Genomic DNA, 44,795 nt, shown 5'->3' with positions numbered 1-44,795 from the left:
GAAATTGTAGTAGCAACTGGACAACACCCCAATGTTGAGTTTCTCAATTTGGCAGATGTCGGCGTGAAATGGCGGCAGCATCGCTTGGTTGTGAATGACAAATTACAAACCACAAACCACCGCATTTATGCCTGTGGTGATGTCATTGGTGGTTATGATTTTCATAATGTTGCTAATTATGAAGCTAGAATTGCTGTCAAAAATGCCCTGTTTTTTCCCCGATTACCAGTCAATTATCGCTGCATTCCTTGGGGACTAAATTCTCATCCCAGGTTGGCGGAGGTGGGTTTAACAGAGGCACAGGCAAAACGCCAATTTAAACCAAATGAAGTTTTAGTATTAAGACAATATTATAAATCAGTCACAGCAGCCCAACTACAAGACGAAACGACAGGTATCTGTAAATTAATTGTACACCGCAATGGGGAAATTTTGGGCAGTTCAATACTGGGGGCAGAAGCATCAGAGTTAATTAATTTAATTGCCTTAGCTATGGCTCAAAAAATTCCAGTTAAACAGTTAGCAAATTTATCTGCTGTTTATCCCAGTTTTTCAGAGATTATCGCAAACACAGCTAGAGAATGGAGTCAGCAAAAGTTAAGTAGTAATTCTGCTTTACAAGACTTTCTCGAAGGCTTGTTTCATTTTCGCCGTGATTGGAACTTGTAATCAAAAAGTGTTAAAATTGTTTACTGAATTCCTATTTTGTACATCCAAAAAAATAACGATAAAAATAGAATCAATGCAAATATAGCCATATAAATTACAGGCAAAGTGAGAGGAATTAATAAAAGTGAACTAACCAACTCCACAAAGATTAAACTGATGAGTACCCTAATCACTGTTGTCCGATTTAATAAATTGCATAATATTGCACCTAATGGCGCACCAACTACAACTACTGGGACTGCTGCCAACCAATAATTACTAACTGGCTCAATAAAGTTTCCCAGCATAAATTTATGCAGAAAAAAACCTACAGCAGTGTTAATGGACATTAAAATTACGGAGTTAGGAGTACTTACTTTTTCACAAACACCAAACAATAATACCATCACTGAAAAAGCAAAAATATCCATTCCACTCCCAACTAAACCACTAATCATTCCTCCTATGATTCCTACAAGAAAAGATACATTTCTTTCCCATTTACCCCACGATTGTATAACTAAATTTGGCTGATTTATATGACGATTTAGAAAAAACAAAATAATCGCAAAACTGCTAATCATGATTGTAAAACCAATCTTGATTGCATTTGCGGGTATGATAGGAGCTAAAAAAACTGAGCTAATAATAATTCCTGGAACACCTCCCAGACTTACCCAACGAATAAACCGCCACTCCAATGGAGTACCCATAGCCACAATAGTTAAGGATGCGGCTCCCATACCAACAGTTTGAATAGCAAGAGAAAAAACTCTAGCCTCATGTGCAGGAACTTGCAACACCTTAGTCAGAACTGGAAAAGCTACTGCGCCTCCACCCATACTTGTCCCGCCAGCAATCATTGAACCAAAAACCATAGTTACAGCAACTTGCCAGTAACGAATCATATTAGATAGCGCTGAACTAGGGCCAACAATGATTAACCAGGTTGTCCATACAGTTAAAGCAACTATAATGCTTACACGAATGAATGATTGGGAAACCCAAATCTTAGTAAATAAAGCAAAAAGGATGCGCCCATTCATAATATTTTTAAATTTGGATTTAGGGGTTGAAATCTCCGGGTGAGACAATCTTCAATTTTGAATTTTGAATTTTGAATTTTGAATTGTTTAATCTCCATCACTTAGGTCGCTCACTATTGCGCTTAAAATTCTTTTCTGTTAACGATACGCTGCCAATTCCTTGCAGAATACCACGACCAATTAAACCTAAACCTCGACCAACTATTTTTGTCAACAGGAAAACAATACCACTACCGACAATAGATAATAAAGATTTTAAACGAGGCGCGATCGCATCTCGAAATTCTAATGTTAATGTGACTAATAGGGGAATACCAGAAAGCTGGGCTAATTCCTGACTACGAGGAGCATACAGTGAAGTTTTGGCAATTCCTCGCGGTGCTAATACAAATAGTTCATAGCTGCTTTCAAATATGGCTTTTGGCTCATTGATATACTTGTTTAAACGGTATTTCCATGATAGTTCGTTGCGAAAGCGTTCTATTTCTCTTGTGGAAATTAACCTCCGGTCATAATAATTTTGTTTAATTTCTTCCACATCTGCTAAAGAGTTAAGCAACGGTTGCACTACACCATTGGCTACCTGAATTAATAGATTTTCTAAAATTATTAATGCTTGAGATTTAGCTTCCGAACTACCGGCTGAATAACAAGTATTATCAATGTGCAAATCTGCCTGAAATACCAAATAAGAAAATAATTCTACAACTAAGGGAATTTTATTGAAAATCTCTGTTTGGACAACTCGATAATTTTGCAGTAGTAAATTAACGACTTCTATCTTTTGGTTACTGACTTGCACCCGATAAAATTTACCAAAGAAATCTGTAATTACAGCTTGCCATAAATCATATAATATGCTGTCTTTTAAGGTTTCTAGTTGATCAATAGTTACTTGAGGGACACGCAGTTCATCAAGTTTTTGAGCTAGTTTTTGCAGCGTTAAATAAAGTAATTCCCGTTTTTTATCTTCACGAAAAATATCAATTTCTAAAGCTACATCTGTGACATTTTGTAAAGATGATTGTAACTTGGTGACACATAATGAGAATAAATCAGATTGCAGCGATCGCGGGCTAAGTAAAGGCGCTAAAGTTGGTTGTTGCTGCAACAATAATGGTTCAGTAGCAATACTTAATACGGGAATTTCCGGCTGTTTCTGAGTGGCAGAAATTGTTTCTTCCTCTTGTCTTTCCTGTGGTGAAACTAATAACCGAGTTAGTAACCAACGAGATGCTAACAGTTCTCTTCGTTGTCCAGCGAAAACAGCTCGATCTATTAACGGTAATCCTGGGGTTTGTAATTGCGCCGTAACTGCGGCTAAACTTGCCTCAATGTAGCCAATTCCTGATAAATACCAATTCTTCCGCACCCTAGCCAGGGGAAGACGAGGTGACGGGGTGATGGGATGGGAAGTTGTTTCTACGCTTCGCTGTTCGGGAAACCAATAGAAACCACCATCCACTACTTCTGTCATCGCAGCGACTAATTCAGGAATAGGAGTACCTTTAGGACAGTAGCCATTAACACCAGCAGCCTGAACCGCTAACAGTAATCCTGGTTCTTGCACAGAACTAAGTAGCAAAACTGGTAATTTAGGGTATTGAATTTTTAGTTGTTGACAGAGTTGTAACCCTTGCTGTTGGCTGGAAATAGAACGCCCATTGCCTAATTCTAAAACCACCAAATTTACTTGATTGGGATCTTGTTGAGCAAGTTCTGCTAATATCTGCAAGGCTGTTGTATCTGTTTCTGCTTCTGATACCACTTCGATGTCAGGTAATGCTGACAATGCCACCCGTAGTCCTAGCCTAAATATGGGGTCTTGGTCAATTAACAATAATTTGAGGGGTTTTTTGCTCATAGTATCAAAAAATACACTACGCTTGTTTGTTCACTGACACAAACATTTTTGATGCTAAACTTAGTCCCTCTCATTGTCACTTGTTTTTGTCAATTACAAAATTTCTATATTCAAAAATAAAATCATTAGGGTGGGTATAGCCCTGAGAACATGGCTACCCTAGAGCGACAGTGTAACCCACCACAAATATGAAAATGAATTATGAGGACTAAAGTCCCCACGACAAACTTTTAAACTTATGGTTTTTCTGGGGAATTGCGATAACCATAAAAATTAATACTATATTCAGTAATCCGCACTCCTGTTGTTTGTTCCACCTGACGGAGCAATTCTGCTGGTAATTCTATGTGAACATCAAGAAGTTGATGAGTATCAATACAGTTGACATGACTATGGGAATCACTGTTGTTGCCATATAAACGCCCGTCACAGCGTTCAATACACTCAATGATGCCCTGAGTTGATAAGGCTTCTAAGTTTTGATAAACAGAAGTGTGACCAATATTTTTACCTTGTTGACTGAGGCGATCATAAATTTCCCTAGCAGAAAGATGTTCATTAGCTTGCCACAGCAGTTCTAAAATAAAGCGACGCTGGCGACTGACGCGCATACCCAATAGTTGACACCTTTCTAGGGCATCTTCTAGAGAACGAATGGGTTTTGTCGATATGGATTGATTTTGCATAGTTAAATTTGTTAACTATTAAGGAGATTTTCCCGTTTCAATGTTTATTGGTTGTTTTGCTTTTCAAAAGCCGCACACTTGTGATTTCTAGTCATGTGAGGTTCAAATGCAAGGATATTACATGAGTGATTTTGCCTCTGCCTGTGTAACTGCATAATTTACAGTTTTAGGTGATCATTGTTTGTTGTTTGTGGGTGTTTGCTTGATGACATTACCCTCTTAAACAAACTCATTACAACTTTAACTTAAAATTGGGGTAAATGTCCATCTTTAGGCGGGTGTTATGTCTGCAAAATTTCGGTGGATACAGATATATTAGGGAGTTAAATGGGTGCAAATGTCCCATCAAACCCACAAAAGCTGGTAGTGTGTATTCTCAATCCTACTGTTGAGCATAAATAAAGTACCTACTGAATCGATGACAATTACAATTACACTTGATACTGACTGCGTTAACAATCTAGATATCACACCTGCCTTAAAGGTGATTTCGCCACTGTTGGAGGAAAACGCAACGATCGCATCTCACGAACAGCAGCTGAAGTTTGAGATAAAATATGCTTTAGAACCTGGAGACCCCCGCGAACTTTCCGAAATTCCAGAGTTGAGGCTGTGGTTTGTGCGCTTAGATGCCAGATACCCCTGGTTGCCATTTTTACTAGATTGGAAATCTGGCGAATTTGCTCGTTATACGGCTATGCTTGTACCACACCAATTCAGTAAGACAGAAGGTATTCAATATAACCCTGAAGCTTTAGAAATATTTCTCATGCACAAGATTTTTATCTTGGGTGATTGGCTCAAGCAACAAGGTATCCCCAGCCAATCGCGGTTAAAATCTATGGCGCAAATGCTCGGTTATGATTTAGATGATGCCTTTTTTGAGATTTTTTCATAAGAATCTAGGGGTGCAGGGTGCTGTCAGGAGTGAAAACTCGGTTTATTTAATCCATGTCCATGTATATACATAATTGAGGGTTTCCGAGAAAGAATGTAGAGACGTTTCATGGAATGTCTCTACAGAAATTTTTTGATCCTAGATGTCTATTTTTAGGAGGTGTGATTATCTAAAGTACCGTGACGAGCAAAAATTTCAATAGCCTCACTTCTGGTTAAATTATTTTCATTTGCTAATTCTGCCAATTTTTCCCAAGCTGTATCTGTGAGTCGCATAGACCTGAGATGTTTTGGTTCATGACCATAATCCATTTTAAATTTACCCGACGCAGTACGCTTGCGCCTGGGCGATTTCTGAACAGTGCCAGAATACTGATTGACGGTTGGCGGTTTGGGAGTCTGATGACTTGTGAGTAAGTTAATCAGTTGAGTAATGAGGCGATCGCACTCCATTGGTAACAAATGGTGGCTATGTAGCATATTCTGAATAATGCTGAAATGTACTAATGTCCCCATAAAAATCCGCGCTGCTACTGATGGGTCAGGTAGTTGTAGTTCTGGATGGTCTGTAAAATATTGCGTTAGCATTTCCAAAGCAGGTTTGTCTATATTCCGCACAAACTCTTGCGCCAGCAACGGGAAACGTCCAGACTCACCGATAATCACTCTGACTAAATTCAATACTTCCTGTTGTCCGGTCATCCGCACCAAAATGTTGGTTGCTAAACGGCGCAAAACAATTGGAGGTTCTCCTTCCAGGAACTGCGGGTCTTGGGGACTAAATACTGCTGGAAAATTTTCCTGTGCTAGTTGTTCAATCAGGGCAATAAATAATCTCTCCTTATCCTGAAAGTAGCTGTAAACCGTTGTTTTTGATACTCCTGCTGCTGCTGTCACCTTATCCATTGTGGTGGCTGCATAGCCATTGGCTAAAAATTCTTGCATAGCACCAGCGAGAATTGCTTCAACTTTTTCTGGTGACAGCAAACGCTCTACCTGATTACTTTCTGTCTGTCTCTTTTTCATTTTATTTTTTTGAACTCTTGACATTATTAGAATGTACAGTTTAGTTTAGTTACATGGCAATTGAACTAATTAGTTTACTCACACGTAAAAGAGGGGGCTTATGCTACCTGATAGCACAGCTAAAGGTTCCGCATTCTTTAAGCCTAGCTCTCGCCAACTGATCCTGTTGGCAGTGGCTACAAGTTTGGCGATCGCTGGTACAACAGGTTACAAATTTTGGCAATTACAGTCATGGGAAAGAACTCATAGCAACGAGGTGAGCATACCGCAAATTAAAACGGTGACTGCCCTGGGAAGACTAGAACCCAAAGGCAAAGTGATTAAACTTTCCGCACCGGCATCGAGTCAAGGTAGCCGGGTAGAACAGCTATTAGTCAAAGAAGGAGATCAGGTGAAAGCTGGACAGGCGATCGCTATTTTAGATAACCGCGATCGCTTACAAGCCGCATTACAAGAAGCCGAAGCATCTGTGAAAATAGCACAGATAAATTTAGCAAAAATCCAGGAAGGTGCAAAAGTAGGCGAAATAGCGGCACAAAAAGCCGAGATGGGGCGGATTCAAGCACAGACTCTAGGAGATGAACGGCAGCAAACAGAGACAGTCACCCGATTAAAAGTACAGTGGCAAGGAGAGAAAACAGCACAACAAGCCACAATTCACAAGCTAGAAGCCGAACTCAAAAACGCCCAAGTAGAATTTCAACGCTATCAGCAGCTGTACTCTGAAGGCGCAATTTCCCAGTCCTTATTTGACACTAAGCGCTTGAATGTAGATATCATCACCCAGCAGTTAAGTGAAGCTAGAGCCATTCTCAACCGTATTGATGGCACTGGTCGCCAGCAAATTACCGAAGCTCAGACAGTTTTAGCTCGACTTCAAGCCACCGGCAACCAACAAGCCAATGCCGCATCTGCTACCTTAGACAAAATCGCCGAAGTTCGTCCGGTAGATGTTGCCGGAGCAAAAGCAGAAGTTCAACGAGCTTTGGCCGTCGCACAACAGGCAAAGGCTAACTTAGATCAGGCTTATGTAAAATCACCCCAAGATGGTGTAATATTTGATATTCATGCCCGATCAGGTGAAATGGTATCTAATGAGGGCATTATCGAGATTGGGCAAACCAACCAGATGTATGCAGTTGTTGAAATTTATCAAAGCGACGTGAGCAAAGTCCAACCTCAACAACGAGTGCGAATATCTAGTAACTCTCTACCAGGTGAATTAGTTGGAACAGTAGATTGGGTAGGCTGGAAAGTGGAACGGCAAAATATTATCAACAGTGACCCCACGGAAAATATTGATTCCAGAGTTGTGGAAGCTCATGTAAAACTTGATGCAGCATCCAGCCAAAAAGCCGCTAAATTTACCAATTTACAAGTTAAGGCGGTAATTGAATTGTGAACAACTTAATCAAAGAACTACAACGGCGAACACCTCTGGGATGGCTACAACTCAGCCATCATAAAAGTCGTTTGGTTGTCGCCTTAGCAGGTATTGCCTTTGCAGATGTCCTGATGTTTATGCAGCTTGGCTTTCAGAATGCTTTATACGACAGCAACACCACCATAAATCGGGCTGTGCTGGCAGACATCATTTTAATCAGTCCTCAAAGCCGCAATATGCAAAATATGTCTACCTTTTCACGGCGGCGATTATTGCAGGCTGCCGATGTTCCCGGTGTACAATCAGCTACAGCCATGTATATCGGTTTAGTGACTTGGAAGCATCCTCAAACACGCCGCAAAACCCCAGTCCAAGCCATTGGCATCACTCCTGAACAGCCTGTTTTAGACTTACCAGAACTAAATGCTCAATTAGACAAGATTAAACTACCTGATTCCTTTATTTTTGACCGTGGAGCCAGAGGTGACTACCAAGAGGTATTTCGCCAAATTGACGCAGGTAAAACTGTATCTACAGAAATAGATAAACGTACCATTAACATCACTGGCGCATTTAAATTAGGCGCATCCTTTGGCGCTGACGGCACATTGATTTCCAGCGATGAAAATTTTTTACGGCTATTTCCTCGACGACAAGCAGGGAGTATCAGCTTGGGTTTGATAGATATTCAACCAGGCTATGACTCACAGCAGGTAGCAGCAGCCTTAAAATTGCACCTCCAAAATAATGAAGATGTCAAAGTGCTAACACGGGAGGAATTTATCAAATTGGAAGAAGCCTTTTGGAAAAGTGAAAGCCCCATTGGTTTTATCTTCAGTTTAGGCGTATCTATGGGATTTCTGGTAGGTGTGATTATTGTCTATCAAGTTCTTTCGACTGATGTGAATGCCCATTTGAAAGAATACGCCACCTTCAAAGCAATAGGTTATCCCAATTCATACTTATTAGGGGTGATTTTTGAAGAAGCGATTATTTTAGCTTTCCTGGGTTTTATTCCTGGATTTGTCGTGCCTTTAGGACTTTACCACTTGGCTCGCAATGCGACAAATTTACCGATATATATGACTTTATTCAGGGCAGTAGTTGTGTTATTGCTAACAATCATTATGTGTGCTATTTCGGGAATTATCGCCACTCAGAAATTACAATCTGCCGACCCCGCCGATATGTTTTAGGGAATGGGGGGGGAAGAGGCAAGGGGGCAGGGAGCAGGGGGGATAAGACAGTAATTTTCCAATGAGCAATGACTAATAACTAATGAATAATGTTATCTCTATTGAAAATCTGGATCATTACTTTGGTAGTGGTCAACTGAGTAAGCAGGTTTTATTCAATATCAACCTCACAATTAATGCCGGTGAGATTGTGATTATGACTGGGCCTTCTGGTTCTGGTAAAACGACATTGCTAACTTTAGTGGGAGGCTTGCGTTCTGTCCAATCTGGTAGTATGCGAGTCTTAGACAGAGAACTGTGTGGTGCTAGTCCTAAACAGTTAACACAGGCGCGGCGAAGTAATGGTTATATCTTTCAAGCTCATAATTTGCATGGTAGTTTGACAGCACTTCAGAATGTGCGGATGGGTTTAGAAGTGCAACCGCAAATTTCGCCCCAGGAAATGCTCAAGCAATCACAAGAAATGCTAGAAGCAGTGGGTTTGGGAGAACGACTGAATTACTATCCCGATAATTTGTCTGGTGGACAAAAACAACGGGTAGCGATCGCACGAGCGTTAGTAAATCAGCCTAAAATTGTCTTAGCAGATGAACCCACTGCTGCACTCGATAAACAATCGGGGCGCGATGTTGTGGAAATCATGCAAAAATTAGCTAAAGAGCAAGGCTGTACAATTTTGCTCGTCACCCACGACAACCGTATTTTAGATATCGCTGACCGGATTATCTACATGGAAGATGGTCATCTAGTTAGAAATGATGTGAATAGTCTTAGTAATGCTTAATGCTGAGTGGAAGGTTTTTCTCAGGGACTTCTAATAAATAAATTATCCAAATAAACGTTAGCGTAGCTTGCCGAAGGCTACCACAGAGGCACAGAGGACACAGAGTTAAGAGGATTTAAGTGGTCACTGAGCTTGTCGAAGTGAGGTTTTTTTCGTTAAGTGGTTGAGTGTTTTTTTATTTGGAAGTCCCTAAGCACTGTGGATGTTATCTTTACTCAGCACTCAGCACTGGTTTAACCAGCCCAAATTTTATCCAAAACGGTTTGGGGTGAAATATCTGCCATTTGGTCTGTTGGTGATTTAATCGCCAGAAATTTATCACTTTTTGGCAACAACTGCGCTGGATCTGTGGAGCCAAATAAAGCAATAGTATAAGTTTGCACTGCCACACTTAGGTGAAGGAGTGGATCATCGGTTGATAACATCAAACTTGCGCCGCCAATCATGGCAGCTAATTTGCCAATATTATTAGGATAAGTCACCTTGATACCGGGAGTTCTTTCCAAGAGCGATGATCGCTTAATTTGCTCATTTTCAGATCCTTGAATCACCACCACAGGCAAATCTGGCTGCTTTTGTTGACATTCTTGAATAATTTTCTGCCAATTTTCCACTGGGTAGAGTTTATCCAAAGCTGTTAGAGATACTTCGCTAGAACCAGCATTAATCAATATGTAGCCTGTTTCATTTACCCCCAAGCGTTTTTGTTCATTTTGTGACCAGTCAATATCTGGTTTCGGTACATTAACTGCTAATTCTGGGCAAGGGGTTTTAATCCCAAACGGTTGCAGCAAATCGTGATATACTGCCGCCACATACTTGTTTGGTTGGAATGGAACAGAGTCAGTGAGAAAACCTGCGCCTTTGCCTTTATAGCCAACGCGGGTAGGAATTCCCGTTAACCAGAGTAAAAGACCCATTAACCAGCTTTGTCCCACAGTGATGACGGCATCATACTCGCGATCGCGAATCGTGCCTACTAGGTTGCTCCAATCCGCCAGACTGTTGCGGTCTTTATAATCGAAGGTCAGGACATCATTAACTGACTTGCTCACCCGGTAGGCAGCCTTTGACCGGGGTTCGACAACGACATCTAACTGAGCGTTAGGGTAATTACGCTTCAAATCATCTAGTGTCGGGAAGAAAAGAATTTGGTCGCCAATTCCACCAGGAACAAGGGCTACTACTCGCATAATATTTATTGACTCGTACTCGCTCCTTATTTTAGGTGAATATAGGTATTAGAAATTAGTCATTAGTCATTGGTTATTGGTTATTGGTGATTGATTATTGGTTATTAGTCGTTAATATCTTGAGGTTTTCTGTGTATTTACTCATTCCATCGGCGGGTATCGGCAAAAGAATGGGAGGAAATCGTAACAAACTCCTTCTGGAAGTGCGATCGCAAGCAATTATTGCTTGGACTCTCAAAGCGGCGGCAGCAGCCAGTAAAATCAAGTGGATCGGGATTATATCTCAACCTTATGATTGGCCTGAATTCAAAACAATTATTGCTGATTTAAATGTGACTAAACCAGTGGAATTTATTGCAGGTGGCTCCACCCGCCAAGAATCGGTTTATAAAGGCTTACAGGCGCTACCAGACACCGCAGAACACGTATTAATTCACGACGGCGCACGGTGTTTAGCCACACCAGATTTACTCAACTCCTGTGCCGAAGCTATCCGCCAATGTTCTGGGTTAATTGCGGCTGTACCGGTGAAAGATACAATCAAAGTTGTTGACGATCATGGCATTATTCAAAGTACACCCGACCGACGGCAATTGTGGGCAGCACAAACACCTCAAGGGTTTAATGTCAAGTTATTGAAAGAATGTCACGCCCAAGGTGTGCGTCAAGGTTGGGAAGTAACTGATGATGCGGCTTTATTTGAAAAATGTGGTATTGAAGTCCAAATTGTCCCAGGTGAAGAAACTAATTTAAAAGTTACCACACCTCAAGATTTAGCGATCGCGGAATTTATCCTCAGCAACCGAGAAGAGGCAGGGGAGCAGGGAGCAGGGGGCAGGGAGCAGGGGAGCAGGGGGCAGGGGGCAGGGAGCAGGGGAGAATAAACTTCTCAATGACTAATGACCAATGACCAATGACTAATGACTAATGACTACAGCAACTAAGATAGAAGCGATTCTGTATTTAAAAGGTAAACCCTTATCTCTGAGCGAAATAGCCGAGTATGCAGGGTGCGATCGCGCCACAGTAGAAGAAGGCATAATGGAACTAATGGATAATTATGCTCACAAAGAAAGTGCTTTAGAAGTAGTAGAAACTCCCACTGGTTATAGCTTGCAACTGCGGTCTGATTTTCATGATTTAGTACAAACGCTGATTCCTGTAGAATTGGGACTAGGTGCATTAAGGACTTTAGCTGCGATCGCTTTACATAATCCCATACTCCAGACCGATTTAATTGAACTGCGTGGTTCAGGAGTATATCAACACGTCCCGGAACTGGTCGAACTCGGTTTTGTGCGGAAACGCCGAGACAATGATTCTCGCTCTTACTCGCTACAAGTCACACCGAAATTTCATCAGTATTTTCAAATTGAACAATTACCAAAACTATTAGAATCCAATCACCAGGAAGAACAACTAGAATTAGACCTCACACTCACAGAAGAAGTAAAACCGTAACTTTTTACCAAGCCCCTTCGGGGCGGGAACAGGGAACAGAAAAAAATTAGCCCCGAATACAGGGTTTAAAGCCCCTAAATTTATTTATGAAAAGAGATAAAAATATTTGAAACGAGATGGCGTAAGCCACGATGTTTCAATGCGTCCTTGTACAAATCCCCTGATTTTAATTATGGGGATTTCCCTGTTGCCTGTTGCCCGTTCCCTGTTCCCTTTTACTATCTCTGATTTCCAGCAAAAAGAGAGGCTGAGAGTGAGACTTGGGCTAATTATTCGTTAGGAATGCTTCCAGATGGGGTACATCAACCCAATTTGCAGTTTTATGAGATTTATGAGATAAATCCATTAATAGTTGGGAATAAACCCCTTCTCGCAAGGATGGGACTATTTCTTGTTGGTGTTCCATCCCCTTTACCCATTGGTCTACTACACGGGTAAATGCTGAAATGCGTCCATCGGCGTGATTTTGGGGAAAAACTAAGCGGCTAGGGATGTCAATTTCTTGGAGAGGTTGACCAGGCTGGGAACCCCAGACCCGAAATCCATGTATATAATCTTTTTGATTTTCACTACCTAAAACTAGAGTACCGCGATCGCCATACACTTCTACCCAATGTGTCCTCGATGCGTGAACTACAGCACTGATAGTAACTTGGCAAGGTGTGCCATCAAATAATTCCAGAGATAACAGACAGGTATCATCTGTATTTACTGGTTTTAATTCTCCGTTAGCCGGGTCAACTCGTGCAGAAATGGCGGTACTGAGGTGGGCATTTAATCTGCTGACTGGGCCAAATAACCAGGATATATAATCGAAGGCGTGAGAACCTAAAGAACCTAATGCACCACCTCCTTGATCTTCTGAAGAATACCAGTTCCAAGGGCGGGAAGTATCGGCGCGGGAGGAACCTAACCAATCAATTTTAATTAAACGTTTGTTGCCTACATAGTTGCTGGCTAATAATTCCGCAAATAATTGCCATCCTGGAATAAAGCGAAATTCAAAATCTACTGTAGCTGTTACGCCTTTGGCTTGGGCTAATTGATATAATTCTTTGGCTTCAAATACATTTAAAGTTGTGGGTTTTTCTAATAATAAATGTTTGCCCGCTTGCAGCACTTCTTTGGCCATTTCATAGTGCAGAAATGGTGGGGTGGCGATACTCACGGCTTGCACTTCTGGTAATGCCAAAATGTCGGCAACCGTATCACAGGCGTGAGGGATATTATTAGTTTCGGCGATGGCTTTGGCTTTATTAATATCTCGATGATAAACAGCAACTATTTCGGTGCGATGATGGGCTTGAAATCCGGGAATATGGACTTTTTGACCAAATCCAGTCCCCAAAACTGCTACACCAATTTTATTTTGATTTGTTGGGATTTCGGAAGGCATAAATTAATAGTGTTTATATTATGTATGGAAAAACGAACCGCCAAGACGCAAAGAACGCCAAGGTAAGAGGGTTTAATAGGTTTTTTACATCAGTCTTTTTCAGAATCTGAGAATTTCCCGATCATAGTTATCAGGAAGGGGTTCTACTTCCCAGACTATACCTTCTCCTGGTTCTAAGGCAACTTCTATATACAGTTTATCTACTGCTGTTGTGGCTATATCTTCATTATTAGGAAATGGTTTTAAGTCTTCGGTGAGGAGTCTGAGTTTAAAACCGCCGGGAATGGCTGCGCCGATGGTGGCGTGACGTAATTCAAAGCGCCAATGTCGGGTGTTTGGTTGTCCTTGGGGTATGATTAGCAGTTCGTATAATTGACCAGCGATCGCCAGTTGGCGTGATAAGCTGATTTCTGGTTGTCTTTCTTCTACACTCCGCGCCCCGACTGGACTCAATTGCAGATTTAACTTTCCCCAGCCTGTGGCTGCGGCAATCTGAGTCACTCCACTGTGTAACCATTGGACAACTGACCGTTGTTCTGGTAGTCCTAAACGTTGTTCATATAAACGTTGTCGCCAACCCCCATGTGCCATTAATCCCCCCCACAATGGAAAAGGAACGGCTAAACGAGGGGTAATGATTTCTGGATTTCCCAAGCGGGTAATTAAATTTTCGGCTTGTGTTTGTGGTAGTGTGGGTAAATCTACAGTGGCAGCCCGTTTGACTTCATCTGCACAAAATTCCTGCGCCACATTTAATATATTTATATCAGTAATTATATCAGCTTCATTCAAGGCATAAGTGCGATCGCCTGGGTCATAATCACCTTTAGTCTTCAGTTGTGCATGACTACAATAACCCCAAACTCTTACATAGCCTTCATCCGGTTCTACTTGCACGGCTAAGTAATAATCCCCCGCCCAGCTTGGTAAATCCACCCATTCTTGCGGTACACGCAATTCACTACTATCAATATTTTCACTGGGAACCAAAATAAATCTAGTTGCATTTACTGTAATAGCCGTACCATTCACTAATTCCCAAAAACTGGACAAAGCCGCAGTATCAGGCCAAACTTTTGCTTGGGGTGTAAAATCTTCTTGCAACCAAGGCAAGACAGCACCCAGACAAAGTTGATTGATATAACCTTGATAACTAGTAGAATTAGCAAAAGATTGACTGTGAAGATGAACTTGATGTTCTACAGTGGTGGGGATTTCTAAGATCAGGTCTGTGGAAGCAAAACTTAAAATGGGGGTATTAGTAGTCATAGGGTTTTCTCCGGAGAATTTTTCGGCTTTTTTTGAGTCCATTAGGGAAATATTCTCTTCCCCGGCACAACAGACGTGACCATCTGTTTTAACATAGGTTATTCAGGAAAAACATTGTAGTAATTATGTAACCATTCCTCAATCACAGCAGTCATACTAGTTAGTAGGTCTGTGGTGACAGAAATATGCAAAATATCTTGACTCCAATTAGCCAAAGACCGTAACAATATTTCTTTAGTTTTTGTCAGTCGTCGTGAAACTGTATATTGCTTGATTTCTAGTTGTTTGGCAATTGCATCTTGATTTAACTGTTGACTATAGTATAGTTGTAAAATCTGCTGGACTTGCGGTTCCATTCGAGCGATCGCATCGGCTAAAACTTGGTTAATTGCCACTTGTTGAGATATGCGGGTTTGGGCTTCTTCTTGGGCGACAATTTCATGGATTAAAGATTCTCGGTATGTCCCTGGTAGATTATCAACTAATTCGCCCGAACCATCACCACCTTTGGATATATTCAGTGACTCTGGGGTGGGATAAAGATATTTGCGAACAGCTTTGGCTACATTTAACAGCCACTTTTCTAAAGTTTGGGCATTGATTTTTTGATTACTTTGTGAATTATATTCTGTAGCGATCGCTTGCCAAATTTGATCATCTGGTCGAGAAAGTTGGCGAGAGTTACCAGCTTTCGTGGGGACATAAAGAGTTTTAAAACATTGCCAAACCAGAATATAAGCGTTAATTGTCTCTACGGACAAGCCAGCATTTTGCAGAGACTCAAACACACGCTTTTGAGAAGTTTTCCGCAACAAGCCCCAATCTGTACAGATATCAACTTCGCGGAGTTGGCGCAAAGTTTCGCGGATAGAACTCGCAAACACAATATTAGCGTAGTTTTTCAAAGTACTGCTGTGATCAGGATTATAACCTTGAAGCACTTTATCCACTTGCGCGATCGCAATTTGAAAGCAATCTGACAGCTTGTACTGAGTACTGACAAAGTTAGCGACTGTTTTTTGAGAAGTCCAATAACAAGCTTCTTGTAAGTAAGCCGTGAGATGTTGCTTTGCCAAAAACTCAGTTTCAGGAAATTGCAAAAACTTATACCAATACAATACCCAAAAATGTTCGTTTATCTCTTTTGGTGTTTTTTGAAGACAACTTTGGATGCTGCGACGCAATCGGGAATCTGTCGCCCAATAACCGAAACGATCTCCGTCAAACTGGACGAAAGTTGTAAAAACTTCAATAATGCTTTGTCGAGGTTGCATAAAAAATGGTAGACCACCCTAAAGAAAAAATGAAAGCGTTAAAAGTCGCTTGCACAAACTTTACTACACAGGATAAGTCTCCTATTTCGCCTTGCACTCAAAAGATTACAAATCTTTGATGCAATGGTTAATTAAATAAATCAAATTTTGTAAAATTGTGTATAAAAATAATCTTGGGGAATTTCAACGCAGCAAAATTGAGATTTTTGTCTGTTTTAAGCAATTTTTTCGTAAGTGTCAGTGCTTTTGCCCTAATTCCCCAGATACACCGAACGCTACAACCGCTACAATCACAATTCACTGCCATACAAAACGACCTATTCCTTGATTCCTTCTTCCCTGTTCCCTATCTCTACGAGTAAATATAGCTACACCACACAAGCTACAGAAACCAAACCGGATTCTATAGTTAAGAAATGCAACAACTAAATAAGTGGGGGTTGTCATTTTTTTCTTTCGTAATGTAGTTTGATTTTTTCGTGTCTAGCTACGTTTAACACCGGAGGGCGGAAAGCAAAAAGCTTTAAATTAAATTAATTTAAGAGTGCATTATCGCGTTAGTATAATGCACTTTTATTTGTCGAATATAATTAGTTTTGGGCTATCACTTAAAATTAGCAAATACCTCTTCTAAGCACCTGCATAAAAATATCAAGTCTAACCTATGAAGTGAGTGAAGGCGTTATTTATTACAAGGAAGAAGAAAGATGTTTGCTATATTATTTAAATCTTTAACACTTGGTAGTATGGTTGCATTGTCTACTGCAACTACCGTTTTAGCCCAAGTTCAGGTACGTCCAGTAATCGCACAAAGAACAAACTTTAATTGTGGGTCTGATATGAAGACCTATGTAGTTAGACCATTAGATAATCGTCGAGGAACTGGGATTCGCTGCGTCAAATTAAGCGAAGGTAAACCAGGAAGTAGAATTCCCCGATTAGCATGGTATGGCGAAGGTAATTGGAGTGGTTCAACTTATCGCCATGTAGGACACGCTTTTTACAAAAATTCTCAACTTGTGGGTTACGCTTCTGATATTCATGGGAACGGCGAAAATATCAATAATAATTTCCCCAACGGTAATATCAATATTCAAATTGTCAACCCCTCAACCATTCGTGTCACTGGTGCATGGAATGAACAATGGCAATTAGTTTCAGCTACTAACTACAAACCATTACCCAGACCAAAAACTTGCGGAAGATATTTTGATCAATACAAAGTGTCTGATCTGAATAGTGAACGTCCAGGTGAGGGCTTACGTTGTGTTTTGCAGGTAGGGATGAGAAATACCACTTGGTTTGGTAATGGTAATTGGGGAAATTCCACTTATTCTCATCTGGGAACCGAGTCTTTTAATGGTCACGGTGCAAGTGATATTTGTGGTACTGGTTTCGGTCCAATTTGTAATGCCTTTGGCTGGGGTTCTGTGAAATTAAATCCTGTAACTGGCGGGTTTAATGTTACAGGTGCTTGGAGTGAAAAGTGGCGCAGATAATTGGGCAAACTTCCACGCCACTCCCCGTTAAGAATTTAGATTTGTAACATCCCCTCTGGGTTCACAGTTAAAAGCGATCGCCTTTGTAAACCCTCACGATATAAAATTTCATTGGCTGCTAATAAGCCACTACTTACCGCCCGTTCCATTAATCCACAAGGAAAAGGCATTTTCACCCAATCCCCAGCAAATAGTAAGTTAGCAATACCTGTACTAGATTCAGGACGTTCAGCATAACTCTGGGGTGGATAGCCCGAAAAGTTACGTTGATTGACTATTTCTCGATGCAGCATTGTGGCTTCTTTTAACTCAGGGACAATTTCATATAGTTCTTGTTCAAATGTGCTTAATAAAGCTGCTTGGGTCGGAAATTCCTTTTCCTTATAACAATAGGCGTGTAACTCCACCACACTCCCGCCTGTACGTTCTGACCAATCAATAAATTGTTGTTGGATGCGGTGATAAAGAGTGATGCTATCTGTTAACTCGTAGCCAGATAAAGAAGTAAAATTACTTTGTTCCCACTTAAAATCCCGGTCAAACCAAAAACGACACACAGCAAAAGGATCGGCGATACTTAATTTTTCCACTTGCGATCGCACTTTTGCATCTACATCTCCACTCACTCGCTTAAATAGTTGTTGCACACCAGGAACATCGGTAGCAAAAACATAATAATCTGCGGTAACTGTCTGCGGTGGTACTGATTGAATATTTACGGCTACCAACTGCAACTGATCGTCCTGTCGTTGCACTATTTCAAACTTGGGTAAATCTCGTTGGGCTGGCCCTTTGACAACTTTACCATCAGCAGCAAAAATCGCCCCATGACAAGGGCAATGAAAATTGCCATCATCGGCTGGCTTAACAGTACATCCTTGATGAGTACAAGTTAGAGAAATAGCTTGTTTACTATCAGCAGCAACAGCAAATACTTCATCAGCCGCACCAAAATATTCTGCCTTATTGTCAGTAATACTTGCATTACGTTTTACCCAGAAAGGCACATTATTTTGATTACTACCAAGATAATATTTGAGGTTATCAATTTTACCATCTATAGCCGGAATTTCACTAACTGTAGCATCAGTAATAATTTGTCCACCTTTACTTTGAATAAATTTAGCAATCGGTTGGACTAAACTTGTCCCCATATCATCTACAGTCCCATTAAAAGCTAAACCTTCTGGGTTTCCAAAAAAGTAAAAATGGAAAAACTGCATGAGTTCCCCCACACTCATCTCATCTGGTGCATTCAAGCTGGATTTAGCAAAGGGGAGAAAATATAAGTCATATAAACCTTGGGGAAATTCAGTTTTTACCCAGTCAGCCACAGAGATATGATCAAAGCGACGATAGTTTTTTTCCCGTTCAAAACCAGTAATAGCCTGAAAAACTTGTAAATGTTTGAACTTAGTTAAATTTATTCCCCAACGTAAACGATTTGGAGAAGCGATCGCTAAATCTACAATATTCCAAGGAAAAGCCGAACTACTGGGGCGAAACACCTCTGGTTTGTATTTCAAATCGCGGTAAACCAAAGAATAAAAGTTTAATGATTGAAAATTATTAGTAATCTCCAATTCAGAAACAATACTTTTGAGATTATAATATTGGGGGAAAAATCCGTGAAAACCATGTTCCATCATAAAGGATTCCCCCACCGCTTCAATCGGCCAGCTGGCAATTTTGCCACCGAGTTGGGGGGCTTTTTCTAAAAGTGTGACTGTAAAACCCCTTTGACTCAATTCATAAGCACAGGCTAAACCTGCTAAACCAGCCCCAACCACCACCACAGTTTTATTTTTATTTAAGATTTGCGGCAATTCGAGAGTATCTTTTTGATAAACTGTGGGCTTAGGCTTACTAAACCGCGAGTATCCTGTACCTCCAACAATTGCACCAATACCAAATAACTTGAGTAGTGTTCGCCGGGATATAGTAGATGATTCTGGTGAATTAAATAGTAAACTCATGTTGCAAAATAAAGCTGGATTACTTTCGTAGTTACGCTTCAGCGCTAAATCTTAACTACAAACTGGTAAAGATTTTTTGTGCCGATGTGCTTAGTAAATTATTAAACTACTTTTTCCTTGTTACTTTATCCTAAAAAAAGTATTTTTGCAGAATTAGATACTTTGTCAATACTTAACTGTAAGTTTTGAGAATAGACAAATTTACCTTTCATAGAAAATATTTTTATCTGAAGAAAGTATAAAACAGCAAAATTGCGCTGATCAAATTATAAGATTATTCGACAGTCTAATATATTATTTAGTAATTAGCTACCCTCACTTAAGTAGCCATGATGAACTATAGCACTGTAAGTTTGCCCTTAACCCCTAGCCCCGATTAAAAATGAAGTATTGGCGGGAAACCATAGCTGTCACACAGCGCATCTTAATTGAATTGTTGCGTCGCAAACGCAGCCTGATTTTCTGGAGTATTTTTCCTATTTCCGTATTAATTCTCAGTGGATTTATTTTAGCAGAACGGGCAGAACTACCGCTAAATGAAGCTTTCGCCTATGCTGCGCCCTCAACTTTGGTAGGTGCGGCCTTATTTTTTAGCTGTTTGGGAGGTAGTGTAGCGACGGTAGTGGCCGAAAGAGAACAACAAACCCTCAAACGCTTGTTTGTTTCGCCCTTAAGCGGTACTTCCTACTTTTTAGGAATTTTTCTAGCTCACAGCTGCATTGGTTTAGGACAGACACTTTTAGTGTATACTGTTGCTGCATTTTGGGGTGCTACCTTCAATGGTTCTATTCTTTTAGGACTGACAATTATTTTTATAAGTATCGTGGCTTATGTTGGTTTAGGCTTTATTTTAGGGACTCAATTAGCCCGACGCACTGAAGATGTTAATGCTTTGGTAGCTGCTTTTGGTGTTCCTTTGTTAATTCTAGGAGGGGCATTTTTACCTGCTGCACTATTTCCTCCAACTCTGATTAATATTGCCAAATATAATCCAATTTATCACATGAATGAAGCTTTAGTAGGAGTTTCATCTCAGGGTAGTGATATGAGTAAGATTGCATCACATTTTATATTTTTAGCAGTGTTTGCTTTAGTGATGGTTATTGGCGGATGGCTATCTTATCGGCGAATGTTAGTAGTAGAAAGAAGACTTTAACAAGATTAGCTCGTAGTGAGGACTTCAGTCCTCCTTAATTTTCATATTGACGCTAAAATACTTATGCTAAAAATCACCAATTTAAATAAATCGTACAGCAAAATCAAAGTTCTACAAGACCTGACACTACACATCAAATCTGGAGAAATTTACGGTTTATTGGGTGCAAATGGAGCCGGAAAAACTACAACCATCAATATTATTTGTAATTTACTCAAAGCTGATAGTGGTGAAATTACCATCAATGATCAAAAAGTTTCGGAAGCTACAAAGAGAATAATTGGAATTGCACCCCAAGAAAATTTGCTTTATAAAACCTTATCTTGTGAGGAGAATCTCAATTTTTTTGCGAAGATTTACGGTTTAAACCGGGAAACACGGCAAAAACAAATACAAGAAATTCTTACATCTGTCAATTTATTAAATAGAGCTAAAAGTCCTGTAGAAACTCTAAGTGGTGGAATGCGGCGACGGTTAAATATTGCAGTTGCTTTGGTACATCAGCCACATTTAGTAATTTTAGATGAACCAACTACAGGATTAGATATTGAAGCTAGATATGAAGTTTGGGAATTAATTCAAAACTTGAAGGTTCAAGGAATTACGGTTTTATTAACCACGCATTTGTTAGATGAAGCCGAGCGACTTTGTGACAAAATTGGCATTCTCAAAAATGGTCATATCATCGCTGATGGAACTTTAAATGAGTTACGCAAATTAATTCCGGCTTCAGAAGTTTTATTAGTCCAAACTACTCAAAAAGAACAAGCGATCGCTCGCGGAAAAGAGTACGGTTTTACACATAAATATTATGGTAATCAATTAGCTTTTTGGTTGCCACAACCCCTAGAATTAAAAGAAATTATTGCCCGATTTGAAGGAATAAAATTTGATTCAATTTCCCGGCTACCTGTAGGATTAGAGCATATTTATTTAGAGGTGACACAAGGAAATTAAAATAGGTAAGGGTGGACAGGATGCCCACACCACAAGAAATATCATAAAACTACTGATTAAGTTTCGGTATTTCTAAAGCTTGTTCACGGAAGTACAAAAATAAAGGTAAAGCACAAGATAGACCAATACCAAAAGTAATCACGACATAAAAAAATAGCCGGCGCTGAGAAACGCCAATTCGCTTGAGTTCCCAAAGTGCAAAACAGCAAAATACTAAAGCGGAAATTAGTAAATCTGCTGTTAGTTCCGAACTAATATAATTAGCAAAGGCACTCTGAAAAAACAGATTTACAGCCAAACCATTCTGGCTAAAAAATTGGAATAAAAATATCCAAGGATCGATAGTACCAATAATCGCCAGCAGCAGATAAAGTGATTTGGCTGTGAAAATCTTTCTGGATGCAGGTTGAACGTAAGTGATATTTTGCATAGTTTTCTGACTCAGATAATACTGGATATAGCCCTAACAGATTGCTCATCAATCCTGTTGTTCTGATTATGACTACAGCAGATAATAAAAACAATTACGTCTGAGGTAATATGACTGTGATTTCTCCTGCAACATCATTTCTTCCCTACAAAGACTTATCCTTTGGGAAATTATTAAAATACTGGCGAAACCAACGCGGTTTCAGTCAACTCAATCTAGCTTTAGCCAGTGATGTTTCTCAGCGTCACATCAGCTTTTTAGAATCAAGTCGCGCAAATCCTAGCCGGGAGATGGTACTACACCTGGCGACAGTGCTGAACGTTTCTTTACGCGATCAAAATGTCATGCTGACGGCTGCGGGTTTTGACCCGATTTATTGCGAAAGTGATTTATTATCTCCAGAATTGGAACCTATCCGCCAAGCTATCGGGTTTATTTTAAAGCAGCAAGAACCCTTTCCCGCCTTAGTGATGGATCGTTACTGGAATTTGATTGAAAACAACACCAGTTCACAGCGTCTAATCACTTGGTTAATTAATCCAGAAAAACTGCAACAAAACTTTTATATTGACGGCAAAATAAACTTAATGCGTTTGACGTTACACCCACAAGGGTTAAAACCATTTATTGCTAATTGGGAAGAAATCGCTAGTCACTTAATGCAACGGATATATCGAGAAGCAATTACCGCAGGTGAAAGCAACCAATACATGACCCTTTTCAATGAAATTCAAACCTATCCCGATGTTATCCAGATATGGCAAAAACCCCATCCTTATCCTTGGCAAATACCACTACTAACAATGCAGTTTATCAAAGATGAGTTAAGTTTTAGCTTCTTTACCACAATTACAACCCTGGGTACTCCTCATGACATCTTGTTGCAGGAACTGCGGATTGAAAGCCTGTTTCCCGCAGACAAGATGACAGAAGTGAATTTGAAAAAACTAGAAATAGCATCTAAATTATAAACTTGCTGCCAATTCTTGCAGGCGATCGCGTCCATCCCGAAACACAGGCCAACCATCACCCACTAGCACAGCTTCTACATGAGGTAGTGCTGCTAGGCGTTGCACAGAAGCCATAGCCGCTTGACGATTCAATAACTTCTCATCAGGCAAAATCGTTAAACTCCCTGCTTTGCGGGCGCGTACCAAGTCCCCTGTGATTAAAGTTGTTTCCTCCAATAACAAAGCCAACTCGCCCGGAGTTTTAGAACCGTGGAGTTCAATCACCTGTAGTCCGGGAACCATTTCATCACCATCAGCCAGCCAGCGATCGCAATGTATGGGAAAACAATCCTTCTCTCCCACAGGGCCAGCAATCTTCGCATAAGTTTGATCAGCTATTTCCTTCGCAGCCCTGACGTGTTCAGAATTCGTCAACACAATCCAAACCACACCACCGAGGGATTTCAGATGATTCCAATCATGGTTTGATAAAGCTACGGGGTCAACCAAAACATTACCACCTGGGCGAACCCAAGCAACCCCATTGAAATCAATATTTCTTGCAGGATTGAAAGTAGACCAACCATATAGATCGGGACGGTGTAGAGATTTCATAATGATTCTGGTTCAGTACCTTCAATAACACTGGATTTATAGCTCGGCTTCAATAATGTATCAATAATCTAGTCTATAATTCAACGCTTATATATAGTAATTTGCAATAAACTTAATTTTCCCTACACCCCCCAGAACTTAGTTATGTCCATGATAGTCAGCTAGTACCGCCAGGTGGAAGGAGTGTATTTCAATCAGCCCGGACAAAATTCCAAATTCAAAAACCTGATTTTATTAGTTCATTTTTTCAACACCAAGATATAGGAATCCGGCTTGGTTTCTGTCGCTTGCGTGGTGTAGCCATATTTACTCGTAGACGTAGGGAACAGGGAAAAAAGAATCAAGGTGTCACTTTAGCATGGTTAAAAATCAAAAAATTAGACATTATTTTGAGGCGAGATATTCACTTATATCATGATCCCCAATTAATCCCGGAATAGCTAACTTAAATCTCCACTGAAGTATGCGATATTGAAACCATTGCTAAACAATCAATCTAGAAAAACCACACTAAAATTATGTAGTTTTGCTTTTCAAATCTGGGAATAATAGCTAGTTATTAGGGTAATAAAAATCTCTAAAAAATTGCTATTGACTCTACAAAAAATATGATTACTGTTATAAGTAGTCCTGCTTATAACAATCTATAAGCATCAACAACTCAGGAGGTATTCCCGATGATGATGATGATGACTGAAACTATGACCACCGAAATGCAAAACTGCATGAATGCTTGCATGGAATGTCACAAAATGTGCCTGGAAACCATGACTCACTGCATGAGCCAAGGCGGTAAGCAAATGAACATGAGCATAATGGGTATGATGCGCGACTGCTCAGAAATGTGCATGATGTGTATGAATATGATGATGGGTGGTTCTGAGTTCATGGGACGCACTTGTCTGCTTTGCGCGGAAATGTGCGATCGCTGTGCCGCAGCTTGCGAACAAATGAGCCAAGACCAAAAGATGATGCAATGTGCAGCCTCTTGCCGTAAGTGTGCAGAAGCTTGCCGATCCATGCAAATGATGCCTGCTTAATTTCATTTTCTCGCAGAAGTTTCTCTGCAACCTATGACGTAAGCGCTCAGGCTTTCGAGTTTGGGCGTTTGCAGTTTTGTAGTCAACCAATTTCCGTTAAACTGACATCTACAGCAGTACAAAGCTGATGTCTGATGAAACACCTAAAATCTACTTCCCAAGATTTGCGGAACTTGTTTGAAAGCAGTATCACCATTGAATATGTAGCCGAATCCCTGAAAGCTGTATCAGCCGAAGAGTCGGTGACAGAGGTGCTGCATTGGATGAAGACGCAGGATTTTGATGTTGTAGGTATTAAAACGGGAGAAAAAATTACTGGCTATGTGGAACGCGCTAGTTTGATGTCAGCTCAATCCGGTAAGTGTAGCGACTATCAACGGTTATTTCATCCCCAAGAACTGATTGCAATTTCTACTCCTCTGCTGAAGTTGTTACCCATCCTGCAACAAACACCACGCTTATTTGTCCTCGACTGTAATCAGGTAAGCGGGATTATTACCTGTGGCGACTTGCAGAAAGCACCAGCACGAATGCTACTGTTTGGCTTGGTGACACTGTTGGAGATGAATTTACTCCGGTTAGTGCGACTTTACTATCCCCAAGATTCCTGGCAAAAAGTTCTCAAACCTGAACGGTTAGAAGTTGCACAACGACTATGGCGAGAGAGTCAGGAAAGAAACGAAGCTACAGATTTGCTGGACTATCTTCAGTTTTGTGATAAACGGGAGTTGGTTTTAAATCAACCCGAACTGCTTCAGCAATTGGGATTAAAATCGAAACGGTTTGGCGAGCGTTTTCTCAAATCTGCTGAACAGCTGCGAAACCGATTGGCGCACGCCCAAAATTTAGTCAGTGCTTCCTCTTGGATAGAGTTGCTTTCTCTGGCTGAGGCGATGGAAATGCTGTTAATTCGCTGTGAGGAAGTTGAATAGGGCTAAAGCCCTGATTTGAGGACTAAAGTCCTCACTACGAACTGTATTGTGACAATAATTTCTCTACTCCAGCATTGTGATCTAGAAAGGAAAATAAATGCCTGTAAATTAATTTACCATCTTGATCTAAAACAAATTGGGCTGGTAAAGGCGCACCTAAAGCTTGTCCTACGTTGTATCTCCGAAATACCCGACAACTAGGATCACTCAGCAATGGCATTTGTAAACCTAAGTCTTTGACAACTATTTGACTTTGCTTTTCGTCTGTACTAGTAATCATTAAGATTTCGATACCACGATTTTTAAATTGTTCGTAGTTTTCATTCAAGGCTTTAATATGAGGAAAACAAAAGGGACAATATTGTTTTTCAGTAAATATACGGGTAAAAGCCAGTAATACTGGTTGTTTGCCTCGATAATCTGACAATTTCACCACAGCACCATTAGTGATATCTGGTAGTTGAAAATCTGATGTCCCTACTCCCAGCCTTAGCTGATTTATCGCCGGAATTGGGAAAAGATTCCGAAAGAAGCGCTCATTAAATAAGCCACTAAAATCAGTAGAAGTCAGCATATTTTTAGGAAAATTTATTTAAAAACCACAGATATACATAAAAGCATAATCAATATCTGTGGTTTTTGCCGTCTGAATGTTCTAGAAAATTTTAGACAGCAGAGAAGTAGACTTTAGACTTTACAGGGTCAGGAACCATTGTTTGATCACCAGGTTGCCAACCGGCTGGGCAAACTTCATCAGGGTGAGATTGAACATACTGAATTGCTTGTAATGTCCGCAGGGTTTCATCCACGCTGCGACCAAAAGCCAGGTTGTTAACTGTACAGTGCTGAATTACGCCGTCTTTATCAATAATGAACAAACCACGCAAAGCAATGCCGGCAGCTGGGTCAAGGACGTTGTAGGTGGCGCTAATCTCTTTTTTGATGTCAGATACTAAGGGGTAATTCAGGTCGCCGACACCACCAGACTTACGATCAGTTTGAATCCACGCTAAGTGAGAAAACTCGCTATCAACGGAAACACCTAGAACTTCAGTGTTAACTTTCTTAAATTCTTCGTAGCGATCGCTAAATGCTGTAATCTCTGTGGGGCAAACAAAGGTAAAGTCTAGAGGGTAGAAAAACAGAATGACATACTTACCGCGATAGTCGGAAAGTTTAATTGTCTTAAATTCTTGGTCTACCACAGCCGTTGCTGTAAATTCAGGAGCCTGTTGACCAACACGGAGGCATCCTTCTGCTGCGTAAGTGAGGGACATTAAATGAATTCTCCTTCAACTTATATAAGTATAATACCCTTGGAATTTGGGTTAGTTTGCACTTACCCATTTAAAATTGTCAAAATTTAATTACAATCTGTTACGACTATATCATAGTCATAACGATTTTGAGTAACAAATGCCAGATTTAGATACTAGAGAATGGTTACTGACCAATGGATTGGGGAGTTTTGCCAGTGGGACGATTTCGGATGTTCGCACACGCACTTATCATGGTTGGCTATTTGCGGCGACCAATCCGCCCTGTGGTCGGACTTTGCTGTTTTCTCACCTGGAAGCTAGTTTGGAAGTATCAGGAAGGGTAACAGCACTAGGAACGAACTGCTGGGGCAATGGTCAGATGGAGCCGCAGGGTTATAAACTATTGCACTCTTTTGATATTAACCCAGTTCCCAAATGGATTTGGCAAAAAGATAACTGGCAACTAAGCAGGCAATTGCTAATGCCTCATGGGTTGGGAGATGGAGAGCAAGATATTTGTTCACATCGGCTGTTGATACAGTATCGCTATGAAGGCAGTGAGACAGCTATTTTACGGCTGCGGTTGCTGATCAGCGATCGCAATTTTCACCATCAACAAAAATCTCATCCCGGTTTACAGTTTTCCCAATTACTGGGTCAAAATCAAGTTTGTCTCCAAGGCATATTTTTGGGGGAATTTGGCACACCTTGGCATTTACGTTGGACGCAAGGAGAATATCAAGCAGATGCGGTTTGGTATTGGGATTATCAGTTACCAGAGGAAAAAACCAGAGGATTAAGCGATCGCGAAGACCTTTATAGCCCCGGTTACTTAACAGTTATACTCCAGCCAGGAGATGCTGTTACCTTAGAAGCGCAGACGGGTTTTCCAAATCCACAGCCCAGTCTACTGACTCCCGAAATTTTTGCCGAGGCTATAGAGACAGAACAAGAAAGACTATCTCAGATTTTTGGCTGGGGAGAAAATAACACTCCCACATCCCCCATGAGGCAACAATTATTAAAAGCCAGCGATCAATTTATTGTTTATCGAGCTTCCATAGCTGGCCCCACGGTGATTGCTGGTTATCACTGGTTTAACGATTGGGGGCGTGATACCTTAATAGCTTTACCGGGTTTAGCCTTAGTCACCCAGCGCTTTGAATTAGCAAAAGGGCTATTACATAGTTTTGGGCGTTACTGTCACCACGGCTTGATTCCCAATGTTTTTCCTGATGTCGATGGTGAACCGGCTTATAACAGTATTGATGCGGCTTTGTTATGGATTGAAACTTTAGGACTTTACTTAGAAGCGACCCAAGACTGGGAATTTTTAACAGCACAGTTTCCAGTCGTGCAGCAAATTCATAAGGCGTTTATGGGTGGTACACGTTACAACATCCAAGTTGACGCTACCGATGGTTTAGTGAGTTGGGATGTCCCCGGAGTTGCTTTGACTTGGATGGATGTAGTGATTGAGGGAGAGCCTGTAACGCCCCGCAATGGTAAGCCGATAGAAATTAATGCTTTGTGGTATTCGGCTTTATGTTGGATGAGTCAATGGGCAGAAAGATTGAGCCAAATGGAGTTAGGTGATTCCGCCCGTTTTGCCAGACAAGCGCTGCGTTATACTCAGCAAGCACAACAAGTGACAAATTCTCTGCAAAAGTTTTGGAATCCCCAGCTTGGTTATTTATACGACACTATTGATCCTGATGATGGACGTAACTCCCAGATCCGTCCCAATGCGGTTTTAGCATTATCGCTGCATCATTGTGGGTTTTTACCGCACCAAAGGCAAGCAGTAGTAGATTTAGCTGCTTCCCGTTTACTTACTCCCTATGGTCTTCGTAGTCTCGATCCAGCCGACCCCGATTATATAGGTAAATACACAGGTGGCTCAGAACAGCGCGATCGCTCCTACCATCAAGGTACTGTTTGGACTTGGCTGATTGGCCCCTTTGTGCGTGCATGGCAGCGTTCTTACCCAGAAAGACCATTACCTTTTGATTGGCAACCACTGCTAGATCACTTCTTAGCTGATGCCTGTATTCACTCGATTTCAGAGATTTTTGATGGAGATTCACCTCATCCACCCAAAGGTGCGATCGCGCAAGCTTGGTCAGTTGCTGAGGTAATCAGGCACTTTCAATGAATAGCTGATAATTTATATCTTCAAAAATGATACGATAGAATAAGTATATTTACAGCTATATGGATTTTGTTGTTTTAGATACCGAAGGCAACCCAGAAATCAGTGAATTAGCGATTATAGACAGTCAAGGTTTAGTAATTTATGAGGGTTTCTCAAAAGAGCATCACCGCAATTGTCAAAATAGCCCCAACCTCAAAAGTTTAAAAACCCTGTTAACAGAATTTTTAGCTATAGTTCAGGGTAAAACCATCATTTGTCACTATGCAGAACACGATATTGATGTTCTTAAATATAATTTTCGTCAAGTAGGTTTAATTTGGCCTAATTTAAAATTTGAGTGTACTTGGACTTTAGCAAAAAACACTTGGCAAGGTTTAGAAAGTTATTCTTTAGATTATTTAAGTAAGTATTTTAATTTACGAGCTAATAATCAATATTTTATTTCCGACATGGCACATACTGCCAGATATGATGCTGAATTTACATACCATCTTTATATAAAGATTATGCTAGAGAATCTTAAACAGCAACCTAATCCATTTAGCAGCAGTAGAGTTGATACTCCCTTTCAAAATCATCCAGATTACCTGAACACATATCAGAGAGAATTTCTCACCCTCAAAACTGGTTTAAATAATATCAAATTAGATCCCAACCATCAAAGTAAAGGCATTGTAGTGATTGGTGAACCAGGTTCTGGAAAAACTCACTTAATGATGCGACTAGCTCAAGAAAGACTATCTAGTAACAGATTATTATTTATTCGTCAGCCTAACAACTCTCAATCTGTACTTTATCATATATATAGCAGAATTTTAGAATCTCTAGTCCAAAAAGTTGGACACCTGCCACAATTAGACTACTTAATTATTAATACCTTTCGTAAAATCCTCAGTCTTCCTCATAGAGATGTCAAACAAAAAGATAGAGAAATTCTCAAAGCATTATATAACTTAGCAGAAAATCAAATCAATGCTTTAGGAGCAGAAAACACACAACGTAAACGAGAATATTGGTTATATATTGAAAAAACCATTAATGAATGGTGGATGCACAATTATGCTGCGGGCAGTTATGCTTTATCTATCATCAAAGGAATGGTAAAGTATTGTAGCTACACAGATTATAGATATAAAAATATTACGACTCGTTGGTTAGCAGGTAATGTTTTAACTGATGAAGAAGCAGAAACCATTGGTTTACCAAATTGGGGAGAAGAAATTAGTCAAGAAGCCTTTTCTTTAGAAGCCATATCAGTTTTAGGTAAACTATCAACTCTAGATGAGCCTTTAATTATTATTTTTGATCAATTAGAAGGCTTAGGACTTGCCCATAACAAAGAAGTTTTGTTGAATTTTGGGGAAGCTGTCAAAGAAATTTTTACCCATGTTCCTAATAGCTTAATTATCCTGAATTTATTTCCTGATAGATGGGAACAGTTTAAATCTACTTTTGACAATTCTATTCTGGGGCGATTCCCGTCTCAAGTTTATTTACGTCAACCCACAGAAACAGAAATTAAAGCGATTATTCAAATTAAACTGCAATCTCTAAACATTAATTTAGAACAGCTATTTCATCCAGAAGACTTAGATGATATCTTAGAAAAAAAGCCTATTAGGTCTGCTTTAAATCGTGCGGCTGACTATTATAATTATAGAGTGCATGGCATCCCTTTAAGCATTGAAAAAAAAGCCATATATGAACTAGACAATAATGAAAAAATAGAACAGCAGTTGAGAACCTTACAGCAACAGCAACAGACATCAACAGAAGTTTTAATGCAGCTAATACAGGCTATACAAAATCCTGCTGCGATAGATTTAACCAACCTGCAACAGAAACTAGCATCTTTTTTACCTAATGCAATTGAGACTTCTCCCTCAAACCCTGTAATTGAGTATTTAATTCAACATAAAAATGAATTAGAGCAAAAATATCATAATTCAGCGATTATTACAGACTATGATGATATTGGTAAATTAAAGACAATTGCAGAAGCATTCAACCATATCAAACCTGTTAAATTAACACAGTATCGCTTAGGCAAAAAAAAATTGCCAGAGCATATTGTAGTAGAAAACGGCAATAAAAATCATGTAATTGGATTTCTGCAAATCAACGGTAGTCCTTTTACAAGTCGCATTAATAATTTTAATGAATTAGTGAATATTCATCCCCAAACTAAATTTGAATTATTTAGAGATGAGCGTCTACCAGAAATTACAGGTAAAGTCGGAAAAGAATATATTAAACAACTGCAAAATAGTCGTAACGGTAATTTCATCTCATTAAATAAACAAGACCGGATTTTTTTAGACTTAATTTATGATTTGATTATCAGCATTTATAATAAAGATTTATATGACGTAGATTTAGAGACAGCATTAAACGTTTTAATCACACATCCAGAATGGTATCACTGGATTTTTTCCATATTTGGTTTCACACCACCAACTAAATAAAAAGTGCTGAATTAGGTTTTTCCTATCAATCTACTTCCTTGCGAGTCTCTTGAAAAGCAAGACCCATCACTACTAATCCTGGCCAATATAAATAAACTAATATCTCTAAGTTTTCACCAAAGGTATAAAGAAAAAGAATCATCACAACACTCAAGCCTACTTTAGCAGTTGGCCGTCTACTGTCCATTGACTTAATTAACAAATCAACAAAACTAAAAAGCAAGGGAGCAGCTAGAGCGATAAATCCAACAATGCCCTTGACAAATAATAAACCCGCCCAGCTATGATGTGAACCAATGGGCATATACTCAACAAGATGGGGTCCTTCTTCAACCACACCATGTCCCCAAATTGGAGCTTCGGTTCTCCAGCGATAGACAGCAATTTCTTTTAAAGCCATACGTACCCTTGTTGACCCGGCTCTTGCGGCCTTGAAACCTTCCCAAAAATTATTAAAGGCCACAATGATTGATGGGGCAAAAATGCCACTCAGATAACTAAAAAAACCCAGTCCAATGAGCATCTGTGGCCGAGCTAAACCAGATAAGACTTTTGTTAGTACGGGGATAATAATGATGCAAACTTGAGCTAGACGGGATTTACAAACAAGACACATGACAACTGATCCTACTAGTCCTAACCAGCGCCATTTCTGATTTTTTTCTTGCAAGGCCAGCATAAAGTTAACATTGCCCACAAAACCTAATGCTGGTCCCCAAGGGGTAAATAGCCGCCAGCGTAAATCACCCGTGCTGCCATCAATTTCATAGAGAGGCACGTCAAAAAATTCATTACCAGGCCCACCTACGGCTTTTAGTGGTGAGACGTAAAGGACTTGGGGTAAGTTTAGTAAGGGAGTTACTAATAAAAAAGGGACAATCAACAGGGTATGAAGACCCACGATACAAACGGCACGATAAATTATCTGGGGGCGGATCTTTAAGCATCCTGCTAAGGGATAAAGAGCTAGTGCAGCCCAACCTTTAGCCCAGCCAATGGAGGATTTAATGATTAAACTTGTTGGTAAATTGTAGTCAAGATGTCCGGCTATTAATGCCACTTGCATCATCAACATTGAGATAATCCATATCCACACAGACAAAGAAATTGTGATTTTTTCCTCCTCTGGAGTGTCTTTAGTTTGAGCCAGAATTTTAATTAGTAACAAGAATATTAGTACCCAAGGTAAGACCGCACCGACAACATAAAGCCCGCCGAAAACCCAGATGTAATAGGTATTAGCGATCGCCCACCACACAGCTTTTTCTGGTATATTTTCCGGCTTAATATCATCTTTTTTTTTATGCTTCAACATCAGTTTCCTGAGAAAATTGCTGATTGATCAACAGGGCATTGGGAATCACGGAGAGGTTAATCCAAAAATCCGAAGTTGAGTGACATTTTTTGAATTGTTTTGCTCTCACTAATTGTCTTTAATTTTGAATTCGGAGCGCAGCGACTTAACTTTGGCTGTATCATGATATCCATTTAGATAGCTTGTCTAACCAGGGTTTACGAATCCACAGCACACCAAGACCGAGGGTGGAAAAGAGCGAACCAGCCGCCGCTCCCGCCAAGATAAAGTTCTTTTTAGGAGTAGTGGGTGCATCTGGCAAAGTAGGTTCCATCGCCATTTGAATTAAAGGATAGGTAGAAAATATATCCCCTTGCCCTAAATCTAATTTGGTGAGAGTAGAGGCAAAAGTCGCTTCAGCAATCTGTTGATCTCGCTTCAAGTTTTCTAAGATTGATTGCTTTTGAGAAAGATTATCTAGACGCTTTTCTAGTTGAGCGATCGCTACGTCCAAACCTTTAACTTGGGCTTTGAATCCCTGTTGATCTGATTGGTAAGTCACCAAATTCTGGAATAATATATCCCGCCCAGATCCGTTCACAGCCAAAGCTAAACGATTGAGTGTTGCGGGAGTTAGAGGCTGACCTGATAAGTATTCACTACGCTCAAGTAAGGCATACCAAGCAGCTTCTTGACGTTTGCTTTCTTTAATGATTTGAGGATGGTTAACACCAAATTTAGTGCTTAAGACTTCTAAGGAAGTTGTCGCTTCACTGTAGTCTTTGAGGTTTTGTTGAAAGATTTGGTCTACATGGAGAAAAAAAGCTGTTGCTGCTTCAGCAGGGGAAAGTCCTAGATCCTGAGATAACTGCTGCATTCGTTTGTCAGTCAGTTGCTCTTGGGCATGAGTTTCGGCTCGTAATCGGCGCAGTTGCTCAATATTAGTCGATAAATTACCTAATTGCTCAGGAAAATTTAAACCAGAACGCATTTTATAATCCGAGAGTTGTTTTTGTGCGTCCTCTAGTTTACGCTGGGCGGAGAGCAGAATTTCTTGGGAAGGTTTTCCTCGTTGACTAATTTCCCCAGATCGTAAGACATTGATGTGGCTAACTATTGCTTCATAGAGAGCTAAAGATTTATCCCGTGCTTCTTCTGGACTTTTGCCAGTGACTTCAAACTGCATGATTGTTGTGTTGTTTAACAGTTTGATGCGGGGCTGATTGAATTGATCAACCGGAATTTTAGCGATCGCTGCTGCGGCTTCTAATACGCGGTCACTTTTAAAAATATATTGCAGATTTGCTCTAGGATCATAAGTAGAACTCCCTAAAGCGGAGCCAGTAGAAGAAGACGCTTGACCAATTCCTGGCAGGTTGACGTTCACGCCTAAACTACCGCTACTGAGTATCAACCCCCACTCACTAGTATAAGTAGGTTTGGTAATTTTCAAATACTGAAACGACGACCCCCAAATCAAAGTATTACCCAATATACTGAGGATGAGATAGCGCAGCCAACGGCCTTTCAGGAAACTCCCCAGATATGCCATCTTGAAAATTAAGAGCCTCTGTGTCATCTGAATAAATCTCGCAAAATGGGAATAGGGGATAAGATGGTTTGGATAATATCCCGAAATTGAACAACTTTTGAGTCATAGCAGGCGACAATATCATTGGCCTGAAGAAAAGGGTTGTTAACATCGCTGGTAGAATTTGTCAGTAAATCGTTGACATGACGCTGCAAGTAGTTGGTTTTTCCAGTCAAATGCTCAGTAGTTACTAGAATAGCTTTGCGTTCGGCATTAGTACCCCTTGTCCCCCCAGCACAGTTGGCTGCTGTCACCGCATGGGAAAATCGAGAACCATAAGGAAATGATGTGGCATCACGTCCAATCCCAGAAACAGCATTACCCGTAGCTGGTACGGTGAGATTGGAAAGAAATACTTTCACACCAGCCGGGGTAATTGGGGAAGGACGCACGAGTTCATTGTGCATCTGTCCCGAATCTGGAACGATGATGCGATCGCCCGCAATCAATGGTACATCAACAAAGGATTCACCTGTAAATAGACCAGATAGGTCAATAATTCGGGTTTTTCTATCGCGGATCAATTGAATGTTTTTGATATCAGCAGTGGGTTTGATTCCTCCTGCATCACGGATCGCAGATGCCAAGTAACGGTTGATGGGATATTGTCCAGCTACTGGCACAGGAGGCTGTGTTCTCTCCCCTGGGGAAAGTTCATTGATCAATACCCTTCCTGGTAAAAATGTTGCCCCACTGACAAACACCTCCACCGGCCCCCACTGCACTACTCTTAAACTTACCTGGAGAAAGGAGGGCTGGAAAAACGCGCCATCAATCAAAACTGTCTTCAGATTCTCTTCAACTTGCTCTGGTTCTAAACCCACAACAGGCAACGGGGTAAGATAGGGAATCTCTAAATTGCCTTCTAAGTTAACTTCAAAAATTCCACTAAATTCTTCTCCTTCTGGAATAGTGACCTTGACGCGATCGCCCGGAGATAGAGGCAATGCCCAACTAGGTTGCGCGAATATTAATGTTGCAACTATGGCATTAAAAAGTAAAAGTTTAAGCATCATCAGAGAAAATACGTAAGTGGCTATTTCAGTAATTCGTGAGAATAACAGACTACAACTAATTAGTAGTTTCCACTAGAATATCTAGTTTTAATTGCCCCTAATAACTAATATTTATTTTACAATATTACTTGAGATGCAAATACCCTGTCTCCTAATCTAACTAACTCTCTAACCCACCAGAAGCAGTAATACTACTTATTTTATGCCACCAATTATTGTGATGAATCAGAGGAATTAATGAGATAGAATAACTCAATGATTTAGGAGCTAGTTCTCAAAAAAATTATACAATTTTTATTTGACAATTGGAAAAATTAAGTGTATAAAAATACTACAGGGTTTAAAAAAGAATGCATCTCTCCTAAAAAGTTGTTTGCCATCCCAGGAAATGCTGGACATCTACCAATAAAAAGGCAATCAACAACCATCACATCAAGCCAGTGGCTTTTCGGGTGTAAGTTTCTTGATACTACAAGCCTCTAGATTTATCTGTGGGGTGAATCTTTTTTGGGTAGCATTATTGCTTAACCCAAGCTATTTTTTTCGGGCATCTACCAGTCAATTAATTCTGAGAATTTCCATTATGGGACTCACCGTTGGTCTGGTAAACACTTATTCAACACTCAATATTGGTGATGCAGCCATCTATAGTGCCTTAACTGCTCTAGCATCAGAGGCTAAAGTTGTGGCTCAATTCCAAGATTCCGAACCGGAATACATTCCTAGTTTGCAAATTGTGACGCAGATGAGGCATTGTGATGCCTATATTAGTGTCGGTGGCGATATTTTTAATAATGCCCGTGAAGGTTTAATTACCAAATCTTTCATTAGGAACTTGCTTCAGTTAAGGCGATCGCCCAAGCATACTTTTGTGTTTGGACAATCGATTCCCCGCTCATGTCACAGTTTGAGTTTTCAGGCTTTGACCTATTGCTTGCGTCAATTAGCTGCTGTTTGTGTGCGCGATGTCGAAAGCCATCAACGTTTAACTACAGCTGGCATCCCAGCAATTTTATCTTTTGATGCAGCATTTACTTTATCAGCGAGTGAGCAAGCTAAAGACTTAGCTGAACAGGTGTTAAAAACATTGGAAATCCGACCAGAATCAGCAGCTTTGATTTCTCTGCGTACCTTTGATTCCATGTATCGCCATGACAATCAGCAGTTTCAACGACAACTTGTGTCCTTAAGTCGTAAATTCTGCCAACAGGGATATCAACCTGTATTGGTGATTCAGTCTCAAGCTTACGGTGCTGATCATGACTTGGCCATGGCCAAAGAAATTGTCCAACAAGTACCTCAGCTAAAAATTTTTAATCCCTTTGCCTTTAGCCATCAAATACCTAAATGGGAATTGGTAATGGCTGCATTGGCTATTTGTCGTGTGATTGTGGCAGTCAGATATCATACATCAGTTTTAGCCTTAGCAAGTGGTCGAGTGCCATATAACTTGTACTACTCAAACAAGGGTAAAGATTTAACCAAACGCTTACAAATCCCTGGTTGTAGCCTGGAAGAGTTTAACCCAGATATTAACTTCGATGCGATCGCTGCTACCTCTGTTACGACCTTTGATGATCAAACAATTCGCCAACAGGTCAAACAGGATTTTCAAAATTGCTATAGCCGAGTCACGTCGCTGCGCTCCAAATTCAAAATTCAAAATTCAAAATTCAAAATTAAATACCCCACGGATAAATCCGGGGGCTTGAATTAATGTTGTTTCACTTTTTTCTTCTCCATAAATAAATTTAGTTGCTCTGCATCCTTTTTTTCTTTGGTCATTGATTAGCACATTGAAATCAGTGGAGGAGCAAAGATGCAGGGGAGAAGTTTCTATCTAATTTAAAAATAAAGAAAATAAAACTCTATGAAACCGAAAATTTGCCATTTGGTAGGTGGTTCCGGCATGGGTTGGACTGGTGGCATTAAAGCCACATTACAAACTTTAGAAACGTCCTGGCTATCGGAAAAATTCACCTTTATGACTGCGCCTTTATCAGCAGCATCTTCTATCATATCAAAACAACAACCTGAAGTAATTATAGTTCATGCTGCCTCCTCCTGGCGGGGGTTATTTCCACTATGGAAACTACGGCGTTCAGCCAAGTTAATTATCAATGAACATCACTACTGTGCAGGTTTTGAAAACTTTAATGTTCCCTCTGTGACTCGGTTTCATGGAATGTTAAAATTGGCTTATCGGATGTGCGATCGCTTAGTTACTGTTTCCCAAGGACAGCAAAATTGGATAATCAAAAACCAATTAGCACCGACCGAAAAAATCACGGTAATTCCTTTCTCCAGATTTATTGACCCCTTTTTCAATATTTCCCCCAAACCGAGATTGTCAGAGCAACCATTTATATTAGGTGCTTATGGGCGATTTTCCTCCCAAAAAGGCTTTGATATTCTGATTGATGCAGTTAAACAAATTCCCGAATCAAGACTGCAATTAAAAATTGGTGGAACAGGAACAGACGAAACTAAATTAAAACAATTAGCCGCTAACTGTCCCAACATTGAATTTGTCGGACGCATTGATGATGTCCCTGCCTTTTTAAGTCAGTGCGATGCCGTGGTTATTCCCTCCCGTTGGGAACCTTGGGGTAATGTTTGTCTAGAAGCTAGGGCTGCTGGTAAACCAATTATTGCATCCGCCGTAGATGGTTTGAGTGAGCAAATTCAAGACTTTGGCCTACTTATCCCTCCAGAAAATTCTGTAGCACTAGCTAAAGCAATTCAGGAATTAGTGAATTTACCAGCAGACAAATTAGCCGATATGGGACAACAAGGAAAAGCCTCAGCCATAAATTCTTGGCAAAGGTACCTATCTAACTGGGACAAGTTGCTAGAGGACTTGACATGAAAGCATTAATCCAAACTTTATCTGCTTTCAAAAAAGACCGCTTTATCCGCAATATTGGCTGGATGGGGGCTTCTGAATTAGTAATTAGGGTATTTCGTCTGGTTACTACAGTCATTCTTGCTCGTTTTCTCAGTGCTGAAGATTATGGTTTAGCTGCCATTGTGTTGATGACTTACGAATTTATTCGGGTCTTCACCCGCAACGGTATTGCTGACAAAATCGTGCAAGCAGAAGCAGAAGAGGTGGAAGAGTTATGCCGTACTGCTTATGGATTGAACTGGATAATTGCCTTAGTTTTATTTATAGTTCAATGTTTGGCATCATTAGCGATCGCACAATTCTATAATAATTCCCATCTCATTATCCCTATCTGTCTGATTGCCATTACATACCTGATTTATCCTCTGGCAATGGTACAAACAGCCCTAATCAGAAGAGAAAATCGCCTGAATATTCTCGCCTTAATCAGTTCAGTCCAAGTATCTACAGATAACATTCTGACAGCCATTTTCGCCCTCTCAGGTATGGGAATGTGGGCAATTGTTTTACCGAAATTTTTAGTCGCGCCCATCTGGATTATTCTTACATTTAAATATCATCCTTGGCGGATGACAAAATCTTTCGCTTTTGATAAATGGCAACGAATCACATCTTTTGCTAGTCGGATTTTAGGAATAGAATTGTTAACAATATTCAGAGAAAATATTGATTATCTTTTGATTGGTCGCCTAGTTGGTGTGGAAGCATTAGGAATTTATTATTTTGCTTTTAATGCCGGATTAGGAATAAGTTTAAGTGTAATTAACGCTATAAGAGTTTCACTATTCTCTGACCTATGTGATCTCAAATCTCAAACAGAGTTATTTACCCAACGCTATAGCCAAAGCCTACGCAAAATAGCTTTAATGATTGTGCCTTTAGTAGTGTTGCAATCTAGTTTAGCTCCCTTTTATGTTCCCCTAATATTTGGACAGAAATGGGTAGAACGAGGCGCAGTACCTATATTAATTTTAATTTGTTGTTCAGCTTTATCTCGTCCTTTTGCCGATGCTGCTTCTTTAATGTTTCGTGCTTTTGGTCAACCACAAATTGAATTGCGTTGGAATCTCTTGTTTACTGCTTGTTTAGCTACTACTATTTGTGTCGGTACAAACTGGGGTATTGTGGGTGCTGCGGTGGCTGTGACGGTGACACACCTAACTTTGCAACCTCTGTACACCTTCTGGGCAACTTTGCAAAAATTACCCAAGTTCTTGCAAGAGGTGAACCCATGACAAATATTAATCCAATGGTCACAGTAATTATTCCGGCTTACAATGCGGCTGAGTTTTTACCAGCAACTATCACATCTGTTCAACAACAAACTTTCTCTGATTGGGAGTTATTAATAATAAATGATGGATCTACTGATGACACAGTTGCAGTTATCAGGCAATATCAAGAAACAGATCATCGTATTCATTTAATTGAGCAAATAAATCAAGGAGTTTCTACTGCTCGTAACTTAGGAATTGCCAAAAGCAAAGGTGAAATAATTGCTTTTCTCGATGCTGATGATCAATGGCTTCCCGATAAACTTCAACAACACCTCCAACAGTTTCAATCTCATCCCCAATTAGGAGTGAGTTTTGCTCAAGTGGAAATACTCAATCAAACAGGTGAACCAACCGGACAGGTTTCTAGTTCCCGTTTGATTAATTTAAAACCAGAACATTTACTTTCAGAAAATCCCACCACTACTACTTCTAATTGGGTGGTTTGTAAGGAAGTATTTGCTCAAGTAGGAGGCTTTTCTCCCGATATGAGTTATTCCGAAGATTTGGAATGGTTACTCCGGGTGATATGTACTGGTGTTTGGGAAATTGCTGGGATAAATCAAGTTTTAACTCGCTATCGAACCAGTTCTGCTGGTCTTTCCGCAAATTTATATCGAATGGAAGCGGGTTGGAATCAACTGGTACAGAAAGCGAAAATCTATGCGCCACAATTGGTGGAAAATCATTTTGCTTTGGCTCAAGCTCTACATTTGCGTTATCTGGCTCGACGGGCTTTCCGGTTAAAGTTACCAGCTGAGGTGGGGGTGGATTTTATGAGTCGTGCTTTAGCTTCTGATTGGCGATTGTTATTTTATCAGCCAAAACGGAGTTTATTGACTTTGGTGGCTGTGTTTGGGGCTTTGGTGATGGAGCAGATTTTTCTCACGCACCAGGCGCAGAGACGCTGAGAGAGAACTCAATTAAAAACTAAAAAATTCGTTCCTGTTCTCTGGTTTAATGTTATGCCTAAAATATCTGTGATTATTCCTGTTTATAATTCTGAAAAAACGGTTGCTGAAACGCTGGATTCTGTTCTGGCACAAACATACGGCGATTTAGAAATTATTATTGTTGATGATGCCTCAACTGATAAAAGTATTGAGATTTGTCGGCAATTTAAAGATGAGCGAATTAAAATTATTTATCAACAAAATCGCGGTTTGGCTGGGGCGAGAAATACAGGAATTCGTCATGCACAGGGGGAGTTTTTAGCTTTTGTTGATAGTGATGATTTATGGTTGCCAGAAAAGTTGGAAAAACATATTCAGCATTTGCAAGGTTCGCCGCAAGTGGGGGTGAGTTTTTCCCGCTCTCGATTTATTGATGAGCAAGGTACACTTTTAGCTATCTATCAAATGCCTAAGTTAACAAATATTACTCCTGAATATTTGTTCTGTCGTAATCCTATTGGTAATGGATCTGCGGTTGTAATTCGCAGGGACGTTTTGACAGCTATTAAGTTTGAAGCTAATCTTCATGGGGAGGTGGAAGATTTCTATTTTGATGATCGTTTTCGTCAATCTGAAGATATTGAATGTTGGTTACGTATTGCTTTACAAACTACTTGGAAAATAGAAGGTATTCCTGAAGCTCTGACTCTTTACCGTCTAAATAATGGTGGTTTGTCGGCTAATCTTTTTAAACAATATGAATCTTGGCAGCAAATTCTCGTTAAAACCCAAGTTGATCATCCTGAATTTATTGAAAAATGGGGCAATAAAGCTAGGGCTTATCAACTACGCTATTTAGCACGGCGAGCCACAAGACAACGAGCTGCTCAAACGGCAGTTAGTTTATTAAACCAAGCCTTGGGTACTTATTGGCGGATTATTTTGGAAGAACCTCGACGCACTTTCATATCTTTGAGTGCTGGTTATCTCTTATGGATACTACCGAAATCAATTTACCAATGGTTAGAGAAATTAATCATGCAAATTACAGGAACAAATCAGCAAAGACGCATTCAAAAAGAACAAATGGGTTAGTAAATAATTACCAATTATTAATTATGACAATTTTATTAGTTTGTTCTTCTGGTGGACATTTTAAAGCTCTGCAACAATTACGTCCTTTTTGGGAAAATCAAGAGCGAGTTTGGGTGACTTTTCGCACTAAAACTACAGAAGCAGAACTAACTGAAGAACAAGTGTATTGGGCTTACAGTCCTACTAATCGAAATCTGCCAAATTTATGCAAAAATCTGCTTTTATCTTGGCAATTAATTAGGAAAACCCGACCAGATGTAATTATCTCTACTGGTGCTGGTGTTGCTGTTCCTTTTCTGATTTTGGGCAAATTATTGGGTAGCAAAACTGTATTTATTGAATCGGTAACACGGGTTAATACTTTAAGTTTATCGGCGAGATTAGCCTTACCTTTTCTGAGTGTTTTATATGTACAGTGGCCACAATTACAAGCCCGTTATCCTCAAGCTGAACTTGTGATTCCCCAGGAGGTTTTAAGTTATTAAATAAAAACATATTCAATTAATGTTTGTGCAGTAGACATCTGGCCTACCTTTAAACCCGGACGGACTAGAAGCCCATCCCACAAGATTAGATAATTTATTCTCTATTCCCTCTTTAATTTATGATTTTAGTCACTGTTGGTACAGAACAATATCCTTTCAATCGTCTCATGCAATGGGTTGAGGTGTTGTTACAGTCGGAAATGATTCAAGAAGAAGTAGTTGTTCAGTACGGCAACTCCACTATTTTACCGGCTGGTGCAAAGGTTTACCGTTTTCTTAAGGAAGAAAAATTTCAAGATTTGATTCAGCAAGCGCGAATTGTGATCGCTCATTGTGGTGAAGGAACTTTACTGCTTTTGGATTCTTTGGATAAGCCTTATATTTTAGTTTCTCGTAGTCAAGAGTTTAAAGAACACGTTGATGATCATCAGGTAGAACTTGGTTTAGCGCTATCGCAAATTAATGTTCCTGTTGCTTGGTGTCCGGGAGATTTAGTGCGGTTTATAGATGCCCCTAGAAAGGTTTCTGTGGCTGATGTTTCTCATGCTAGTGCAGTTGCTCTTTGCAATAGCTTACAATTTCGTTTTGGTCAAGTTCTCAACTAATTTTAGGCAGGTAAATCATGGTTGCTCATGACAAAATAATGATATCTTTGGTGATTCATCGTTACAAAAATACTCTTTTAGTGCAGTTACCACCCCGCTTAACTGTGATAGAAGCTGTATCTTTTCGGGAGTCTTTTAAACAATGGGTGGAAGATGCTACTGTTAGCAAAATAATTTTAGATTTTGGTCAAACTACAATTATTGATAGTAGTGGGATTGGTTCACTAATTACTAATATCAAATCAGCCAAGGCTAAAAACATTCAATTAACTGTTTGGAGTCCTAATCCCCAAGTGAAACTGGCTTTTTCTATGGTTGGTTTGGATAAAATTTTGCATATTGAACCCGATACTGTGGCAATTATCCCTACTGTCAGTCGTAAATCTCAACAGCGTCCACCTTTAACCCATCCTTCGGTGCGATCGCCTATGAAGCGAATAATTGACATTGTAGGGGCAATTGTGGGCTTGAGCATAACTGCTGTGCTGTTTGTTCCCATTGCGATCGCTATTAAAATTAATAGTCCAGGTCCGATCCTGTTTAGTCAAACTCGTTGTGGTTGGATGGGAAGACAGTTTCGTATTTGGAAGTTTCGCTCAATGGTGACTAATGCTGAAGCTCTCAAATCGACCATTAATAATCAAGCTTCTGGTGCTTTTTTCAAAAATGATCATGACCCCCGCATTACTCGTGTTGGTCGCTTTCTTCGCAAAACTAGTTTGGATGAATTTCCCCAATTTTGGAACATCCTCACAGGAGATATGAGTTTAATTGGTACTCGTCCGCCTACTCTAGATGAATTAGAACAATACGAAATTCTCAATTGGCAAAGATTCGATGTCAGACCAGGATTGAGTGGTGAGTGGCAGGTGAATGGACGCTCAAAAATTCGCAACTTTCAAGATGTGGTTAACCTCGATTTGCGCTACCAAGAAAATTGGAGTCTTGGTTATGATTTGAAATTATTGCTGAAAACATTTGTTGTGGTTTTCAACAAAGATTCGGGGGCTGTATAATAGATGTTTGCAAAGTTCAAATAGCTTACTTTTTTCTGAAATTTCATGGAAACAAATTTAGCGCCCCATAATTCTAATCTACAAGTTGTTAGCGATATTGATGCAATGGCAACAGTTGTGGAATGGTTTAATCAATTCAATAACACACGGATATCTTATCAAACTTGGCTGGAAGGACAGACTGCTTTATTGGAGGGTTTTACAAATGTTGTGCGTCATGCTCACAGCCATCTTAGCCCTGAAACTCCTGTGGATTTAGAAGTTCAAATATCTTCTCAATATTTCCAGATTTGTATTTGGGATCGAGGTGATATTTTTGATTTAGAAGCAGCTATAGAATGTTTCAATCAAGAAATAAATCAAAAGAATTTTAATCCTTTAGATCATGAATCTCAATGGGGTTGCATTTTCTTATTAAAGCTCAAAAAAGACTATGGTTGGACAATTAGTTATATCCATGAACTGGGAAATAGAAACTGCTTATTACTGAGAAAAAAATTAGCTATTTCATAATGCTAAGACAAGAATCCAGTAATTATAGCTCTGGTTTAATAATTTTCGTAATTTGTTTAAATTAGATGCTTAATTTCCTTATTCTGTGTTGTGCATTTTATGTGCAGCAGAATTAATACAACAAAATTTCGAGATAATTATTTCAGGTACGTTTATGAATTCGCAAGTAAAAGTGATTCAGCCCCAAGGCATTTTTAATAGTAAGAATGGTAATCAACTACGTGAAAAAGTAGATGAAATTATCGCAGAAGATATTAAAACTATCTTGATTGATTTTCAAGATGTTACATTTATGGATAGTTCCGGTTTTAGTGCTTTGCTAATGACGCTAAAAAAAGTTAAACAGATCAATGGTAGATTGGTCATTTGTTCCATCAACGAACAAATAAAAATGGTCTTTGATATGACTAACACAAATCAGATTTTTGAAGTGTTACTTGATCAGGCATCATTCGGATCTGCTTAATATTGTGTCTGGACAACCTGCAATTCCGAATTACAATGTATTGGTCTGGAGTCGAAATGCGCGACGTGAAAATTGTGCATA

41 protein-coding genes are annotated in these 44,795 nt (G+C 39.9%); 25 read left to right on the top strand and 16 right to left on the bottom strand.

Features of this window, described 5'->3' with window-relative positions; genetic code table 11:
• The coding region (locus VB654_RS01390) for an FAD-dependent oxidoreductase (protein WP_323211532.1) at positions 1–669 on the top strand (669 nt) is incomplete at its 5' end.
• Positions 670–689: 20 nt separating this feature from the next.
• Here the strand turns inward: VB654_RS01390 and VB654_RS01385 are convergent.
• The 3 genes from VB654_RS01385 to VB654_RS01375 all read right to left on the bottom strand — a co-directional run bounded on the left by VB654_RS01385 (position 690) and on the right by VB654_RS01375 (position 4,244).
• The gene (locus VB654_RS01385) at positions 690–1,694 is read right to left on the bottom strand and encodes a sulfite exporter TauE/SafE family protein (protein WP_323211531.1); all 1,005 of its coding nucleotides are present in this window, start codon (positions 1,692–1,694) and stop codon (positions 690–692) included.
• Between the two features lie 97 nt (positions 1,695–1,791).
• Entirely contained in the window at positions 1,792–3,558 is a 1,767-nt protein-coding gene (locus VB654_RS01380) for a DUF3685 domain-containing protein (protein WP_323211530.1), read from the bottom strand.
• A 236-nt stretch (positions 3,559–3,794) separates the two neighbouring features.
• A complete protein-coding gene (locus VB654_RS01375) occupies positions 3,795–4,244 on the bottom strand; it encodes a Fur family transcriptional regulator (protein WP_323211529.1) in 450 nt (149 codons plus the stop codon).
• A 418-nt stretch (positions 4,245–4,662) separates the two neighbouring features.
• Between VB654_RS01375 and VB654_RS01370 the strand changes: the two genes are divergently transcribed.
• Positions 4,663–5,142, top strand: coding sequence for a CRR6 family NdhI maturation factor (locus tag VB654_RS01370; protein ID WP_323211528.1), 480 nt, complete (start codon positions 4,663–4,665; stop codon positions 5,140–5,142).
• Between the two features lie 152 nt (positions 5,143–5,294).
• Here VB654_RS01370 and VB654_RS01365 read toward each other — a convergent pair whose 3' ends face one another.
• Positions 5,295–6,167, bottom strand: a complete 873-nt coding sequence (locus tag VB654_RS01365) for a TetR/AcrR family transcriptional regulator (RefSeq protein WP_323211526.1) — start codon at positions 6,165–6,167, stop codon at positions 5,295–5,297.
• Between the two features lie 100 nt (positions 6,168–6,267).
• Between VB654_RS01365 and VB654_RS01360 the strand changes: the two genes are divergently transcribed.
• From VB654_RS01360 to VB654_RS01350, 3 genes are all read left to right on the top strand, one after another.
• Positions 6,268–7,569, top strand: a complete 1,302-nt coding sequence (locus tag VB654_RS01360; RefSeq protein WP_323211525.1) for an ABC exporter membrane fusion protein — start codon at positions 6,268–6,270, stop codon at positions 7,567–7,569.
• On the top strand, positions 7,566–8,747 hold the full coding sequence (devC, locus tag VB654_RS01355; protein WP_323211523.1) for an ABC transporter permease DevC: 1,182 nt from the start codon (positions 7,566–7,568) through the stop codon (positions 8,745–8,747). Before VB654_RS01360 ends, devC begins: the two co-directional genes overlap by 4 nt.
• An 82-nt stretch (positions 8,748–8,829) precedes the next feature.
• Positions 8,830–9,531 (top strand): DevA family ABC transporter ATP-binding protein, encoded by a 702-nt coding sequence (locus VB654_RS01350; RefSeq protein ID WP_323211521.1) that lies wholly within the window; start codon positions 8,830–8,832, stop codon positions 9,529–9,531.
• A gap of 233 nt (positions 9,532–9,764) precedes the next feature.
• Here the strand turns inward: VB654_RS01350 and VB654_RS01345 are convergent, their stop codons facing one another.
• Positions 9,765–10,724: a glycosyltransferase family 9 protein gene (locus tag VB654_RS01345; RefSeq protein WP_323211519.1), complete on the bottom strand. Its 960-nt coding sequence runs from the start codon at positions 10,722–10,724 to the stop codon at positions 9,765–9,767.
• A gap of 131 nt (positions 10,725–10,855) precedes the next feature.
• Here VB654_RS01345 and ispD point away from each other — a divergent pair, with 131 nt between their 5' ends.
• Positions 10,856–11,608, top strand: a complete 753-nt coding sequence (gene ispD / locus VB654_RS01340) for a 2-C-methyl-D-erythritol 4-phosphate cytidylyltransferase (RefSeq protein ID WP_323211518.1) — start codon at positions 10,856–10,858, stop codon at positions 11,606–11,608.
• A gap of 43 nt (positions 11,609–11,651) precedes the next feature.
• Complete coding sequence (scpB, locus tag VB654_RS01335) at positions 11,652–12,185, top strand: SMC-Scp complex subunit ScpB (RefSeq protein WP_323211517.1); 534 nt, start codon at positions 11,652–11,654, stop codon at positions 12,183–12,185.
• A gap of 265 nt (positions 12,186–12,450) precedes the next feature.
• Here the strand turns inward: scpB and VB654_RS01330 are convergent, their stop codons facing one another.
• From VB654_RS01330 to VB654_RS01320, 3 genes are all read right to left on the bottom strand, one after another.
• Positions 12,451–13,581, bottom strand: a complete 1,131-nt coding sequence (locus VB654_RS01330; RefSeq protein WP_323211515.1) for a Gfo/Idh/MocA family oxidoreductase — start codon at positions 13,579–13,581, stop codon at positions 12,451–12,453.
• Positions 13,582–13,680: 99 nt separating this feature from the next.
• Positions 13,681–14,850 (bottom strand): DUF1822 family protein, encoded by a 1,170-nt coding sequence (locus VB654_RS01325; protein ID WP_323211514.1) that lies wholly within the window; start codon positions 14,848–14,850, stop codon positions 13,681–13,683.
• Between the two features lie 98 nt (positions 14,851–14,948).
• The gene (locus VB654_RS01320) at positions 14,949–16,124 is read right to left on the bottom strand and encodes a sigma-70 family RNA polymerase sigma factor (protein WP_323211512.1); all 1,176 of its coding nucleotides are present in this window, start codon (positions 16,122–16,124) and stop codon (positions 14,949–14,951) included.
• A 707-nt stretch (positions 16,125–16,831) separates the two neighbouring features.
• Between VB654_RS01320 and VB654_RS01315 the strand changes: the two genes are divergently transcribed.
• Positions 16,832–17,623, top strand: a complete 792-nt coding sequence (locus VB654_RS01315) for a hypothetical protein (RefSeq protein WP_323211510.1) — start codon at positions 16,832–16,834, stop codon at positions 17,621–17,623.
• A gap of 35 nt (positions 17,624–17,658) precedes the next feature.
• Here the strand turns inward: VB654_RS01315 and VB654_RS01310 are convergent, their stop codons facing one another.
• Positions 17,659–19,599 carry an FAD-dependent oxidoreductase gene (locus tag VB654_RS01310; RefSeq protein WP_323211509.1) on the bottom strand — a complete coding sequence of 647 codons (1,941 nt, stop codon included), beginning with the start codon at positions 19,597–19,599 and terminating at the stop codon, positions 17,659–17,661.
• Positions 19,600–19,981: 382 nt separating this feature from the next.
• Here VB654_RS01310 and VB654_RS01305 point away from each other — a divergent pair, with 382 nt between their 5' ends.
• On the top strand, positions 19,982–20,755 hold the full coding sequence (locus tag VB654_RS01305) for an ABC transporter permease (RefSeq protein WP_323211507.1): 774 nt from the start codon (positions 19,982–19,984) through the stop codon (positions 20,753–20,755).
• A 63-nt stretch (positions 20,756–20,818) separates the two neighbouring features.
• Complete coding sequence (locus VB654_RS01300) at positions 20,819–21,712, top strand: ABC transporter ATP-binding protein (protein WP_323211506.1); 894 nt, start codon at positions 20,819–20,821, stop codon at positions 21,710–21,712.
• Positions 21,713–21,761: 49 nt separating this feature from the next.
• On the opposite strand, the gene VB654_RS01295 is transcribed toward VB654_RS01300, so the two are convergent.
• A complete protein-coding gene (locus tag VB654_RS01295) occupies positions 21,762–22,142 on the bottom strand; it encodes a DUF2834 domain-containing protein (RefSeq protein WP_323211505.1) in 381 nt (126 codons plus the stop codon).
• A 110-nt stretch (positions 22,143–22,252) separates the two neighbouring features.
• Between VB654_RS01295 and VB654_RS01290 the strand changes: the two genes are divergently transcribed.
• Positions 22,253–23,113 carry a helix-turn-helix transcriptional regulator gene (locus VB654_RS01290; RefSeq protein ID WP_323211503.1) on the top strand — a complete coding sequence of 287 codons (861 nt, stop codon included), beginning with the start codon at positions 22,253–22,255 and terminating at the stop codon, positions 23,111–23,113.
• Here VB654_RS01290 and VB654_RS01285 read toward each other — a convergent pair.
• On the bottom strand, positions 23,108–23,707 hold the full coding sequence (locus tag VB654_RS01285; RefSeq protein ID WP_323211502.1) for an MBL fold metallo-hydrolase: 600 nt from the start codon (positions 23,705–23,707) through the stop codon (positions 23,108–23,110). The two genes, VB654_RS01290 and VB654_RS01285, sit on opposite strands and share 6 nt — an antisense overlap.
• A gap of 677 nt (positions 23,708–24,384) precedes the next feature.
• Between VB654_RS01285 and VB654_RS01280 the strand changes: the two genes are divergently transcribed.
• Both VB654_RS01280 and VB654_RS01275 read left to right on the top strand, forming a co-directional pair.
• A complete protein-coding gene (locus VB654_RS01280) occupies positions 24,385–24,747 on the top strand; it encodes a four-helix bundle copper-binding protein (RefSeq protein ID WP_323211501.1) in 363 nt (120 codons plus the stop codon).
• A gap of 134 nt (positions 24,748–24,881) precedes the next feature.
• On the top strand, positions 24,882–25,679 hold the full coding sequence (locus VB654_RS01275; protein WP_323211500.1) for a hypothetical protein: 798 nt from the start codon (positions 24,882–24,884) through the stop codon (positions 25,677–25,679).
• A gap of 34 nt (positions 25,680–25,713) precedes the next feature.
• Here the strand turns inward: VB654_RS01275 and VB654_RS01270 are convergent, their stop codons facing one another.
• A complete protein-coding gene (locus VB654_RS01270; RefSeq protein ID WP_323211498.1) occupies positions 25,714–26,253 on the bottom strand; it encodes a peroxiredoxin family protein in 540 nt (179 codons plus the stop codon).
• 91 nt (positions 26,254–26,344) lie between these two features.
• On the bottom strand, positions 26,345–26,956 hold the full coding sequence (locus VB654_RS01265; RefSeq protein WP_323211496.1) for a peroxiredoxin: 612 nt from the start codon (positions 26,954–26,956) through the stop codon (positions 26,345–26,347).
• A 139-nt stretch (positions 26,957–27,095) separates the two neighbouring features.
• On the opposite strand from VB654_RS01265, the gene VB654_RS01260 reads away from it, so the two are divergent.
• Together VB654_RS01260 and VB654_RS01255 are read left to right on the top strand one after the other, a co-directional pair.
• On the top strand, positions 27,096–29,093 hold the full coding sequence (locus VB654_RS01260) for an amylo-alpha-1,6-glucosidase (RefSeq protein WP_323211495.1): 1,998 nt from the start codon (positions 27,096–27,098) through the stop codon (positions 29,091–29,093).
• A gap of 59 nt (positions 29,094–29,152) precedes the next feature.
• Positions 29,153–31,558, top strand: coding sequence for an exonuclease domain-containing protein (locus tag VB654_RS01255; protein ID WP_323211492.1), 2,406 nt, complete (start codon positions 29,153–29,155; stop codon positions 31,556–31,558).
• Between the two features lie 25 nt (positions 31,559–31,583).
• Here the strand turns inward: VB654_RS01255 and VB654_RS01250 are convergent, their stop codons facing one another.
• The 3 genes from VB654_RS01250 to VB654_RS01240 form a co-directional block, all read right to left on the bottom strand.
• Complete coding sequence (locus tag VB654_RS01250) at positions 31,584–32,873, bottom strand: O-antigen ligase domain-containing protein (RefSeq protein WP_323211490.1); 1,290 nt, start codon at positions 32,871–32,873, stop codon at positions 31,584–31,586.
• Between the two features lie 160 nt (positions 32,874–33,033).
• Complete coding sequence (locus tag VB654_RS01245) at positions 33,034–34,431, bottom strand: GumC family protein (protein ID WP_323211489.1); 1,398 nt, start codon at positions 34,429–34,431, stop codon at positions 33,034–33,036.
• A complete protein-coding gene (locus tag VB654_RS01240; protein WP_323211488.1) occupies positions 34,428–35,459 on the bottom strand; it encodes a polysaccharide biosynthesis/export family protein in 1,032 nt (343 codons plus the stop codon). Before VB654_RS01240 ends, VB654_RS01245 begins: the two co-directional genes overlap by 4 nt.
• A gap of 496 nt (positions 35,460–35,955) precedes the next feature.
• On the opposite strand from VB654_RS01240, the gene VB654_RS01235 reads away from it, so the two are divergent.
• The 10 genes from VB654_RS01235 (at position 35,956) to VB654_RS01190 (ending at position 44,714) form a co-directional block, all read left to right on the top strand.
• Positions 35,956–37,176 carry a polysaccharide pyruvyl transferase family protein gene (locus VB654_RS01235; protein ID WP_323211486.1) on the top strand — a complete coding sequence of 407 codons (1,221 nt, stop codon included), beginning with the start codon at positions 35,956–35,958 and terminating at the stop codon, positions 37,174–37,176.
• Positions 37,177–37,329: 153 nt separating this feature from the next.
• Positions 37,330–38,328 carry a glycosyltransferase family 4 protein gene (locus tag VB654_RS01230; RefSeq protein ID WP_323211485.1) on the top strand — a complete coding sequence of 333 codons (999 nt, stop codon included), beginning with the start codon at positions 37,330–37,332 and terminating at the stop codon, positions 38,326–38,328.
• On the top strand, positions 38,325–39,602 hold the full coding sequence (locus tag VB654_RS01225; protein ID WP_323211484.1) for a lipopolysaccharide biosynthesis protein: 1,278 nt from the start codon (positions 38,325–38,327) through the stop codon (positions 39,600–39,602). Before VB654_RS01230 ends, VB654_RS01225 begins: the two co-directional genes overlap by 4 nt.
• Entirely contained in the window at positions 39,599–40,552 is a 954-nt protein-coding gene (locus tag VB654_RS01220) for a glycosyltransferase family A protein (protein ID WP_323211482.1), read from the top strand. Before VB654_RS01225 ends, VB654_RS01220 begins: the two co-directional genes overlap by 4 nt.
• 54 nt (positions 40,553–40,606) lie before the next feature.
• Positions 40,607–41,629, top strand: a complete 1,023-nt coding sequence (locus tag VB654_RS01215; RefSeq protein ID WP_323211481.1) for a glycosyltransferase family 2 protein — start codon at positions 40,607–40,609, stop codon at positions 41,627–41,629.
• A gap of 23 nt (positions 41,630–41,652) precedes the next feature.
• A complete protein-coding gene (pssD, locus tag VB654_RS01210; RefSeq protein WP_323211480.1) occupies positions 41,653–42,114 on the top strand; it encodes a PssD/Cps14F family polysaccharide biosynthesis glycosyltransferase in 462 nt (153 codons plus the stop codon).
• A gap of 119 nt (positions 42,115–42,233) precedes the next feature.
• Positions 42,234–42,719, top strand: a complete 486-nt coding sequence (locus VB654_RS01205; RefSeq protein WP_323211478.1) for a glycosyltransferase — start codon at positions 42,234–42,236, stop codon at positions 42,717–42,719.
• Between the two features lie 17 nt (positions 42,720–42,736).
• Positions 42,737–43,735, top strand: a complete 999-nt coding sequence (locus VB654_RS01200) for a sugar transferase (protein WP_323211476.1) — start codon at positions 42,737–42,739, stop codon at positions 43,733–43,735.
• A gap of 45 nt (positions 43,736–43,780) precedes the next feature.
• Positions 43,781–44,248 carry an anti-sigma regulatory factor gene (locus VB654_RS01195; protein WP_323211474.1) on the top strand — a complete coding sequence of 156 codons (468 nt, stop codon included), beginning with the start codon at positions 43,781–43,783 and terminating at the stop codon, positions 44,246–44,248.
• A gap of 154 nt (positions 44,249–44,402) precedes the next feature.
• On the top strand, positions 44,403–44,714 hold the full coding sequence (locus VB654_RS01190; protein WP_323211472.1) for an STAS domain-containing protein: 312 nt from the start codon (positions 44,403–44,405) through the stop codon (positions 44,712–44,714).
• Positions 44,715–44,795 lie beyond the last annotated feature (81 nt).

It is taken from the genome of Nodularia sp. UHCC 0506, from assembly GCF_034931045.1.
Lineage (GTDB): Bacteria > Cyanobacteriota > Cyanobacteriia > Cyanobacteriales > Nostocaceae > Nodularia.
The sequence above is the reverse complement of the archived record's forward strand: the minus strand, read 5'-3'. Positions and strand labels throughout refer to the sequence as shown.

What these genes read in the sequence shown, in the direction of transcription:
- VB654_RS01385 (WP_323211531.1), bottom strand. Translation starts at nt 1,694, where the DNA reads ATGAATGGGCGCATCCTTTTTGCTTTATTTACTAAGATTTGGGTTTCC.
- VB654_RS01380 (WP_323211530.1), bottom strand. Translation starts at nt 3,558, where the DNA reads ATGAGCAAAAAACCCCTCAAATTATTGTTAATTGACCAAGACCCCATA.
- VB654_RS01375 (WP_323211529.1), bottom strand. Translation starts at nt 4,244, where the DNA reads ATGCAAAATCAATCCATATCGACAAAACCCATTCGTTCTCTAGAAGAT.
- VB654_RS01370 (WP_323211528.1), top strand. Translation starts at nt 4,663, where the DNA reads ATGACAATTACAATTACACTTGATACTGACTGCGTTAACAATCTAGAT.
- VB654_RS01365 (WP_323211526.1), bottom strand. Translation starts at nt 6,167, where the DNA reads ATGAAAAAGAGACAGACAGAAAGTAATCAGGTAGAGCGTTTGCTGTCA.
- VB654_RS01360 (WP_323211525.1), top strand. Translation starts at nt 6,268, where the DNA reads ATGCTACCTGATAGCACAGCTAAAGGTTCCGCATTCTTTAAGCCTAGC.
- VB654_RS01350 (WP_323211521.1), top strand. Translation starts at nt 8,830, where the DNA reads ATGAATAATGTTATCTCTATTGAAAATCTGGATCATTACTTTGGTAGT.
- VB654_RS01345 (WP_323211519.1), bottom strand. Translation starts at nt 10,724, where the DNA reads ATGCGAGTAGTAGCCCTTGTTCCTGGTGGAATTGGCGACCAAATTCTT.
- scpB (WP_323211517.1), top strand. Translation starts at nt 11,652, where the DNA reads ATGACTACAGCAACTAAGATAGAAGCGATTCTGTATTTAAAAGGTAAA.
- VB654_RS01330 (WP_323211515.1), bottom strand. Translation starts at nt 13,581, where the DNA reads ATGCCTTCCGAAATCCCAACAAATCAAAATAAAATTGGTGTAGCAGTT.
- VB654_RS01325 (WP_323211514.1), bottom strand. Translation starts at nt 14,850, where the DNA reads ATGACTACTAATACCCCCATTTTAAGTTTTGCTTCCACAGACCTGATC.
- VB654_RS01320 (WP_323211512.1), bottom strand. Translation starts at nt 16,124, where the DNA reads ATGCAACCTCGACAAAGCATTATTGAAGTTTTTACAACTTTCGTCCAG.
- VB654_RS01315 (WP_323211510.1), top strand. Translation starts at nt 16,832, where the DNA reads ATGTTTGCTATATTATTTAAATCTTTAACACTTGGTAGTATGGTTGCA.
- VB654_RS01310 (WP_323211509.1), bottom strand. Translation starts at nt 19,599, where the DNA reads ATGAGTTTACTATTTAATTCACCAGAATCATCTACTATATCCCGGCGA.
- VB654_RS01305 (WP_323211507.1), top strand. Translation starts at nt 19,982, where the DNA reads ATGAAGTATTGGCGGGAAACCATAGCTGTCACACAGCGCATCTTAATT.
- VB654_RS01300 (WP_323211506.1), top strand. Translation starts at nt 20,819, where the DNA reads ATGCTAAAAATCACCAATTTAAATAAATCGTACAGCAAAATCAAAGTT.
- VB654_RS01295 (WP_323211505.1), bottom strand. Translation starts at nt 22,142, where the DNA reads ATGCAAAATATCACTTACGTTCAACCTGCATCCAGAAAGATTTTCACA.
- VB654_RS01290 (WP_323211503.1), top strand. Translation starts at nt 22,253, where the DNA reads ATGACTGTGATTTCTCCTGCAACATCATTTCTTCCCTACAAAGACTTA.
- VB654_RS01285 (WP_323211502.1), bottom strand. Translation starts at nt 23,707, where the DNA reads ATGAAATCTCTACACCGTCCCGATCTATATGGTTGGTCTACTTTCAAT.
- VB654_RS01280 (WP_323211501.1), top strand. Translation starts at nt 24,385, where the DNA reads ATGATGATGATGATGACTGAAACTATGACCACCGAAATGCAAAACTGC.
- VB654_RS01275 (WP_323211500.1), top strand. Translation starts at nt 24,882, where the DNA reads ATGAAACACCTAAAATCTACTTCCCAAGATTTGCGGAACTTGTTTGAA.
- VB654_RS01270 (WP_323211498.1), bottom strand. Translation starts at nt 26,253, where the DNA reads ATGCTGACTTCTACTGATTTTAGTGGCTTATTTAATGAGCGCTTCTTT.
- VB654_RS01265 (WP_323211496.1), bottom strand. Translation starts at nt 26,956, where the DNA reads ATGTCCCTCACTTACGCAGCAGAAGGATGCCTCCGTGTTGGTCAACAG.
- VB654_RS01260 (WP_323211495.1), top strand. Translation starts at nt 27,096, where the DNA reads ATGCCAGATTTAGATACTAGAGAATGGTTACTGACCAATGGATTGGGG.
- VB654_RS01255 (WP_323211492.1), top strand. Translation starts at nt 29,153, where the DNA reads ATGGATTTTGTTGTTTTAGATACCGAAGGCAACCCAGAAATCAGTGAA.
- VB654_RS01250 (WP_323211490.1), bottom strand. Translation starts at nt 32,873, where the DNA reads ATGTTGAAGCATAAAAAAAAAGATGATATTAAGCCGGAAAATATACCA.
- VB654_RS01245 (WP_323211489.1), bottom strand. Translation starts at nt 34,431, where the DNA reads ATGACACAGAGGCTCTTAATTTTCAAGATGGCATATCTGGGGAGTTTC.
- VB654_RS01240 (WP_323211488.1), bottom strand. Translation starts at nt 35,459, where the DNA reads ATGATGCTTAAACTTTTACTTTTTAATGCCATAGTTGCAACATTAATA.
- VB654_RS01230 (WP_323211485.1), top strand. Translation starts at nt 37,330, where the DNA reads ATGAAACCGAAAATTTGCCATTTGGTAGGTGGTTCCGGCATGGGTTGG.
- VB654_RS01225 (WP_323211484.1), top strand. Translation starts at nt 38,325, where the DNA reads ATGAAAGCATTAATCCAAACTTTATCTGCTTTCAAAAAAGACCGCTTT.
- VB654_RS01220 (WP_323211482.1), top strand. Translation starts at nt 39,599, where the DNA reads ATGACAAATATTAATCCAATGGTCACAGTAATTATTCCGGCTTACAAT.
- VB654_RS01215 (WP_323211481.1), top strand. Translation starts at nt 40,607, where the DNA reads ATGCCTAAAATATCTGTGATTATTCCTGTTTATAATTCTGAAAAAACG.
- pssD (WP_323211480.1), top strand. Translation starts at nt 41,653, where the DNA reads ATGACAATTTTATTAGTTTGTTCTTCTGGTGGACATTTTAAAGCTCTG.
- VB654_RS01205 (WP_323211478.1), top strand. Translation starts at nt 42,234, where the DNA reads ATGATTTTAGTCACTGTTGGTACAGAACAATATCCTTTCAATCGTCTC.
- VB654_RS01200 (WP_323211476.1), top strand. Translation starts at nt 42,737, where the DNA reads ATGGTTGCTCATGACAAAATAATGATATCTTTGGTGATTCATCGTTAC.
- VB654_RS01195 (WP_323211474.1), top strand. Translation starts at nt 43,781, where the DNA reads ATGGAAACAAATTTAGCGCCCCATAATTCTAATCTACAAGTTGTTAGC.
- VB654_RS01190 (WP_323211472.1), top strand. Translation starts at nt 44,403, where the DNA reads ATGAATTCGCAAGTAAAAGTGATTCAGCCCCAAGGCATTTTTAATAGT.